Consider the following 56,362-nt stretch of genomic DNA (forward strand, 5'->3'; position numbering starts at 1 on the left):
AAGGATCCCCCGCTTTCTTCCGTAGATCGTATGCGGTATTAATCCGGCTTTCGCCGGGCTATCCCCCACTACAGGACACGTTCCGATGTATTACTCACCCGTTCGCCACTCGCCACCAGGGTTGCCCCCGTGCTGCCGTTCGACTTGCATGTGTAAGGCATGCCGCCAGCGTTCAATCTGAGCCAGGATCAAACTCTTCAGTTCAATGCCTGTTACTGTTTTCTATTCTTGCGAATAGGTCGCTCACTCAACGTACTGACAAGTTCCTCCCATCTTCCCTTTTACAGAAAGACGCTCAAAACCTACCTTAATACTAGTGTGAGACTTGATACTTTCGCTTCACGGCAACATCTCCCGAGTTACCCCGGAAAACACCACCACGCTTAAAGCAAAGCACCAAGCGCCCACACTTATCGGCTGTTAGTTTTTAAAGAACATTCGCTACCCACCGCACGATCCCTACCCTCAGAACCCTGCCGCTTTCGCGTCGCTGCATCTGCAGCACAGAAACGAGATTATGTCGTGCGCTTCGCTTTTCGTCAACAGGTTTTTTACCGCTTCGTGACAAACATCATCTCGACCACCTGGACTTTCCAATTCCGTCGAAGCACCGCCCTGCTTGGCTCTCCGGCTACCGAAATTGAACAGCTAACGCCCTTACTTCCCGCTTCTCTTCGCCTCATCCAGAAGCGAAGAGGCCGAATTCTAGTGCCCCCTCAGACGTTGCGCAAGGGGTTTGTGAAAAGAATATGAACGGCACGCGAAGACCGCGCGTTTCGGGGAAATACGACGAAAACCCGGGACCAGCCAGCTTCGTGCTCGCTCCATCAAGAAGACTTCCCGATAGGGCTTTTTAGGTCGGACCCGGGACCAATCCTCTATCACTCACATCCCGAGCGTTAAACCAAGCGAGTCCAAACTACCAAACGCCCAAACACGGTCGCGATTTACTCGATCTCCAGCCGTACTGTTTCGGAAATTTGCTTCGCGCCGCTATTTCACAAACTCGCCCACTTTCGGACCAGCGTCGGGCCTGAAGCAAATGGCGACGCAACGGTGCCGGCCAACAGCAACACTCATAGCCCACTCAGCGCCATGCGATTGACGCCAGCCGAAAACAAAAAACCCCGCAGACCGTTACCGGGCGCGGGGTTTAATACATCTGCGTACTTCATGAAAAGCTAAACTGGTGCCGGCTGCAGGACTCGAACCCGCCACCTTCTGATTACAAATCAACTGCTCTACCTGATGAGCTAAGCCGGCGAAGTCAGCGATTTTACTTCATTTGACGACCTTGAGGTGGCCTCGACCCGATGATTTAGATCCATCGTCGTCAGGAGGCGACTCATCGTCATCTCTTGTATCTCGCGCGGATGCCATCGTCTCACGGCGCTCGATCCGCTCAGCCCCACTTTCTTCAGGACCCAGCTCCGACGAACGCGGCCCACTGCCCTCACCCGATACGTCTGGCGCCGCGCCGATCGCAGCGGGATCGACGGGAAAAGCCATCCCCTGGCCATTCTCTCGTGCATAGATAGCCAGCACGTTCGTGACCTGCACCTCGATCTTGTGCGACTTGCCAGAAAAGCGCGCACTGAACTCGATCCACTCATTGCCCATCTGCAACTGGCTCGTAGCCTCGAAGCTGATGTTCAGCACGATCTCATCATTGCGCACGAACTGGCGCGGCACGCGTGTGCCGTTGTCGACCCGCACCGCGATATGCGGCGTAAAGCCGTTATCCGTGCACCACTCGTAGAGCGCGCGCAGTAGATAAGGCTTGGTGGATATTTCTTGCATCGACTTGCCCTCGATCGATGGGAGCGCAGCCGGTCGAGCCGGCCCGCCCGCCAATCGAAAATATTAGCGACGCATCACCTTTTCCGAAGGCGTCAGCGCTTCGATGTAGGCCGGACGGCTGAAAATCCGCTCGGCATACTTCATCAACGGCGCAGCGTTCTTCGACAGCTCGATGCCATAGTGATCCAGGCGCCACAACAGCGGCGCGATGGCGACGTCGAGCATGGAAAACTCTTCGCCGAGCATGTACTTGTTCTTCAGGAAGATGGGGGCGAGTTGCGTCAGGCGATCACGGATGGCGTTGCGCGCCTTCTCGTGATTCTTCTCTGCAGCCTTACCTTTCTCGTTTTCCAGCGTACCAACGTGCACGAACAGCTCTTTCTCGAAATTCAGCAGGAACAGGCGGGCACGCGCGCGCTGGACGGGATCGGCGGGCATCAGTTGCGGATGCGGGAAACGCTCGTCGATGTATTCGTTGATGATGTTCGATTCGTACAGGATCAGGTCGCGTTCGACCAAAATGGGAACCTGGCCGTACGGATTCATCACCGCTATATCTTCCGGCTTGTTGAACAGGTCAACGTCTCGGATTTCGAAGTCCATGCCCTTTTCGAACAACACCAGCCGGCAGCGCTGGGAGAACGGGCAGGTAGTGCCGGAGTACAAAACCATCATGATTAAAAGTCCCTTCAGAAAAACATAAGGGCCAGCGTGCGAAAAGCGCCTTCTAGGAGGCGCTTCGTCCACGCTGACCCACACCGATCGCGGCGTGTTATTTAATTTGCTTCCAGTATGCCGCGTTGAGGCGCCACGCCAGAAAGCTCAAAACTCCCAAGAACATCAGGACCCAGACGCCCAGTTGCTTTCGCTCCTGCTGGGCCGGTTCCGCCATCCACGAAAGGTACGAAACCAGATCGGCCATAGCCGAATCATAATCTACTGGCGACATCGTCCCCGGAGTCACTTGGGTATAACCCGCGAAATGTTTGACCTTTTCGCCGGTTTTTTCGTCGACTTCGGTATCGAATTTCGCGGTCCGGACACCCTGCAACTCCCACAGCACATGCGGCATGGCGACGTTTTCATACACGAGATTGTTCCAGCCGGTCGGCCGGGTATCGTCGCGATAAAAACTGCGCAAGTACGTGTAGATCCAGTCCTTGCCGCGCGCCCTCGCCTCCACCGACAAATCCGGCGGCGACGCCCCGAACCACGTTTTTGCGTCGTCGGGGCGCATGGCGATGGTCATCGTATTGCCGACCTTGTCGGTCGTGAACAGCAAGTTCGCCTCGATCTCCTTCGGATCGATGCCGATGTCCGTCAGCCGGTTGTAACGCATCAAATTCGCGCTGTGGCAGTTCAGGCAATAGTTTACAAACAATTTTGCGCCATGTTGAAGCGAAGCAAAATTTTCGGAGCTATCGGGTGCGGCGTCCAGCGGCACTTCCTGCGCGTGGGCCGGCGTCAAGCCGAACGACAGCAGCGCCGCGCCAATCACCGCTAAGGTAGAAAACCATTTTTTCATCGTCTTGTCTCCTTGGGGCGCGGGGGTCAATGCGGCTTGTACCGCACGCGGTCAGGCGGCTGCTTGAAGCGGCCGCGCGTCGTCCAGAAAGGCATGCCGAGGAAAAACGCGAAATAAATCAACGCACAGATCTGCGCGATCAGCGTGCTGGCCGGCGACGGCGGTTTCGTGCCGAGATAGCCGAGTACCAGAAACGCGAACACGAAGACGCCATAGAACACCTTGTGGAACAGCGGCCGGTAGCGGATGGATTTGACGGGACTTCGATCCAGCCAAGGCAAGAAGAACAGCGACACCACGGCCGTTCCCATTACCACCACACCCCAGAACTTCGATTCGGTGAACGCCATGAACACCACCATCAGCAACGCCAGCACCGGCAAACCGAACCGCCATTTGCCACGCGCTCGCAGCAGCGCCAGCACGCCCAGCAACGCCACCACGATCATCAGCACGATCTTGAACGGGTCAGTGGTCGCGCGCAGCATCGCGTAGAAGGCGGTGAAATACCACACGGGCGCGATCTCGTTCGGCGTCTGCAGCGAGTTCGCCGGCACGAAATTATTGGCTTCAAGGAAATAGCCACCCATTTCCGGCGCGAAGAAAATGATCGCGGCGAAGATGAACAGGAACACGCACACGCCCATGAAGTCGTGGACGGAGTAGTACGGATGGAACGGGATGCCGTCGAGAGGAATGCCCTTTTCGTCCTTCTTCGCCTTGATCTCGATGCCGTCCGGGTTGTTCGATCCCACTTCGTGCAACGCCACCAGGTGGGCGACCACCAGACCGATCAGCACGAGCGGAATGGCGACCACATGGAAAGCGAAAAAGCGGTTGAGCGTGACGTCCGACACCACGTAATCGCCGCGAATCCAAAGCGACAGATCCGGGCCGATGAACGGAATGGCCGAGAACAAGTTCACGATCACCTGCGCACCCCAGAACGACATCTGGCCCCACGGCAGAAGGTAACCAAAGAAGGCTTCGGCCATCAGGCACAGGAAAATCGCGCAGCCGAAGATCCACACGAGTTCGCGCGGCTTGCGATACGAGCCGTACAACAACCCGCGAAACATGTGCAGATACACGACGACGAAGAACATCGACGCGCCCGTGGAGTGCATGTAGCGGATCAGCCAGCCCCACGGCACTTCCCGCATGATGTATTCGACCGATGCGAACGCAAGCGTCGCATCGGGCTTGTAGTTCATCGTCAGGAAGATACCGGTGACGATCTGGTTCACCAGCACCAGCAGCGCCAGTGAGCCGAAGATGTACCAGAAGTTGAAATTCTTCGGTGCGTAGTACTCGGAAACGTGCGCTTTCCAGGTCGATGTCAGCGGAAAACGCCGGTCGATCCAGCCCAGAAAGCCCGTTGTTTCCACTTCCTTGTCGGTAGCCGCCATTACGCCTCTCCCTTTTCGTCCTTGCCAATCACGAGTGACGTCGCCGAAGTGAACATATAGGGCGGGATGTCCAGGTTGTCCGGTGCGGGCTTGTTCTTGAAGACACGGCCGGACAAGTCATAGGTCGACCCGTGGCACGGGCAGAGAAAACCGCCGGGCCAGTCGTCAGGGAGATTGGGCTGGGCGCCTTCCTGGAAGCGCGGCGTAGGGGTGCAGCCGAGGTGTGTGCAGACGGCCACCGCAACCAGCAGGTTCTTATGATCCGCGCGCGAACGATATTCGTTGTTGCAGTATGCCGGCAGCGGCATGCTGAATACTTTCTTCGAGTCTGGATCGGCGAGCTCGGGGACAGCCTTCTTCACGTCGGCGAGCATTTCGTCGGTACGATTCAAAATCCAGACCGGCTTACCGCGCCAGGCAACCGTCATCAGGTCGCCAGCCTTGAGACCTGATATATCGACTTCGACCGGCGCGCCCGCTGCCTTGGCTTTTTCCGACGGCGCAAACGACCCGACGAACGGGACGCAAGCCGCTACGCCACCGATTCCGCCCAATACGGTCGTCGTGATCAGCCAGGTTCGGCGGCTGCCGTCGACGCGTTGATCTTCGTTGTCTCGCATCACACGCCCCACTTCTGAGTTGGATTTATACCGTCAGTTCGTTCTACCGACGCTAGTGTGCGCGAATGGAGTCGTCATTTACAAGAGTTGAATAGCAAAAAACGCTCGAAGTCCTTCATTCTTAAGGGTTTCCCCGCACTTATCCTGACTATCGAATGAAGGGGTCATTTAACCCATTCGATTATTTATTGCACCGCAAGATAATCACACCGGATTATCGATATCGATAAAGACATGTTCGATATCGAAATGCTCTGCCACATGGGCACCGAGCGCCTGGACACCGTACCGTTCAGTGGCATGATGCCCTGCCGCAACGTAGGCCACGCCGCTCTCCGCTGCAATGTGCATGGTCTGCTCGGAGACTTCGCCGCTTATGTAGACATCGGCGCCGGCGGCGATGGCTTGATCGAAGAAACCTTGCGCGCCGCCGGTGCACCAGGCCACGCGGCGCAGTTCCCAATCCGGATTGCCAAACACGAGCGGTTTGCGCCCGACTTCGTTCTCGACTGTCGCGGTGAAATGCTCAAGCGACAACGGCACCGGCAAGGAGGCAATCCAGCCGAGATCCTGGTCGCCGAAACGGTTGTCAGCGATCAATCCAAGGCGCGCACCGAGCTGGGCGTTGTTGCCGAACTCGGGGTGTGAATCGAGCGGCAAGTGGTACGCGAACAGGTTGATGTCATGGTCCAGCAGCGTCTTCAGCCGCCGGTATTTGCGGCCCGTCACCTGCGGCGCTTCGTTCTTCCAGAAGTAGCCGTGATGCACGAGTACGGCGTCAGCACCCCACTCGATGGCCGCGTCCAGGAATGCCTGCGATGCCGTTACACCGGTCGCCAGCTTGCCTACGCGACCCGAGCCTTCAACCTGCAGACCATTCGGGCAATAGTCCTTGAAGCGCCCGATTTCAAGCAGATTGTTCAGATACAATTCTAGTTCGATCCGATCCATGAATTCCTCTATTCCATCAAATGCTTAGACGCTTCTGGCTGTTTTTTGCCCAAGCGGTGACCGTGCTTTTGGCGCTGATGTTCATCGTCGCGACCTTGAAACCGCAGTGGCTTCAACGCCAGGGAACGTTCGGCAAGCAACTCGCCGAACCGATCGTCGCGTTGCAGGAAGTTGCGCCGAGCATCGGTTCCCGGCCCGCCCAGTCGTCCTATGCGGATGGCGCGCAGAAAGCGATGCCCGCCGTCGTCAACGTGTTTTCGAGCAAAGACGGCACATTACCGCCCGATCCGCGCGCGAAAGACCCGTTGTTCCGCTATTTCTTCGGCGACAAGAACAAGCGTAAGGGCGACGAAACGCCGGCGTCGAATCTCGGCTCAGGCGTGATTGTCAGCTCCGAAGGCTACATTCTAACGAACCAACATGTCGTCGATGGGGCTGATCAGATCGAAGTTGCTCTGGCTGATGGACGGACATCGTCAGCCAAAGTGATCGGCGTGGATCCGGAAACCGATCTCGCCGTGCTGAAGATCAACATGACGAACCTCCCCACTATCACGCTCGGCCGCATGGATCAGACACGCGTGGGCGACGTGGTGCTGGCGATCGGCAATCCGTTCGGCGTCGGGCAGACGGTGACCATGGGGATTGTCAGCGCGCTCGGACGCAATCACCTCGGCATCAATACCTTCGAGAATTTTATCCAGACCGACGCGGCCATCAACCCGGGTAATTCGGGCGGTGCGCTGGTAGACGTGAACGGTAATCTGCTCGGCATCAATACCGCAATCTATTCGCGCAGCGGCGGCTCGCTCGGGATCGGCTTTGCGATTCCCGTATCCACCGCGCGCAGCGTGCTGGAAAGCATTATCACCACGGGCACGGTGACTCGCGGCTGGATTGGCGTGGAACCGCAGGACGTCACGCCTGAGATCGCGGAATCGTTCGGGCTCGAGCAAAAGTCCGGCGCGATCGTCGCGGGCGTATTGCAGGGCGGACCGGCCGACAAGGCCGGCATCAAGCCCGGCGACATCCTGATCAGCATCAACGACGACACCATCACCGACACAACACGCCTGCTCAATGTTGTCGCGCAGATCAAGCCGGGGACGTCGGTAAAGGTGCATCTGATACGCAAGAGCCACGAATTGGACTTGAGCGTGGTGATCGGCAAACGGCCGATGCAGCCCAAGCAACCCCAGCCGCCTGACGATGACAACGGCGGTGGGGATCAAAACGACGAGTGAGAGGTGATGGCGTTGTTGTCGGTTCGCTGATCTTCGACTCCGTTCGATGCGGGCAAAGCAAAGGGGCCGTTCCAAACCACGTTTGGAACGGCCCCTTTGCTTTTTTCAACCGCCATCAGACAGCTGAAACCCTTACTCCTCGTCCCGCCTTGCATCCTCTGCGGCGTCCGCTTCCTGTTCCTTGATCTTGTCCTTGCCGACGATCAGCCGCGCCGCAATGATGCCGACTTCGTAGAGAATGATCAGCGGTACGGCCAGGATCAGTTGCGAGAACACGTCCGGCGGCGTCACCACGGCGGAAATCACGAACGCGCCCACAATCACATACGGCCGGATCTGCCGCAACTTCTTGATCGTCACGAACCCCATCCGCGCCAGGATTACCACGATGATCGGCACCTCGAAGGTCACGCCGAACGCGAGGAACATGGTGAGGACGAAGCTCAGGTAATTATCAATATCCGTCGTCATTTGCGCGCCGAGCGGCGCGTTGTAATGCGCCATCACGCGGAAAATGGTGGGGAATACGACGAAGTACGCGAACGCCATGCCGCTCAGGAACAGGAAGTAGCTGCTCCCGACCAGCGGCACCACCAGCTTCTTTTCATGCTGATAAAGCCCCGGCGCGATAAACGCCCAGATCTGATACAGCACAATGGGCAGCGCTATAACAAGCGCGACCATCATGGTCACCTTCATTGGCACGAAGAACGAACCAGTGACGTCGGTGACAATCATCTTGCCGTCCTTCGGCAAGTTCTGCATCAGCGGACGCGCGAGCAGGCGGAAGATGTCCGGTGCCCAATAAACCAGCCCGATGAACACGACAATGACTGAAGCGCCTGCGCGGATGATTCGGTCACGCAGTTCGACCAGGTGCGAGATAAACGTCTCTTCGACGGGCTCGTCTTTAATCTGTTGCGGGTCGCTCACGCCGGCCCTCTGCTGGGATTCATCGATGGAAGGGAAGTTGGTGTTCGCGCAATGAAAGCGGCGCAAACATCAGAAAAACCGCGTGGGACGACGCAGCGTCTCAGGAGTATGCCGCGCCACGCGCGCCGCGCCTGATTGAACGCGCGTCCGGCGCAACGTGGTGCGCTTGTACCAGTTGGGAATGGCGGCCTGCTTGACGCGCCAGTTCTTGCGTTTCGCCGGCGCAGCGTTACTGCTGCTGAACGTGTTGTTCGGGCTTGAGCGCCAGGTGTCGTCGGAAACGTGAGTCAGATTCGGGTCGCCGCCGCCCGCCACGCTGTCCGACACGGACGTACCCTGGTTCCAGGCGTCGTTGAGTTCGTTTTCGTGCTGGCGAAGATTGTCGTGAATCTTGTTCTCGACATTCGATGCCGCCGTTTCGAATTCGGTCCGCATCTTCTTCAACTCATCGAGCTCCATCTCGCGCGAGACTTCAGCCTTGACGTCGTTGATATACCGCTGCGCGCGGCCGAACAGCGCCCCCGCAGTTCGTGCCACGCCGGGCAAGCGTTCCGGCCCGAGCACTACCAGCGCGACGACGCCGATCAGCGCCATTTTGGTCAGACCAAGGTCGAGCATGGAATCAAAGATCCTGAGGGTGGCGAGTGGAGGTGGCCGGTGCCGGGCTTACCGTGCTTAAGCAATTCAATCAGCTTGATTAGCGGTAGTCGCTCGAACGGGTCTTGTCCTTCGCTTCCACGTCGACCGTACCGTTGCGCGGCAATTCGCGCTGCTCGGCCGGCGTCGTTTCGCCTTCCTTCATGCCTTCCTTGAAGCCCTTTACCGCGCCACCCAGATCACCGCCGATGTTGCGCAGTTTCTTCGTGCCGAAAACCAATGCCACGATCAGCAAAACGATCAACCAATGCCAAATGCTCAACGAACCCATGACTGAAAACTCTCCTTGGCTTCGCCGCGCATGTCGCTCGCGACGAAGAATGTGGACCTTGCGGCCCGAGTCGGAGCATCGACGCCCCGATGATTAAACCAATATCTTGCGCGCCCAATATTGCGACGAAAAGACGCTTTCGTTTTCATTACATCTTAGTCACGCGATCAGCCGTATCCGTTAAACGATCCTTCAGCCCATCCGGCGCCACGGGCGTTCCCCGGCAAGGATATGGGCGTGAATGTGATACACCTCTTGACCGCCGCCCGGACCGGTATTGATGACCGTCCGGAAACCAGTCTCGCCGCCGGTGTACGCCACGCCTAGTTCGCCCGCAAGCCGTGCCGTCAGGCTCAGCATTCTACCAAGCAGCGGCGCATCGGCTTCGGTGCAGCTCGACAGCGTCTCAATATGTTTACGCGGGATCACCAGCACATGGACGGGCGCGGCCGGGTTTATGTCGTGAAAAGCAACAAATTCATCGTCCTCATGGACTTTCTTGCTTGGAATTTCTCCTGCAGCGATCTTACAGAAAATGCAGTTCTCTTGGCTCATGTGTGTCGCGGGGTATCCCGATATGAATGCATGTTGAAAATCAGGCGTTCGGTCTCAAACCCAGGCACCCGGTTGCAATGGCTTGTTCTCGTACAAAAACAGCCATCCCTTTATAACGCGATAAAGCGTCCAGATGCCGACCACGAACAAAATGGGGAACCCGATAAACACCCAGATCAACGCCACGCCGATCACATGACCGAGCAACGCCCACCAGAAGGTGCGGATCTGCCATCGGAAATGCGCTTCGTAGGGCGTTCCGGCAACGTCATCGCGTTTCAGGTAGTTGATGATGACCGCGATCAACACAGTCAGTCCGCCGGTGAGCCAGTACGCGGCGTAAAGCGCGTACAGCACGTGGGTCAGCGTGCGCAAGCTTCGCAGGCGCTCGGATTCGGGCGAGTTTTGATAAACAGGCGGCGGATAAGGCTCGTACGACTGATTCATTTCATCCTCCTCGGCGACCGGTCGAACGTGATCCAACCGTGCAGCTTAGCCGCCGTTTTCGTTCTGCTCGCGATCGCGGGATTTGCGTAACGCCTTTTCTTCGATCCCCGACATCCCTTCCCGTCGTTCCAGCTCGGCAATCACGTCTGCCGGACCGAGGTCGAAATGGGACAGCATCACGAGACAATGGAACCACAAGTCGGCTACTTCACCGACAAGCGCCTTGGGTGCGCCGCCGTGTCGCGTGTCCTTGGCGGCCAGCACGACTTCGGTAGCTTCCTCGCCGATCTTCTTGAGAACGGCGTCGTCACCTTTATGAAAGAGTCGGGAAACGTAGGATTGTTCCGGATCCCCTCCCTTGCGGCTGTCGATAATCGCCGCGAGGCGCAGCAACGTGTCTTGCGTGGAAAGCGTGGTTTGAGTCATTACTTATAGATATGTTCGGGGTCCATCAAGACCGGGTCGACCGCGACCCAGTCGCCCGTTTCCACCGATCCTTCGAATTTCTGGAAAAAGCACGAATGGCGGCCGGTGTGGCACGCGATGCCCGATACCTGCTCCACTTTGAGCAATACCACGTCTTCGTCGCAATCGAGCCGGACTTCGTGCACGTGTTGAACGTGTCCCGATTCCTCGCCCTTGAACCACAGGCGCTGGCGCGAACGCGAGTAATACACCGCGCGCTTCAATTCGATGGTTTTCGCCAATGCTTCGCGGTTCATCCACGCGAACATCAGCACGTCGCCTGTTGTGGATTCCTGCGCGATCACCGGCACAAGGCCGTTCGCGTCCCACTTGACCTTCTCGAGCCAGTCCACTTGTTCAGTCTGTGCAGTCACCGCTTAAATCCTCACCGAGATGCCCTGATCGGCCATGAAGCGTTTTGCCTCGCCGACCGTGTGTTCGCCATAGTGGAAAATGCTGGCGGCCAGCACCGCATCGGCGTGACCTTCGGTGATGCCGTCGGCAAGATGCGCGAGTGAGCCCACGCCGCCCGATGCAATGACCGGAATGGAAATGGCGTCGGACACCGCGCGCGTCAGCGCAAGATCGAAGCCGCTTTTCGTGCCGTCACGATCCATGCTGGTCAACAGGATTTCGCCCGCGCCAAATTCCGCCATCTTGCGCGCCCACTCGATCACGTCGAGTCCGGTGTTCTTGCGGCCGCCATGCGTGAATACTTCCCAGCGCGGGGTTTCGCCCGCGGCGCTGACGCGCTTCGCGTCGATGGCCACCACGATGCACTGCGAGCCATGTTTATCTGACGCATCGCGCACGAGTTGCGGATTCGCCACCGCAGATGAATTCATGCTGATCTTGTCGGCGCCCGCGTTCAGCAACCGGCGCACGTCTTCGACCGCGCGCACGCCGCCGCCCACCGTCAACGGGATAAAGACCTGCGAAGCCACCTGTTCGATAATCGGCAGGATCAGGTCACGCTGGTCGGAGGTGGCGGTGATATCAAGGAACGTGAGTTCGTCGGCGCCCTGGTCGTCGTATCGGCGAGCAATTTCGACGGGATCGCCCGCGTCGCGCAATTCGAGGAAATTGACGCCCTTGACCACGCGGCCAGCGGTGACGTCGAGACACGGGATGATGCGTTTAGCGAGAGCCATGTTGTTGCGAATGCCGTTGCGCTGCGAGTGAGTGCTTAGGATAAGCGAGGCGGTTTAATCAAAATTGACCGTCGCGGAAAGAAGCAAAACGGATCGCCGCCCCGCCTGAACGAACTTGCGGGGCGGCCTCGATCAGGCTGAGCAGAAAGCCGTCCAGAAGCACATAAGGCGCTTAAATCACGCGTGCTGAAAAGGTCGCCGCGTCGCGTCAGGTAACCGACGACTGCGCGGCGCCCTCGCAACATGCGGCTACTCAGGCGTCGTCGGCTTCGCGCAGCTTGTCGGCGCGCGCTTGCGCAGCGGCGAAATCCAGATCGCCCGAATAAATCGCGCGCCCGCAAATCACGCCGGAAATGCCTTCGTCTTCTACTTCGCACAGGGAGTCAATGTCGCCCAGATTCGACAATCCGCCGCTCGCGATCACCGGAATCTTGACGGCTTGCGCGAGGCGCACAGTGGCTTCGATGTTGATGCCCTGCAACATGCCGTCGCGGCCGATATCCGTATAGATGATCGCCTCGCAGCCGTAATCTTCGAACTTGCGGCCAAGATCAATGACTTCGTGCCCCGTCAGCTTGCTCCAGCCGTCAGTGGCGACCTTGCCGTCTTTCGCATCCAGCCCGACGATGATATGCCCTGCAAACGCAGTACACGCATCCTGCAGGAAGCCCGGATTTTTCACCGCCGCCGTGCCGATGATCACGTACTCCAGACCGTCGTCGAGATAGCGTTCGATGGTGTTCAGGTCGCGAATCCCGCCGCCGAGCTGCACCGGGATATCGTTACCGACTTCCTTGATGATCGCGCGAATGGCTTCTTCGTTTTTCGGCTTGCCGGCAAATGCGCCGTTGAGGTCGACGAGATGAAGCCGCCGTGCGCCCCGATCGACCCATAGCCGGGCCATTGCCGCCGGATCTTCGGAAAAAATGGTCGCCTGGTCCATATCGCCTTGTTTGAGGCGTACGCACTGACCGTCTTTTAGATCGATGGCCGGAATGAGCAACATAGAAATAGCGTTATCGGATGAGGGTTGATCGAACGGTTGCAAACTTGGGCACAGCGCCCGCTTTTGCCTACCGTCTCGCTAGTGTAGTACAAGTGATGCAAGGCTCGCGGCTGCAAACGGCATAAGCCAAAACGTCAAACCACCGCTAAAACGGCACCAAAAACGTGAACTTCACGGTTTCCAGTGTACGAAGTTTCGATACAGCCGCAAGCCCGCGTCCGCGCTCTTCTCGGGGTGAAACTGGGTCGCGAACAGATTGTCCCGGGCGATGGCCGAAGTAAACGGCGCGCCATACAGAGTTTCGCCGGACGTATGCGCCGGATTGTCCGGAACGCCGTAATAACTGTGCACAAAATAGAAAAACGATTCGTCGGGCACGCCGTCCCACAGCGCGTGCCGCTGCGTCTGACGTACGCGGTTCCAGCCCATCTGCGGGACCTTGAAACGCGAGCCGTCATCTTGCAGTTGGCCTTCCAGATCGAAGCGCACGACCTTGCCGGGTATCAGGCCAAGGCCATTCGTACCCTTCGCGTCACCTTCCTGGCTCCAGTCGAACAGCATCTGCTCACCGACACACACGCCCAGCATAGGTTTGTCGCGAGCGGCTTCCATGACAGCCTCCTGCAAGCCCGACGCGCCAAGATGCGCCATGCAGTCGCGCATGGCGCCCTGTCCCGGCAGCACGACGCGCTCGGCTGCGCGGATTGCCTCGGGCTGCTCGACGATCGCCACGTCCGCTTCCGGCGCGGCCTTGCGCAGCGCCTGATACACGGAGCGCAGGTTGCCCATGCCGTAATCCACGATTGCTATCGAAGTTTTCATCGAAGTATTCAATTCAGCACGTTCCAGAACGCTATTTCAAGGAGGGCAGCAACGCCTTCAATCCATTGACGATAAATTCCACCGCCAGCGCCGACAGCATCAAGCCCATCAGCCGCGTACCAATGTTAATGCCAGTACGTCCGACCCAGCGCGCGATGGGTTCGGCGAGCATCAACGCGCCGAAACACAGCCCCGCCAGGACCCCGCCGATCACAACCAGCCCGAGACGGTCATACCAGTGCGCCACACTTGCAGAATAGACGATCACCGTGCTGATGGAGCCCGGTCCCGTCAGCAGCGGAATGGCGAGCGGCACGACCGCAATGCTGTTCTTCATCTCCGCTTCGTGGCGCTCTTCCGGCGTGGAGCGCGTGTTGCCGACCTGCGCGTTCAGCATGTTGATCGCCATCAACAACATGATGATGCCGCCGCCCACTTCAAGAGAGCCGACAGAAATCCCGAAGAACGCGATGATCTGCTGCCCGAGCAGCGCCGTCACGGCAATCACGCAGAAGACCGAAATGGACGCGATCCGGATCGTGCCGGCCTTTTCCGAGCTCGACATATCGGTCGTCAAGCTCAGGAAAAACGGGATCGCGCCGACCGGATTGATCAGCGCGAGCAACGAAATAAACGATTTGAGTAGATTCATCGCAGGCCGGCATGGCTCGTATCGACGCGGACGGCCCGGACGCGCTCAGTCACGCTTGAGAACACGCCCTGCGTTTGCCGATTTTCCGCGTTATTTAGGAGGCGCTTAAAGGCTGCCCTTGGTCGATGGAATCTGCCCTGCCGCGCGCTCGTCCAGCTCAACAGCCATGCGCAACGCGCGGCCGAATGCCTTGAAGACGGTTTCCACCTGATGATGCGCATTGATGCCGCGCAAATTGTCGATGTGCAGCGTCACGCCCGCGTGATTCACGAAACCGCGGAAGAATTCGATGGTGAGATCGACGTCGAACGTGCCAATACGTGCACGCGTGAACGGGACGTGGAACTCCAGCCCCGGCCGGCCCGAAAAATCGATCACCACGCGCGACAACGCTTCGTCGAGCGGCACGTAGGAATGGCCGTACCGGCGAATGCCCTTGCGCTCGCCGATCGCCTTTGCCACCGCCTGACCCAGCGTGATACCCGTGTCTTCCACCGTATGGTGGTCATCGATATGAAGGTCGCCATGCGCTTCGACTTCAAGGTCGAAAAGGCCGTGACGCGCGATCTGGTCGAGCATGTGGTCGAGAAACGGCACACCGGTGGCGAGCTTTTGCTTGCCGGTGCCGTCCAGGTCGAGCTTCACACGGATCTGCGTTTCGCTGGTGTTGCGAACGACTTCCGCAATGCGCATGGTGTTTCCTTTGAGACTTTTAAGAGATTTCAGTGCAGCGCGAGTTTCAGAGCGGCGATCATTTGCGCATTCTCTTCTGCCGATCCGACCGTCAAACGCACGCAATTCGCCAATAACGGATGCATTTTACTCACGTTTTTGATTAAAACCCGCGATGTCAGCAGGGTTTCGAAGACGGCGGCGGCATCGGGAACACGAACGAGCAGGAAGTTGCCGGCACTCGGGAAAACCGTCGCGCCGGGCAGCGCCTTGATTGCGTCTTCCAGACGCGTGCGCTCGGCACGGAGTTCGGCGGCCTGGGCATCGAGCACGTCGAGGTGATCGAGCATGAAATCCGCGGCCACCTGCGTCAGCACATTGACGTTGTACGGCGGGCGCACTTTATCGAATTCCGTGGTCCATGACGCCTTGCCCGCCAGATAACCCAGGCGAATACCCGCCAGACCGAGCTTCGACATCGTCCGCATCACGACTACGTTGTCGAAATCAGCGGCGCGCGACAGCCAGCTTTGCTGGGCAAACGGTTGATACGCTTCATCGATCACAACCAGGCTGTTCGATGCCGCCGCGATCACGCATTCAATGTCCGCGTCATCGTAAAGCGTGCCGGTCGGATTGTTCGGATACGCGAGATACACCAGCGCCGGATTGTGTGTTTCGATCGCGGCGATCAGCGCATCGACATCGAGCGTGAAATCCGCGTTCAACGGCACGCCGATAAACTCGAGCCCCGCGAACTGCGCTGACATTGCGTACATCACGAAGCCGGGAACCGGCGCAACGACGGCGGCGCCGGGTTTCGCGCACGCCATCGACATCATGCTGATCAATTCATCCGAGCCGTTGCCGAGCAGCAATTCGCACGCGGCGGGCACCTGCATGACGCGTTTGATCTTCTCGATTAACGCGGTCGGACGGGGTTCCGGGTATCGGTTCAATGCGACGGCCGCCAGCCGCTCGCCTAATTCAGCAGCCAGCTTCTCCGGCAACCGATAAGGATTTTCCATCGCGTCGAGCTTCACGAGGCCGGTTGAGTTCGGCACGGGATAACACGTCATTGCAAGGACGTCGGGGCGGAGGATGTCTTGTGGTCTTGTCATGGTATTGCCGGACGCCAAGCGCCGGACGTTGGGCGGCTCTAAGGCCGCCTCGGTGTTTAACTCGGATAGCGTCTTTTACTTTGTTACTGCGACGTATTTTTCATCCGATATTCAGCGCTGCGCGCATGCGCCTGCAGACCTTCGCCATACGCCAGCTCGGCTGCAATCTCGCCGAGCGTCTGCGCGCCCTCCGCGCTGACTTCGATCACGCTCGAGCGCTTGATGAAGTCGTACACCCCCAGCGGCGATGAAAACCGCGCGGTACGCGAGGTCGGCAGCACGTGATTCGGACCCGCGCAGTAATCGCCAAGGCTTTCGCTCGTGTAGCGGCCAAGGAAAATAGCGCCCGCGTGACGGATCTGCGCCGCCCAATGATGCGGATCGAGCGCGGAAATTTCGAGGTGTTCCGGCGCGATGTCATTGGCGATCGCGCAGGCTTCGTTCATATCCGCGACCTTGATCAGCGCACCGCGGTCTTCGAGCGAGCGCTGGATCACATCGCGACGGGGCAACGTGGGCAGCAATTCGTTGATCGCGTCTTCTACGCGCTGGATAAACGCCGCATCCGGGCACAGCAAGATGGATTGCGCGAGTTCGTCGTGCTCGGCTTGCGAGAACAGGTCCATCGCAACCCAGCGCGGGTCCGTGGTCGCGTCGCAAATAATCAGTATCTCAGACGGTCCCGCGATCATGTCGATACCGACCGTGCCGAACACGCGCCGTTTCGCCGATGCCACGTAGGCGTTGCCCGGGCCGCAGATTTTATCGACGGCAGGAATGGTTTGCGTGCCGTAAGCCAGCGCGCCGATCGCCTGCGCGCCGCCGATGGTGAACACGCGATCCACGCCGCCCAGCAAAGCCGCCGCGAGCACCAGCGGATTTTTCACGCCGTCTGGCGTGGGCACGACCATCACGATTTCCTTCACGCCGGCCACGCGTGCGGGAATCGCATTCATCAGCACTGACGACGGATACGCCGCCTTGCCGCCCGGCACGTAGATACCGGCGCGATCCAGGGGCGTGACCTTCTGACCGAGCACCGTGCCGTCAGCTTCTGTGTACTGCCAGCTATGGCTGCCGCACTCGATCCGCTGTTTCTCGTGATAACCGCGCACGCGCGCCGCCGCCGCTTCCAGCGCGGCGCGACGTTTTGGTACGAGTCCTTCGAGCGCAGCTTCCAATTCGGCCTGCGGCAATTCCAGCGACGCAACGCTCTGGGCATTCAGGCGGTCGAACTTGTTCGTGTAGTCCAGGACGGCGTCGTCGCCGCGCTTTTTGACATCGGCGAGAATCTGCGCGACCGAGCGCTCGATGGCTTCGTCCTCGCTCGCCTCGAACGCGAGCACCGCGTGCAGCGCCGTGTGAAAACCGTTGGCGCTGGAATCGAGTTTGCGAATCTTGATAGACATGCTGGTATCCGTTTGTTTGCCCTGGCTTGCGTCGCGTTTTTACGCGCCAACCGACGCGCGTTCGAACGCATCGAGATACGGCTTCAACGCGGCGCGCTTCAACTTCAGCGCGGCCTGATTGACAACCAGACGCGACGATATTTCCATGATTTCTTCAACTTCGACCAAATCGTTCGCACGCAATGTATTACCTGAACTGACCAGGTCGACAATGGCGTCGGCCAGACCGACCAGCGGCGCCAGTTCCATCGAACCGTACAGCTTGATCAGATCAACGTGAACGCCCTTCGCCGCAAAATGCTCACGTGCCACTTCAACATATTTTGTCGCGACGCGCAGGCGTGCGCCCTGACGCACGGCGGTTTCGTAGTCAAAGCCGTTTTTCACCGCCACCGACATCCGGCAGCGCGCAATGTTCAGGTCGATCGGTTGATACAAACCGCCGCCGCCATGCTCGATCAGCACGTCCTTGCCCGCCACGCCGAAGTCGGCTGCGCCGTATTCGACGTAGGTCGGGACATCGGTTGCGCGCACGATGATCACGCGCAGATTCGGGTTCGTGGTCGGCAAAATCAGCTTGCGCGATGTTTCGGGATCTTCCGTCACTTCCACCCCGGCTGCGGCGAGCAGCGGCAGGGTTTCGTCGAAGATGCGTCCCTTCGACAACGCCAGCGTCAACATCGCGCTCGCCGGCACCGAACTCAACGACTGGGAAGTTTGCAGCGAACTCATTGCTCGCCTCCGCTTCCCTTGATGCGCCGCACGTTCGCGCCAACTGCCGTCAGCTTGCTTTCCATACGGTCGTAGCCGCGATCAAGGTGATAAATACGATCGATCAGCGTTTCACCTTCCGCGCACATGGCCGCGATCACCAGACTCGCCGATGCCCGCAAATCGGTCGCCATCACCTTCGCGCCCGACAGTTTCTGCACGCCGGCGACCAGCGCCGTATTACCGTCGACAGTAATACTTGCGCCCAACCGGTTCAATTCCTGCACGTGCATGAAGCGGTTTTCGAAGATGGTTTCCACCGCTTGCGACGTGCCGGTCGCGAGCGTGTTGAGCGCCATGAACTGAGCCTGCATGTCGGTGGGGAACGCCGGATATTCCGATGTACGGAAGCTGACCGCCGTCGGACGTTGGTTCATCCGTACGCGAAGCCAGTTCTCGCCCTCTTCAATAGATACACCCGCTTCGTGCAGCTTTTCAATCACGGCTTCGAGCAACGAAGGATTCACGTTACGCAACGTCACGTCGCCGCCGGTAGCCGCAACCGCACACAGGAACGTGCCCGCTTCAATGCGATCCGGCACCACGGAATGACGCGCGCCGTGCAATGTGTCGACGCCCTGGATCACCAGCCGGTCCGACCCGATCCCATCGATCTTCGCGCCCATCGCGACGAGCAGATTCGCGAGATCGCTGACTTCCGGCTCGCGCGCCGCGTTCTCGATGACCGTTTCGCCTTCCGCCAGCACCGCCGCCATCAGCAGGTTTTCCGTGCCGGTGACGGTGATCATGTCAGTGACGATGCGCGCGCCCTTCAGCCGCTTCGCTCGCGCTTCAATGAAACCATGCTCGATCGTGATCTCGGCGCCCATCGCCTGCAGGCCCTTGATGTGCTGGTCGACGGGACGCGCGCCGATCGCGCAGCCGCCCGGCAACGACACCTTGGCTTCGCCGAAACGCGCGAGCAGCGGTCCGAGCACGAGAATCGACGCGCGCATGGTCTTGACCATTTCATACGGCGCGACGAGGTTGTCGAGCTTTGATGCGTTCAGCCAGACCTTCCCGTCCGCCGATTCCGAACGCAAGCCCATCTGGTTGAGCAATTTGAGCATCGTGCGCACGTCTTGCAGGTTGGGCACGTTTTCCAGATGCACGTCGTCAGCCGTGAGCAGACTGGCGCAAAGAATGGGCAGCGCCGCGTTCTTCGCACCCGATACGACGATTTCGCCCGAGAGCTTCGCGCCCCCGACAATCACGAGTTTGTCCATGCTTGGCGTTCCTTCTACGGAGCTTCCTGCTGCGGCGCCGTTATCGGCGCTGCGGTTGTCTTGAGTGAATCGCACTAAATTCCAGCCAGTCGGTTACGGGTGATGCTTTGACATTAAATGTGAAGAACGCTTAGACGGGTTTCCACTCGGCCGGTGTCAGCGTTTTCATGCTCAGCGCGTGAATTTCCGCGCGCATGCGGTCGCCGAGCGCCGCGTAGACGAGTTGATGGCGAGCGATAGGCCGCTTGCCTTCGAATGCGTCGCTCACGATGGTCGCGAAGAAATGCTGGCCGTCGCCTTCTACTTCGACATGCTGGCAAGCAAGGCCGCCAGCAATGTATTCCTTCACTTGTTCCGGAGTCGGCAACATGGAAGTCTCCTGAAAATTAAGCGAACTGATTAGTGACGCAGTTTGTAACCGCTTGCCAGCAAGCGCACCGCGATTCCTGCCATCACGATGAAAAATCCGCCGACAATGCCAAGGCTCGCGAGCGGATTGACGTCCGACATGCCGAAGAAGCCGTATCGGAAGCCGTCGATCATGTAGAAAAACGGATTCAGCCGCGACACTTCGCGCCAGACTGGCGGCAGCGTATGCGTGGAGTAAAACACGCCCGACAGGAAAGTCAGCGGCATGATCAAAAAGTTTTGGAATGCCGCGAGCTGGTCGAATTTATCGGCCCAGACGCCTGCGATCAATCCGAGGGTTCCTAGAATTGCAGAACCGAGGATCGCGAAGCCGAGAATGTAGAACGGCGCGGCGAAACTCATGGGAATGAACCACACCGTGACAATAAACACACCAAAACCGACCGCAATCCCGCGCACGACGGACGCGAGCACATACGCAAAATACATTTCCCAGTGCGACAGCGGCGGCAGCAGCACGAACACGAGGTTGCCCGTGATCTTCGACTGGATCAGCGACGACGAACTGTTCGCGAACGCGTTCTGCAACACGCTCATCATCACGAGACCTGGCACGAGGAAGCTTGTGTAGGCCACGCCCGGATAAACCTCGACGTGATTCGTGAGCGCGTGCCCAAAGATCATCAGGTACAAAAGCGCGGTGATAACCGGTGCGAGCACCGTTTGAAACCCAACTTTGTAGAAACGCAGGAGTTCTTTGTAGAACAGGGTACGAAAGCCGCTCATGAAAGGCCCTCGATGACTTCCGGCTCGTTCATCACCTGCACGAACACATCCTCCAGATCGGCTTTGCGCACATCGATTTCATCGAACGTGCAGCCCGCGGCGCGGCATTTCGCCAGGATCGGCTCGACTTCGTCATAGCTTGCCAGCCGCAACAAATGATTTGTCCCGGAGGTTGCACGCGGATCGACTTCCAGCGAGCGCAACTCGGCGGGCAATACGCCCTGCGAGAAACGCAACGAAAGCTGCATTCCCGCGAAGCGCTGCAACAGCGTGCTGGTTCGCTCAAGCGCGACGACTTCACCCCGGCGCAGCATGGCAAGCCGGTCGCACAACGCCTCGGCCTCTTCAAGATAGTGCGTGGTCAGCACGATAGTGTGGCCTTCGCGATTCAACCGGGAGATGAACTTCCAGAGCGTCTGGCGCAATTCGACATCGACGCCCGCGGTTGGCTCGTCGAGCACGATCACCGGCGGCTTGTGGACCAGCGCCTGGGCTACCAGCACACGTCGCTTCATGCCGCCGGAGAGCGCGCGCGTGTTGACGTCGGCTTTCTCGGTGAGATCGAGATTGGCCATGATTTCATCGATCCAGTCGTCGTTCTTGCGCAGGCCGAAATAGCCCGACTGGATACGCAGTGACTCGCGGACGGTGAAAAACGGATCGAAGACGAGCTCCTGCGGCACCACGCCCAGCGAGCGGCGCGCCTGGCGGAAGTCGGTGACCACGTCGTGGCCGAGCACGGAGATGGCTCCGCTATCGGCACGAGCGAGACCCGCGAGGATGCTGATGAGGGTCGTTTTACCGGCGCCGTTGGGGCCGAGCAGGCCGAAAAACTCGCCTTCTTCTACGACGAGGTTCACGCCTTTGAGCGCTTGCAGCTCTTTGTAGCGCTTTTTGACGTTGCGTATTTCTATGGCTGACATGACAGTGCGCGCGCCGGCGGGGGCTGCGCCTCGATGTGTGCGGATCGGAACCGGAACCGGCCTTTACAAAACTGAAAGGCGGATAGCAGGCCGAAAAAACGGTTGATTATAGGCCAAACGCGGCAGAGGTTAGCCGCTAGCAAGTCCAGAACAACCCTGCAAGCCCTGCAAGGCGCGTTCGATCGATGTCGAAACGCGCCCGTGATTCAGCGGGACAGGATCAATGTCGGAAGGTGAGGAGCGTATCTACGCCATAGGCTTGCGCGAGACTGGCAAGCCCGGAGGGAAGGTTGACAACTGTGAGCGCCGCGCCGCGAGCCGCTGCCGCGCGTTGCCACGCGAGCAGCACGGCGAGCGCCGACGAATCGAATTGCTTGAGCGACGCGCAATCCACTTCGGTCGCGCCCGCGGCGATCCGCGACAAACCCGCGTCAAGCGCGCTTCTTGCGCTCTCGTGCGTGAGCGTCGCGGCGGTTTCGAAGCGACTCACGATGCCTTGCCGCTCGCCAGTTGCTGGTTACGCTGCGTGAGGAACTGCACGAGCCCGTCCACGCCGTGTTGCTGGATCTGTTCGTTGAACTGCTGCTGGTAAGCCTGGATCAGCCACGCGCCCAGCACGTTGATGTCATAGACCTTCCAGCCCTGCGGCGTCTTGTACAGACGGTAGTCGAGCTCGATCGGCGAACCGTTGTTCAGCACCACCGAGCGCACCACCACATCTGTATCGCTAGGATCTGCGCGGAAAGGCTTGTACTGGACCTGTTGATCGCGAACCTGTGCCAGCGCTCCCGAATACGTGCGGATCAGCAGCATCTTGAATTGCTCGACGATGTCTTTCTGCTGTTGCGGCGTAGCCGTGTTCCAGTTGCGCCCCATGACGAGACGCGTGGTACGCGTGAAGTCCGTGTACGGCAGGATCTTTTCGTTCACCAGTTGCGTGATGCGCGTGATGTTGCCCGACTGGATCTGCTTGTCAGCCTTGATCTGATCAAGCACTTGCGACGTGACCGTCTTGACGAGCCCGTCAGGAGTGGACATGTCGCCAGCCTGCGCGAACGCACCGCTACAAAACGCCATCAGCACGGCAAACAGGGGAAATAGAAATAGTTTTTTCATTACGGACTCTGCAAAAAAAAGTGGCCTGAGTTTGAGCGTGGTGGTCAGCATGAGTTCATCTTCCACGCCCATTCAGCCATCGAAATGCTTTCGTTATATTACCGGGCCGTCATCTTGCGCGCCTTAACTCGCCTTAACTCGCCTTAGCTCACCTTAGCGCAACTTGAACGACGGGAATGACGGGAACGACGGAATCCGCGGGGGCACCATTTGGTCCGGCCGCACTGAAGTCGCGCCGGGCTCGCTCGCGGCAGCCGCATCGGAGGCCGCCACCGATCCCGACGCCGGCGCCACCACAGCCGGCACCGCTGGTGTTGCTGAAGCAGGCGCCGCGCCTGCTGCCGCGCCGCTGTCTACATCCTCGTACTTCGGCAGAGCTTCGTTGCTGTCGCTCGCGCTGTTGTCGCCGCCGATAAGATACTGGCGCCGCTGCAGATACGCGTTACGCACGAACGAATACTTGTCGAGCGCGGCACCCGACAGCACATCGCCTGCACCCAGCAGGTTGGCCCGCGTGTTGACCAGTTGCACGCCAAACAGCGTGGTGCGGAACCAGGCCGGATCCACGTAGCTCGTCACGCTGCCGAAATAATCGACAACCGTACCCGCCGTATCACGCACCGTGCTGGGTCCCAGCAACGGCAGCACGACATAGGGACCCGCCGGCACGCCGTAATGGCCAAGCGTCAAGCCGAAGTCCTGGGTGTGCTTCGGCAGTCCGGCAACACTTGCCACGTCGAACAAGCCCGCCACGCCGAAGATCGAGTTCATCACCACGCGCATGATGTCCGACACGCCGTCTGCAATCTTCAACTGCACCAGATTGTTCGCAGCCGTATAAATATCTCCGATATTTCCGAAGAAGTTCGTGACGCTGTCGCGCACCGGCTGCGGCGTAACGTACACGTAGCCCTTCGCAATCGGCTTGAGCGCGACTTCATCGATCTTGTCGTTGATCGTGAACATCGTCCGGTTGTAACTCTCGAACGGATCGCCCTTGGTCGGCGTGGTGACGGTTGCACACCCGGCAAGCACCGCCACCGCGACCATCACAGCCGCGCTACTTACGCGCATTGCCTGCATTTCTTTTTCTCCTTATTGATGCTGACCCGAAGGCCCGCCCGTACCGCGAGATCGCTCAACCTTCGACTGCCTGGAATCTGGAATCACCCGGCCCGGCTCACTGAGCAGCCGCGCTCGCGCCCATCGCACTCGCGGCGCCCGGGAATGCAGGCGCGGCAGACGTTGCGGCAGGTGCGGCCGGCGTTGCCGGGCTCTTTGATGCGCCAGAATCCGCCGCCTTGTTGTACAAGAATTGCCCGATCAGATTCTCAAGAACAACCGCCGATTGCGTCATCGAAATGGTGTCACCCGCCTTGAGCATCTGATCGTCGCCACCCGGCTCCAGGCCAATGTATTGCTCGCCGAGCAAGCCCGACGTCAGGATCTTCGCCGACGAATCCTTCGGAAACTGATATTGCTTGTCGAGATTGATGGTGACCAACGCCTGATACGTGTTCTGGTCAAAACCGATCGAATCCACGCGGCCCACCGTCACGCCCGCGCTCTTCACCGGCGCGCGCGGCTTCAGTCCGCCGATATTGTCGAATTTCAGCTTGACCGCGTAGGTCGGCTGAAACGACAGCGAGCTCATGTTGCCCGCCTTCAACGCGAGGAATAACAGCGCTACGAAGCCCAGCACCACGAAGAGGCCGACCCAAAAGTCGAGAGCAGCAGTCTTTTTCATCGTCTTCCCAAAGAATCTTGTCGCAGTTTTTTGTGTGAAGGACTGTGCCCTTCACAACGTCCACGAACCGGTGAACCGAATCGCGACACAGAAGCGTCGCGGTCCCGCCCGGAGTAGTCAGTTGAACATCAGCGCGGTCAGCAGGAAATCCAGCCCGAGCACGGCCAGCGAGCCGTACACCACCGTTTTCGTGGTCGCGCGCGAAACGCCTTCCGGCGTCGGCTGGGCTTCATAACCCTGGAACAACGCGATGAACGTGACAGCAAAGCCGAACACCAGGCTCTTGATCACGCCGTTGCCTACGTCGCTCCATACGTCGATACCGCCTTGCATCTGGGACCAGAACGCGCCCGAATCCACGCCGATCATCAGCACGCCGACCACATAGCCGCCGAAAATGCCGACCGCGCTGAAAATGGCGGCGAGAACCGGCATGGCGATAATCCCCGCCCAGAAGCGCGGCGCGACCACCACCTTGAGCGGATCGACGGCCATCATTTCCATGGCGGTGAGCTGCTCGCCGGCTTTCATCAGCCCGATCTCAGCCGTCAGCGACGTCCCCGCGCGGCCAGCGAACAGCAACGCGGTCACCACCGGCCCGAGTTCGCGCACCAGCGACAGCGCAACCAGGAGGCCGAGCGCTTGCTCTGAGCCGTATCGGTTAAGGGTGAGATAACCCTGCAAACCGAGCACAAAACCCACGAACAAGCCCGACACAGCGATGATCAACAGCGAATAATTACCGACAAACAGGATCTGTTTCGTGACAAGGCGCGGCCGGCGCATTAATGGAAAGAATTCGACGACCAGGCGCAGGAACATGCGCGTCGCATAACCAATCGTGCCGAAACTGCCGAGCACCGACCGTCCGATGGCGCTGATCATGCCTTTGCTCCGAGTCCAAAGTCCGCCGCCAGCGGCGACGTGCTTGGATAGTGAAATTTGAACGGTCCGTCCGGCGTCCCGTCGATAAACTGCCGTACCGACGGGTCCTGGGACGCCCGCAACTGTGCCGGCGTGCCTTCAGCCAGAACGCCGCCGTTCGCGATGAAATACACGTAATCGGCAATGGCGAACGATTCCGGCACGTCGTGCGTCACCAGAATGGACGTGGCGCCCAGCGCGCTGTTCAGCGTTCGGATCAAATTAGCCGTGATGCCAAGTGAAATGGGATCGAGGCCTGCAAACGGCTCGTCGTACATCATCAGTTCGGGGTCCAGCGCGATGGCGCGGGCAAGCGCCACGCGGCGAGCCATGCCACCCGATATCTCCGACGGCGCCAGATCGCGCGCACCACGCAAGCCGACCGCGTTGAGCTTCATGAGCACGAGGTCACGCAGGAGTTCTTCGGGGAGATCGGTGTGTTCCCGCAGCGGGAACGCGACGTTATCGAATACGGATTGGTCGGTGAACAGCGCGCCGAACTGGAACAGCATGCCCATCTTGCGGCGAAGCTCGTAAAGGCCGTCGCGGGTCTGGGTGCCGACGTCCTTGCCGCCGAACAACACCTGGCCGCGTCTAGCCTTCACCAATCCGCCGATCAAGCGCAGCACGGTCGTCTTGCCACAGCCGGAACCGCCCATGACAGCCACGACCTGACCGCGCTTGAAGCGCATGTTCAGGTTCGATAATACGAGCCGGTCGCCGTAGCCGAAATCGACGTCGCGAAGCTCTAGCAAGGTCTCGGGAGAAGCTGACACGAAGGCTGACAATCCTTTTACGCAAGAGGCCGAATTATAGGGCCTCTACGCAACAGGTGTCGTCGCGGCCCCTTTCGGCTGGTTTAACGGCTGAATTTTTTTCCGAATCCGGGGCATTATCGCCCGAATTCGTGTTGCAGCGCAGAAATGGCCCCGGCCAGATCCGGCGCCTCTGTAACAGCCCGCACGACTGCCGCGCTTCCCACACCGGTTGAGAGAACCTGCCGCAAAACAGCACCGTTCACCCCGCCTATTGCAACGAGCGGGACGATGCCGTCGAGCAAACGCACATACCGTGCCAAACGCGACAAACCTTGTGGCGCCGTTGGCATGACTTTCGTCGTGGTCGGGAACACCGCGCCGAGCGCGAGGTAGCTCGGCTTGAAATGCAGCGCCTTCAGCATCTCATAGTAGCCATGCGTCGACAGGCCCAGGCGCAAGCCCGCTTCGGCGATCGCGTTCAGGTCGGCAGTCTCCACGTCCTCCTGGCCGAGATGTACGCCGTATGCGCCAGCCTTGATGGCTTCCTGCCAATGATCGTTGATAAAAAGCTGCGCCTCATGCTTCTTGCCCGCGGCCACCGACCGTTCGATTTCCTGCTTTAGATCGCCGGAATCGGTGGTCTTGCGGCGTAATTGCGCCGTTTGGACGCCATGATCGAGAACCTGTTCGACCCATACCGCGCTCGGCAGAACGGGATATAGGCCCAGCCTGTCCGGGCAATGGGGAAAAGGCTTCGAAGGTGCCGCCGGCAAATTTGCGACCTTCGGGAACGTTAAAAAATCGACGGGCCACGCGTCGAGCTCGTCCAGATTGGCCGGGCGCCAGGCGAGCGCCAGCACGAGCGCGTCGTGCGGCTCGAAACCGCAATCGAGGAACGCGGCCAGCGCGGCCGGCCAATCATCCGACCATTTTCCTTCGAGCGCGTACTCGACGTTGTCCAGATGCAGCGCTGCCCGTCCTGTTTCTACCTCCAGCCGCCCGACTCCCTCGGGTAGCGGCTCAACGCCTGAGCCTACGATCAAATCGCCTGAGCGCGGATGATCCGGCGCGCTCAGGCAAATGCGCCACGACTTCGATGCTGCCGGCCACTCGCCCAGCCGCCGCCGGATTCGCTCGGCGGCTTCCAGCAGTTCATCAGCGGGGGGCCAAAATACTTCCTTATCCAGCAACACCATACTCATGCAGCACTCCCGTCTTGATGCCAGAACGGCATGCCGACCACCGGCGTGCTCGCTTGTGCGCTATCGCGCTCGGCCATTGGCCCGGCGAGATAGGCCATCCGCCCCGCTTCGACGCCCAGCGCAAACGCGCGCGCCATCTGCGGCGGAAACGTCGCTTGTGAGACGGCCGTGTTCAGCAACACGCCGTCGAAACCCCACTCCATCACCTGGCACGCATGCGAGGGCACGCCAAGACCCGCATCGACAATAAGCGGCACGTCCGGCAGCCGCTCGCGCAGCGTGCGCAATCCGTAGGGATTGGTCACACCTTTCCCCGTACCGATAGGCGCGCCCCACGGCATCAGCGCCTCGCAGCCGACATCGAGCAGACGGCGGCCAATTACCAGATCCTCCGTGCAATACGGCAGCACCTTGAAACCTTCGCGGATCAGCTTTTCCGCAGCTTCCACGAGACCGATCGGATCAGGTTGCAGCGTGTAGTCGTCGCCGATCAGTTCGAGCTTCAGCCACAGGGTATCGAAGAGTTCGCGGGCCATGCGTGCCGTGGTCAGTACTTCGTCCACGGTCTGGCAGCCGGCCGTGTTGGGCAGCAACGCGACGCCGTGACGCTTGAGGACATCGAAGAAACCGGCTTCGCCCGTGTTCGACTGCCGCCGCAACGCAACAGTGACCATGCCGGGACGGGCGGCATCGATGGAATCCGACAGCGACTGCAGCGACGGATAGCGCGATGTCCCCAGCAGCACCCGGCTCGGGAACGACGTGCCGTAGAGCGTGAGGGTATCGGCTGTGGTGATGGTGGAAGTCATGATTCGATTCCTTGTAGTCCAGTCAGGTTCACTCAGCCGCCGGCGACCGGCGAGACGATGTCGAGTTTGTCGCCGGCGGCGAGCGCCTTCGATGCGTGTTCGCCACGCGCGACGAATTGCCCGTTCAGCGCCACGGCGAACGGCGGTGTTGCGCCGAAGGCCGCGAGGGCGTCGGTGACGGTCGCCGTGTCGGGCATGGAGAAAGGCTGCTGATTGATGTGAATGTTCATGATGAAAGTCAAAGCACGGGCGCCGCATGTTCGCAGCGCAGCAAGGCAGACCAGCGGGCTCGCCCGCGCCAGTCGTCAAAGGAATCCGGGTCGGTGATCGCGCCGCCGAGCAGCGCTTCGGCAAGCGCACGGGCGGAGTCGGCGACTTCGGGCGCGATCATATAACCGTGTCGATACAGCCCGTTTACCCGCAAGGTTCGTGCGCCGTCCCAGACAATCGCCGGACGATGATCGGGCAAGGTCGGCCGGCATTGCGAATTGAGTTCGAGAATGCGCGCCTCGCCGAACCCCGGATGCACTGCGAACGCCGCGCTCAGGAGTTCGAGCGCCGAGCGCACGCTCATCGGCGACATGTCTTCGCCTTCCACTTCGGTCGCGCCAATCACGTAAAGGTCGTCCTGTTTCGGCGCGATATAGAGCGGATAGCGCGGATGCAGCAAGCGTACCGGCCGCATCAGGCCGATACCCGGAGCATGCACACGCGCGACTTCGCCGCGAATGCCCCTTAGCGCAGGCCATGCTGGTTTACCGCCGAGCCCCCGGCAATCGATCACGAAATGCGCGTCGGGCGGGGTATCTATTGTCGTATTCCAGTGAAGATCGACGTTACGCTCGGCCAGCCCTGCGCCCAGCGCGTTCAGCACTTGCCGGTTGTCGAGCTGGCCTTCGTTAGGCAGCAGCCAGCCTTGCGGAAAACGCGTGCCGAGCGACGGTTCCGCCGCCGCGACTTGCGCGCCGGAGAGCTTGACGAAGCCGTTCTGGAACAGCGCGGAAGGTGCATTCGCGCGCAAACGGCGCTCGAACAGCGGCGCTTCAGCGCGGTCGCCGGCATGCCAGACGACCAGCGTGCCATTGCGCTGGAAAAACACCGGTTCCGGCATATCGGCGATAAAACCCGGCCAGCGCTCAAGCGATGCCGCACCGAGTTCAGTGATCAGCAGTTCAGCGCTGGCGGCCTCGGCTAGCGGTGCGAGCATTGCCGCCGCGACCCATGCGGCCGATTGCGTGCCGGCGGCGTCGCCCCGGTCGTACAGCGCCACACGGTGCCCTGCGCGCGCCAATAGCCAGGCGACTAGCCGCCCGCACAGGCCGCCGCCGACAACGGCAAAGTCGTCTCGCCCAGATGCACGGGAATGAGTGGAGTGCATAGCGGAATGGGAATGCACGACGGTGTTCACGATGACGATGCCTCCTCAGCAGACGCTGCAGAACGCACGGAGCACACAGCACGGAAATCGAGATCGGGAGGAATGCCCGTTTCGAACCCTGGTTGCACGCGCGGCGCACAAAACATTTTTCAGGGACGAAACCACGGCGAGAAAGCGGCCAGGGAGCGCCTTGCCTGCGGCTCCTGTGCCAGCCAATGCTGGAAGAAACTGGAAACGCTGCGGTTTCCGGAAACTTCCCTCGCCGGTATTACCCGGATCGGGTGCAAAGGGACTCTCTCAGCCTCGCCGCGCGTTTCCCCGTTCTTTCAAGGAGGCAGACGCGTGCCGAAGCACCCCTGTTTCGTCGTCGATCATTAAAACATAAAAGCGAAACGACCCGCAAACCGGGAAAAGCCGGGGGCCCGGCGCTGACAAAACCGGACAACCTTCCCTTTCGTTCGCGGTGCGCGCACTCTGGCACAATGCCGCGAACGAAAGGTTCGTCTGCGGCACACGCGTTCGGCAAGCGCCCCGCTGCTGCATTGCACCGGTCGCCCAGTCGGGCGAGGATTAAGGAACAATTAAGTCACGCCCGAAACAATGCTCCGGCGCGCGCCGTCTTTAATGGCCTCTTACGATCATTGAGACGGAGCAGGACCATCCGCATCGATACCGCCAAGTCACAACCTGCCGCAGAGCCGGCACGTCTTCAGGAAGCTCATGACCACCACACCTCCCGGCAACACAGAACAAAACGCCGACAAAGTGTCGGCGTGGAGTCTTATCAAGCCCTACTGGGTATCGGAAGAACGCGGCATTGCATGGCTTTTGCTGATCGCGATCATCGCGATCAACATGACGGTCGTGTACATCAACGTCCGCCTGAACACATGGAGCGCGGACTTCTACAACACGCTGCAGGCCAAGCGGGTCGCCGAATTTCCACGCTTGCTGATGATCTTCGCAGTCCTCGCGTTCGCGTACATCCTGCTCGCCGTGTATGGCCGATACCTGCGCCAGATGCTCGGGTTCCGGTGGCGCCAATGGCTCACGCATCGATACCTTGAGCAATGGCTCGGCGACAAAGCCTTCTACCGTATAGAACGCGATCGCCTCGCCGATAACCCCGACCAGCGGATCAGCGACGACCTGCAGTCTTTCGCCACGACCACGCTGTCGTTGTCGCTGGACTTGTTGTCCACGCTCGTCACGCTCGTGACCTTCATCACGATCCTGTGGACGCTGGCGGGCGCGCTGAGCTTCTCGTTGTTCGGCACGCCACTCACCATTCCAGGCTACATGGTCTGGGCGGCCGCGCTGTACGCGGTGCTCGGCTCGCTCCTGATTCAGCGTTTCGGCCACCCGCTGGTATCGATCAATTATCAGGCGCAGAAAGTGGAAGCCAACTTCCGTTTCGGCCTGATCCGCATTCGTGAGAATGCCGAGCAAATCGCGTTTTATGACGGCATCGCGACGGAAAACACCAACGCCCGGGGCATCTTCGAAACGATCCGCCAGAACTACTGGCAGATCATGAAGTACACGAGGCGGATGACCTTCGTGCTGTCCTTCTACGGCCAGATCGCGATTATTTTCCCGATCATGGTCGCGGCTCCCCGCTACTTCGCTGGCGCATTCACGTTCGGCGTGCTGATGCAGATCAGTTCGGCATTCGGCACGGTCAGCGATTCGTTCTCCTGGTTCATCAATAGTTATTCGACCTTGGTCGAATGGCGCGCCACCGTGAACCGGTTGCGCGAATTCAAGCGTGTGATGCGCTCCACGCACATCAAGGAAGCCATCTCTCCGGCGACCGTGCACGGCGGCATCAACCTGCATTACACGGACACGAAGGCGCTGACCACGACCGGGCTGAAGCTTGCGTTGCCGAACGGCACGCCGCTCGCGAATGTCTCGGATGTGGTGGTGAAGCCGGGCTCTCGCTGGCTGGTGCAAGGTCCATCCGGTTCGGGGAAAAGTACGTTGATGCGCGCACTGGCTGGCCTGTGGCCGTTCGGTGACGGCACGATCGACGCCCCGGTCGACGCCAAGCTGATGTTCATTCCGCAGCAGAGCTATTTGCCGATCGGCACGTTGAAGGCGGCGCTGAGTTATCCGTCGACGGGGGAAGTCTTCTCCGATGAAGCCTGCCGCGAAGCCTTGCGCGCCTGCAACCTGAACGCGTATGGCACGCGTCTGGAGGAGTCGGGACATTGGGCGAAGATGATGTCGCCGGGTGAGCAGCAGCGGCTGGCAGCGGCCCGTGTGTTGCTGCAAAAGCCCGACTTCATGTTCCTCGATGAAGCCACCAGTGCGCTCGATGCCGAGAACGAGATGCTGATCTATACGGCGATCATCGACGCGTTGCCGAACGCTGCAATCGTCAGCGTCGCGCATCGCGAGTCGGTGTCGGGCTTCCATGAGAACCGGATCGAGATCGAGCGCGCGGGGGCTGAAAGCCTGGTGGTTTGAGATGGTTTGAGGTCGGAGCGCTTGTCCGATGCCCGTTGACCACGGGCATCAACGCCCGGTGAATTCCCACATGCAGGTTCTTTTTGACCTGCTTTTCCCGTTGAACGACGCACCGTAGAATGTTCTTGGCGCCTGCTCGGGCAGGCTTTGAACGGGAGACGGGATGCGTGCGTTCGAGTGGTTCACCGAGTTGACGACGCGCGAGCGCCGCACGCTTTACGCAGGTTTCGGCGGTTACGCCGTCGATGCCTTCGACTTCATGATCTACTCGTTCCTCATTCCCACGCTGATTGCCACGTGGGGCATGACGAAGAGCGAAGCCGGAATGATCGCGACGAGCTCGCTGATTTCATCGGCTATCGGCGGCTGGCTCGCCGGCATTCTCTCCGACCGATATGGCCGCGTCCGCGTTTTGCAGTGGACGATCGGCACGTTCGCGTTCTTCACGTTTCTTTCCGGCTTCACGCATTCGTTCGGGCAGTTGCTGGCCACGCGAACGCTGCAAGGCGTGGGCTTTGGCGGTGAATGGTCCGTGGTCACGGTGATGATGGCCGAGACCATTCGTTCGCCGCAGCATCGGGCGAAGGCTGTGGGGACCGTGCAGAGCAGTTGGTCATTCGGCTGGGGCGCTGCGGCGATCCTTTACTGGGCGTTCTTCGCGTTGTTGCCCGAAGATACCGCGTGGCGCGCGTGCTTCTGGATCGGTATCTTGCCGGCGCTTTGGATCCTCTACATTCGCCGCAACGTCAGCGACCCGGACATCTATCTCGCCACACGACGTGCGCGTGATGCCGGCACTGAAACGTCCAAGTTCTCCGATATCTTCAAAGGCTCGCACCTCAAGACAACGATATTAGGCAGCGCGCTGTGCACCGGCATGCTCGGCGGTTATTACGCCATTACCACGTGGCTGCCGACCTATCTGAAGACCGAGCGCCATTTGTCCGTGTTCAACACGAGCGGTTATCTCGTGGTGTTGATCGTCGGCTCGTTTCTGGGCTACGTGTTCGGGGCCATTCTCTGCGACAAGATCGGGCGGCGCGCATCGTTCGTCCTGTTTGCTATCGGCTCGTTTCTGCTCGGGATGATCTACACGATGATCCCCATCACCGACCACACCATGCTGCTGCTCGGCTTTCCACTCGGCATTGTCGTACAGGGTATTTTTGCGGGTGTTGGCGCGTATTTATCGGAGCTGTATCCGAATGCGATCCGCGGCTCGGGGCAGGGGTTTTGCTACAACCTTGGACGCGGGCTCGGCTCGTTCTTTCCAATTCTTGTCGGCGTGCTTTCGCAGGGAATGTCGCTTGTCAAAGCGATAGGTATGGTAGCGGGGACGGGGTATTTGCTGGTGATCATCGCAGCGTTGCTGCTGCCGGAAACGCGGGGCAAAGTGTTGGATGCTGTGACCGGGTAACTTTCTTGAGGATGAAAGCCAGGCCGTTTTAACTTTTACTAAAACGGCCTGCTCATGTGCCACGCACCGCCCTTCGACAAGCGATCTCCTGGCGCAGTCAAATCACTCCACTTCCCAAATCTCACGTCCGTTCAACGCTTGGACCGGGCGTTGGTTGCCGTGATAGAACCGCTGCATGGCATCGAGTTGCTGCTGGGTCATGCTCACCCGCTCCTTGAACTCGATCCACGTCACGCCCTCCGAGCAAGGCGGCGTAGTCAGTGAACCGCTGTACGTGTAGTAGCTCGTGTGTTTGGGCAGCAGGTCGATCGGATTGACCATGACCGCGCTCACCTTGAACTCAGCCCCTTTCTCGCTGGGGATGCGGTCCAACATCGCGTGAATGACGGGGTTGGGTTGATCGCCGAGCTGGAATTGAACAGCCAGCACGAGGAGCTTGCCGTCTTCGGAGCGGTGCACGAGATGTGCGTCCATCACGCTGTCCTTGCCGGCGAAACGTTCTTCACCCGGCGAATGGAAGTGGAACTGGACGAGTTGATAAGCTTGATTGCCGAGGGTGATGCTGTCCGTACCGGGCGTCGCGTTGAATTGAACAGCGTGCCCCGTGTTGATGATATCGATGGGGAGCGGCTGGTAGTTGACCTTGAGACGGGGCATATCGGTGGGCGCTTTCTTTGCCTTCTCGATGTCGATCGGTGACTCAGCACGTCCGCTTTCGCACGCGTGGAAGGCTTCGGTCATGGCGCCCCAATGAGCTGGACCATGGTCGCCGTCGTAGGTCCAGCCATGGTCGGCGGTTCCAGCCGATGCGGTGAGTGTAAAGAAGGCCGCTAACAAGAACGCGCTGACGGACAATCGTTTGATCTTGTTCATTCCATGCCCCTGAAAATTATGAGGGCATGAGCATGCTCTGATGTGCATTGCAGCGGTATCAGATAAGTCGTAATAGTGCGGGATGGAAAGGGAAACAGTGCGGTGAGGAAACACTTGCGGTCGTGAATAAACGTGGCTCGCTAATTCATCGGCCGCATGGGTATGCGCGCTCTACTGTTGGAATTCAAGACATTTGGCAAAGGGCGATGATCGATGATCGCGTCCCTCGTTTGACAACCTGAACTATTGAGTTAAAAACGGCGTAAGACCTTGCTCACGCCGCTCCCTGTAATCGCGCTCACGTTGTTCGCCGCGCAGCGAACCTCGCGGCGCAGGTCCAGTTACGGGTAAGCACGCCAATGCGCAGGCGTGGCTCTATCCTGCAAGTGCCGCTCCCTTGCCACATGCACCGCGTAACCCTTAGTAACCGCCCAATCTGCGGCTTCCTTTTGCGTGCTCACATTCCTGACTTCCTTATGATCAACGATGACGACGTGATGAGTCGTCGCGGTGCCCTTCTCGCTTGACAATGGCCGATGTTCAACATACGCGTTGGTTTTGCTCATGTGATCTCCTGGTTATGAGTAAACGATTACTGCCAGACACATGTGCAGCTGTTTCGCAAAGCTTCAAGCTATAAACCAGAGGAATTCTAAATTTTTGACATTTTATTACGCATTACAAAATATTTTGAGATTAAATGCGTGTTGTTCTCGTGCGCGACTAGCCTTTTCACATGGCATTCACAGCGCTGAATAGAGAAAAATTATCGCTATATTGGCGCTGAGGAATGCTGATAGTCACATTGGTTTGCGTGAAGTTGGGTCACTTTTTCTCACGCCAATTTTTTCGGCACGTAAGCCGGTTGTACGTTGAAAATCACTCACCGCTTGTGCTTATTCATCGCAACGTTCCACGCAATAAAAAGCCGGGCGCAATTCAACATCGCGCCCGGCTTTTTAACGAACATTTCGCGAGAAAAATCTTACCTCGGCAATTCGCTAGACCCCATCAAAAACGCATCCACCGACCGCGCGCACTGCCGTCCTTCGCGGATCGCCCACACAACCAGCGACTGCCCGCGACGCATATCGCCGGCGGTGAATACCTTCGGCACGGAAGTAAAGTAAGCCTTTTCCCCTTCGGTGGAAGCCTTCACATTGCCACGCGCGTCTTTATCGACACCAAAGGCCTCGAGCACCGGCGACGTGGGCTGCGTAAAGCCCATTGCGAGCAGCACCAGATCGGCTTTCATTTCGAACTCCGATCCCGCCACTTCCTGCATCTTCCCGTCCTTCCATTCCACGCGCACCGCGATCAGCTTTTCAACCTTGCCATTCTTGCCTTCGAAGCGCTTGGTCGCCACCGACCAATCGCGCTCGCAGCCTTCCTCATGCGACGACGACGTACGCAACTTGATCGGCCAGTACGGCCACACCAGCGGCTTGTTCTCCGTCTCGGGCGGCTGCGACAGCAACTCGAACTGCGTCACGCTTTTAGCGCCATGCCGATTCGATGTCCCGACACAATCCGAACCCGTATCGCCGCCACCTATCACCACAACGTGCTTGCCCTTGGCAATCAACTGGTCGACGACCGTGTCGCCGGCATTGACCCTGTTCTGCAGCGGCAGGAATTCCATTGCGTAATGGATGCCCTGCATCTCACGTCCAGGCACCGGCAGATCACGCGGCGTTTCCGAGCCGCCAGCAATGACAACGGCGTCGAATTGTTCACGCAACTCATCGGGCGAAATGGTTTCACGCGATGAATTCGCGATATGCCCCGGCAGCGGATCCTTACCGATAAACACGTTGGTCCGGAACGCGACGCCTTCGGCTTCCATCTGCCGCATGCGGCGATCGATCAGCCACTTTTCGAGCTTGAAATCGGGGATGCCATACCGCAGCAATCCGCCAATCCGATCGTTCTTCTCGAACACCGTCACGTCGTGTCCTGCACGCGCCAGTTGCTGCGCAGCCGCCAATCCAGCGGGACCCGATCCGACCACCGCAACCTTCTTGCCGGTCTTGTGCTTCGACGGCAACGGGGCAACCCAGCCTTCGGCCCAGGCTTTATCGATGATCGCGTGTTCGATCGACTTGATGCCGACCGGATCGTCGTTGATACCGAGCGTGCAAGCCGTCTCGCACGGCGCCGGACATATGCGCCCGGTGAACTCCGGGAAGTTGTTCGTGGAATGCAGCACGTCAATGGCCGTCTTCCAGTTTTGCTGGAACACCAGGTCGTTGAAGTCTGGAATGATGTTGTTCACCGGACAGCCGTTGTTGCAGAACGGAATGCCGCAATCCATGCAACGCGCGCCCTGGACCTTCGCGTTCTCGTCCGACAGCGCGTGAACGAATTCCTTGTAATGCTTGACGCGAGCGAGCGGCGCTTCGTACGTCTCATGCTGGCGCTCGAACTCGAGAAAACCGGTTGCCTTGCCCATGTGGTTCTCTTTCTCTGTATTGGGGGTTAATCCACCCTTCGACGCTCAACGCCGAAGGGCCGTACTAGTCGTTAGATCTCAGCAGAATCAGCGGAAAACTCAGGCCGCGATCGCATCCTTCGCTTTCTTCGCACCCATCTCGCCAAGCGCACGCTTGTATTCCGTCGGGAATACCTTCACGAATTGACGACGCGACGCATCCCAGTTCTCGAGCAGCGCTTTCGCACGCGTTGAACCGGTGGACTGGAAGTGCTGCTCGATCAGGTCCTTGAGCAACGCTTCGTCGGTCTTGCCGGTGTGCCACAAAGCCCGGTCGACCGTGCGTTCCTGTTCTGCCTGCTGCAGCACCGGATCGAGCGCGACCATCGCCTTGTTGCACTTGCCGCCGAAGGTACCGTCTGCATCGAAGACAAACGCCACGCCGCCTGACATGCCCGCCGCAAAGTTGCGCCCGGTTTCACCGAGCACGACCACCGTGCCGCCGGTCATGTATTCGCAACCGTGATCGCCGGTGCCTTCCACGACCGCTGTAGCGCCCGAGTTACGCACGGCGAAACGCTCGCCCGCGACGCCGCGGAAATACGCATCGCCTTCAATCGCGCCGTACAACACCGTGTTGCCGCAGATGATGTTTTCTTCCGACTTGCCGCGGAAGTCGTTAGTCGGGCGAATGATGATGCGCCCGCCCGACAGCCCCTTGCCGACGTAGTCGTTGCCGTCGCCGACGAGATCCAGCGTGATGCCCTTCGCCAGGAACGCGCCGAAACTCTGGCCCGCCGTGCCCTTCAACTGGATATGGATCGAGTCGTCGGGCAGGCCGTCGTGGCCGTACTTCCGTGCAATCAAACCGGACAACATCGCGCCGACCGTGCGGTTCACGTTGCGCACCGGCTGGATGAACGAGACGTGCTCGCCCTTCTCGATAGCCGCCTTCGACTTCTCGATCAGCACATGATCCAGCGCCTTCTCAAGCGCATGATCCTGCGTCTCGACGTGCTTCGTCGCAATGCTGCCGTCGTTCGGCACTTGATAGAACACCTTCGAGAAGTCCAGACCCTTCGCCTTCCAATGCTCGACGCCCTTCTTTGTATCGAGCAATTCGGCGTGACCGATCAGATCGTCGAACTTGCGGATGCCCAGTTGCGCCATGATTTCGCGCACTTCTTCAGCGATAAAGAAGAAGAAGTTGACCACATGCTCCGGCTGTCCCGTGAACTTGGCGCGCAGCACCGGATCTTGCGTCGCAACGCCGACCGGGCACGTGTTCAGGTGACACTTGCGCATCATGATGCAACCCTGCACGACGAGCGGCGCGGTCGCGAAACCAAATTCATCGGCGCCGAGCAGCGCACCGATCACCACGTCGCGGCCCGTCTTCATCTGGCCGTCGGCCTGCACGCGGATACGGCCGCGCAGACGGTTCAACACCAGCGTTTGCTGCGTTTCGGCCAGACCCAGTTCCCATGGCGTGCCCGCATGCTTGAGCGACGACAGCGGCGAAGCGCCCGTGCCGCCATCATGGCCCGCGATCACGACGTGATCGGCCTTCGCCTTGGCAACGCCGGCAGCAACCGTCCCCACACCCACTTCCGACACCAGCTTCACCGAGACGCTCGACGACGAGTTCACGTTCTTCAGATCGTGAATAAGCTGCGCCAGGTCTTCGATCGAATAGATGTCATGGTGCGGCGGCGGCGAGATAAGGCCAACACCCGGCACTGAATACCGCAGCTTGCCGATGTATTCGCTGACCTTGTGACCCGGCAGTTGTCCGCCTTCGCCCGGCTTCGCGCCCTGCGCCATCTTGATCTGGATCTGGTCAGCCGACGACAAATACTCCGCCGTCACACCAAAGCGTCCGGATGCCACCTGCTTGATCTTCGAGCGCAGCGAATCGCCGTCTTTCAACGGGATATCGGTGACGACTTCGTCGCCGATTACCGAGCGCATCGTGTCGCCGTTCTTGATCGGAATGCCGCGCAGTTCGTTGCGATACCGGTTTGCGTCTTCACCGCCTTCACCCGTGTTCGACTTCCCGCCGATCCGGTTCATGGCGACAGCCAACGTTGCGTGCGCTTCGGTGCTGATCGAACCCAACGACATTGCGCCGGTCGCGAAACGCTTGACGATTTCCTTCGCCGGTTCCACTTCGTCCAAAGGAATCGCCTTCGCCGGATCGACCTTGAACTCGAACAAACCACGGAACGTCATGTGACGCTTGGTCTGGTCGTTGATCAGGTGGGCGTATTCCTTGTACGTCTGGTATGAGTTGCTGCGCGTGGAATGCTGCAGCTTGGCGATAGCGTCAGGCGTCCACATGTGCTCTTCACCACGCACGCGATACGCGTATTCACCGCCCGCATCGAGCATGGTCGCGAGCACGGGGTTCTCGCCAAACGCCTCACGATGCAGGCGAATCGCTTCCTCGGCCACTTCGAAAATGCCGATGCCGCCGACCTTCGATGCCGTGCCCGTGAAGTATTTCCCCACGAGTTCACTGGAGAGCCCGACCGCTTCGAAAATCTGCGCGCCGGTGTACGACATGTACGTGGAAATGCCCATCTTCGACATGACCTTGTACAAGCCCTTGCCCACGGCCTTCGTGTAGTTGTAGATGGCTTTATCGGCGGAGAGATCGCCCTTCAGGCCTTCTGCCATTTGCGCGAGCGTTTCCAGCGCGAGGTACGGATGCACCGCTTCCGCGCCATAGGCCGCAAGCAACGCGAAGTGATGCGTCTCGCGCGCCGAGCCCGTTTCCACGACCAGACCCGTGCTCGTGCGCAGACCGTGCTGCACGAGATGCGTATGGATAGCGGAGGTCGCGAGCAGCGCCGGAATAGCCAGGTTGTCGCGATCCATCTTGCGATCGGAGACGATCAGCATGTTGTAGCCGGACTTGACCGCGTCCACCGCTTCCGCGCACAGCGAAGCGAGGCGCGCTTCCACGCCTTCGTTACCCCACACCACCGGATAGCAGATGCTCAGTTCGTACGAGCTGAACTTGCCGCCGGTGTATTTATCGATGGCGCGAATCTTCGCGATGTCCCTGAAGTCGAGCACGGGCTGCGAGACTTCGAGACGCATCGTCGGATTGATGTTGGTCGTGTCGAGCAGGTTCGGCTTCGGGCCGACGAACGACACCAGCGACATCACCATGTTCTCGCGGATCGGATCGATCGGCGGGTTCGTGACCTGCGCGAAGAGCTGCTTGAAGTAGTGATACAGCGTCTTGTTCTTGTTCGACATCACCGCGAGCGGCGAGTCATTCCCCATTGAACCAACGGCTTCTTCGCCCAGCTGCGCCATCGGCGCCATCAGGAACTTGACGTCTTCCTGCGTGTAGCCGAACGCCTGCTGACGATCCAGCAATGCAGCCGCTTCACGGCGCTGCGTATCGACCTCTTCCGCCTTCGGCTCGATTTCGTCGAGCTTGATGCGCACGGCGTCGATCCAGCTCTTGTACGGCTTGCCGTTCGCGAGGTTGTCCTTGAGTTCCTTGTCGTCGATGATCCGGCCTTGCTCCATGTCGATCAGGAACATCTTGCCCGGCTGCAGACGCCACTTCTTCACGATCTTCGATTCCGGCACCGGCAACACGCCAGACTCCGATGCGAGGATCACGAGGTCGTCGTCAGTGATGACGTAGCGCGCCGGACGCAGGCCGTTACGGTCGAGCGTCGCGCCAATCTGGCGGCCGTCCGTGAACGCGATCGCGGCGGGGCCGTCCCACGGCTCCATCATGGCAGCGTGATATTCGTAAAACGCGCGGCGATTGTCGTCCATCAACGTGTGCTGTTCCCAGGCTTCGGGAATCATCATCATCATCGCGTGGACGAGCGGATAACCCGCCATGACCAGGAGTTCAAGGCAGTTATCGAACGATGCCGTGTCCGACTGGCCCGGATAGATCAGGGGCCAGAGCTTTGGCAGGTCGTCGCCCAGCACGTAGCTGGCAATCGCACCGGTACGCGCGTTCAGCCAGTTGACGTTGCCCTTCACGGTGTTGATTTCACCGTTGTGCGCAATCATCCGGTACGGGTGCGCGAGTTCCCACGCGGGGAACGTGTTGGTGGAGAAGCGCTGGTGAACGAGCGCGAGCGCGGAGACGGTGCGTTCGTCCTGCAGGTCGCGGTAATACACGCCAACCTGACCGGCCAGCAGCAGGCCCTTGTAGACGACGGTACGCGCCGACATCGACGGCACGAAGTATTCCTTGCCGTGCTTGAGTTTAAGCGCCTGAATCCGATGGCTGGCCGTCTTGCGGATCACGTACAGCTTCCGCTCGAGCGCGTCGGTCACAACAATGTCTTTGCCCCGGCCAATGAAGATCTGCCGGATCAACGGCTCGCTGGCCTTAACGGTCGGAGAAATGGGCATGGTGGCGTCGACGGGCACATCGCGCCAGCCGAGCACGACCTGGCCTTCGGCTTTCACCGTGCGTTCCAGTTCCTGCTCGCACGCGAGACGCGACGCGTGTTCCTTCGGCAAGAAGATCATGCCGACGCCGTACTCGCCTTCCGGCGGCAGCGTCACGCCCTGCTTCGCCATCTCCTCACGATAAAACCCGTCGGGGATCTGGATCAGGATGCCCGCGCCGTCGCCCATCAGCTTGTCAGCGCCGACGGCGCCGCGATGGTCGAGGTTTTCGAGGATCTTCAGACCCTGCTGGATGATTTCGTGGCGCTTCTTGCCCTTGATGTGCGCGACAAAACCAACGCCACAGGAGTCGTGTTCGTTCTCGGGGTCATACATGCCCTGCGCGGCGGGAGCGGAACCGAGAGTCGGCGGCAGTTGATCGTTCATGGGTCACCGTGTTCTGTGGGGGGCCGCGGGCGGCCGTTGAACATGTTTTTGCGTTGCTAATGTGTGCTTTGGTCGCGCCTCCGGCAGGCCAAGACCCTGAACCTGGGCGAAAACGCGAAGCGATGATCGCGAGCCGGTCGTGCAAAACAGACGCGATGCGTCCTGGACTGCCGGAAAACGAAATATACGCGATGAATCAAAATGTTGGCAACCAAAACGCGTTGATCTGACACCTATTATCGAGTTGGTGCACGTTTGCCCCATTTAATTAGATCCACATCAAATTTCGAAAAAAATAAACGGCATGCCGATTTTTGTCGTCATGCCGTTCAGTCATTCTTCAGTTCCGGCGATAAAACTCCGTTAACGGGTCTGAGGAGTCTCGCGAATCTTGCGTGGACGGCCGCGAGGCAACGGCGACACGCGCCGGTTGGCGGCGCGCCCTGCCCACTCCCTGTAGGACTCGCTGCCCAGCACCCAGCCCTTGAGCGTCGCCTGAAGCAGCCGGTTGGCTTCGCGTTCGTCGAGCGGCTGCTCGCACAGCTCTGTATAGGCGCGCTGGCGTTCGAACGGTGTATTGCCGAGCTTCCAGTAGAGCGGGTGATCGGTTATGAGGCTGTCGAGTGTCAAGCCGATGTGATGGCGGTAGCTGGACCATTTGTAGTCTTGCGGGAGGGCCGCGAGGTCGGCATGCACAGGCGCCATCTCGACGACCCGGCTCGCGAGCAGGAAGTAGGTTTCACCTTCGATCACCGTTGCCCGGTAGCGGCCTTCCCACAAGGTGCCGCGGCGGGCATAACGGCGGTTGAAATGCGCGACATAGCGCCGGCCGACCGCCTGCATGGCTTTCGGGAGGCTCGCTTCGTCGCGCGGTGTGACGAGCAGATGCACCGCGCCGGGCATCAGCGCGTAAGCGTGGATGGCGAGATGGTGGTCGCGGGAGGCCGTGCGCAGGCATTCGATGAAAAGCTCGTAGTCCGGAGCTTCGACGAAAGCGGGCTGCTGATCGAGACCGCGCAGGATGACGTGCTGCGGTTGTTCGGGAACGTAGAGTCGTGCTAGCCGTGCCATGCTGGATTTTCCGTTGGTCGAGCGTTGGTCGGGTTCGGGTATTCCGGCGGTCCGTCAAAGCCATATTCTGGGCCACCTTGAAATTTTTCGTTCAAGTCCTGCGGGGACGCGTCAAGCCGCGCAGCAACCCATGCTCCAGCCGGGAAAATCAGGAGTCCGGCGTCGCGCTAACCCAATTGGAGCCAGCATTCTTCTTAGGGAAAACGCTCTGAGGTGAAGCATGGTTTGTTTCAAATGTTCTGTTCATAATTAGCGTGCTTTTTCGGAGGAGCACTCAATGAAAATAAAACGGGTTGTTACGGGGGTCGCTGCATTCGCGTGCGTGTCTGGCGCGGCACATGCACAGTCGGCGAACACTTTCTACGTCACTACAGGCTGGTTCCATTTCGCTCCTATCTCCAGTAGCGGCCCGCTCAAGGAAACGAGCGTAGGTGGATCGCCAGTCGGCATTGAAGTACCCAACACCGGCGCGAGCCTCTCCAGCGGCGACACCGCCGGCTTCACCGCGGGCTACTTTGTCACCGACCATATTGCTGGCGAATTTGTTCTCGGCATTCCGCCCACGTTCGACTTGAAAGGCGAAAAGTCGTATTCGCAATATGGCACGCTCGGATCGGCCAAGCAGTGGAGCCCGACGCTGTTGCTGAAGTACTACTTCATGCAACCACAGTCGAAGATTCGCCCTTACGTGGGTATTGGCGTGACACGCGTGTGGTTCACCGACGCAAAGATCACGAATACCGCTTTCGAAGCCAACGTACTGCATGGTCCGACCGATGTATCGACGGATAGTTCGTGGGCCCCCGTGTTTAATGCAGGCCTTACATACGCGTTCAACGACCACTGGTTCGCCGGTTTCTCCATTTCCTTCGTGCCCCTCCATGCCACGGCCAAGCTCACGACCCAGGCGCAGACGCCGGTCGGCCAGCTCACCGTGAACTCAGAAGCAAAACTGAAGCTGAACCCGATCGTGACGTACCTGAACGTCGGATATCGGTTCTAAATACTGTTTGAAACACGGTTTAAACGCCTGCACTCGCCCTTTTTTTCACGCTGTTCCGTCAAAGCAAACCAAGAACAAACGCCGTTGCGAGTATTCCTCGCAACGGCGTTTGTCTTTCAGCGCTTGTAAATATGACTCGCAGCGTGCGGTTTTCCGAACGCATCCGGGCAGTTTCTACTTTTACCGATTTTCTGCTTTTCGCCAGATGCCTTGCGTGGCAAGGCTCGAACGTGCAATGTTGAACGCGGCGGGGCAATCGGCATCCAACTTGCTCACCTTCTGTTTTTCCGCACTTTCGCGGCCCATCCACGATTCATCCATCGACGGAGCGATCCTATGAACGCATTCCCAAATACGCGAGATGCCCTCGGAGATTCATGGAACTCCACCAGTCGCCGTGCACGCCGCATTTCGCGTCATAGCCGCGACGCGGCGCAGGACATTGGCGGCGAATTGCGCACGCTTATTTCGGAAATTGAAGAAACACTGTCAGAAGGGACGTCAGCCGACGTCGCCGCGCTGCGCGCTCAATTGAGCAAGAGCGTGGATTCGGCACGCGAGCGTTTGAATAATACGCAAGACGCGGTGCGCGCTCGTGCGAATGCGGCCCTGGCCGATGCGGACACCTATATTCACGACAAACCGTGGCAAACCATTGCCCTGGTGGGCGGCCTGGCGCTGGTAGCAGGCGTGTTGCTGGCCCGCGCCCGATAAGTCTTTTGCTTGTATCGATGAAAAACGCGCGCCGGAATCGCTTCCGGCGCGCGGTTTCACGTGTTTGCGTATTTCAGCTCAATCCAGAAAATCAGCGCCGATTACGTCGATCCGGTCCGTGCAGATCGCGTCCACGCCCCATTTCGCGAGCTGGCGCGCCCGTTCGGGGTCGTTGACGGTGTAAGCCAGTATCCGCAAGCCGGAAACCTTGATCTCCGCAACCAGACGCTCGTCCAGCGTCTTGTGATCAGCATGCAGTGACACGCACGCCAACGCCGCGGTTTGGGCGCGCCAGTCGCCGGGAATGGCTTGGTAGAGCAAACCGCGCGGCAGATCGGGCGCAGCGCCGGCAGCGGCCTCAAGCGCAGCGTACGAAAACGACGACAGCAGCGGCGCCGTTTCTGCTCCTGACCACAGCCGCGCGGCTTCCTGCGCCACTAAAACGCCCGTCTCCACGTCGCGCCCTTCGCACGGCTTGATTTCGATATTCGCCGCCAATCCGTGCGAAAAACACCGTTGCGCGACCTGGACGAGCGTTGGCATGCGTGCGCCGGCGAAACTCGGATCGAACCAGCTTCCGGCATCGAGTTGTTCAAGTTCTTCGTAGCGAAGATTTTTCGCCGCACCGCGCCCGTTCGACGTGCGGTCGACGAGGTCGTCGTGTAGCAAAAACACAACGTTATCCGCCGATAATTTCGCATCGAATTCGATCATTTTCAGACCGAGGCGCGCACCGGTGTCAATACCGTCGAGCGTGTTTTCCGGCGCGACTTTCCCGCCGCCGCGATGCGCGACGATGCGCGGATAAGGCCAGATTTTCATGTTCTTGTACCCTCTCGTTCCCTTTAATTAACGCGTAAGCCCGTTGCCGGATCGAAAATGTGAAGACGGTGAGCCGGCAGCGCCACTTCCAGCGCCTCGCCGCGCGCCGGACGATGTTCATGCGGCAAACGCACCGCGACGTCGTGTTTGCCCCAGCGGCCATGCGCGAGGTTATCGGCGCCGAGGAGTTCACAGGAATCCACAGTCAGCGAGACATGTGCGCTCTGCTGCTCCGGCAACATGTGTTCCGGCCGAATGCCTAATACCCACTCACGGCCCTTCAAATCCTGTTGCAGCGACTGCATGCCCGCGAGCGGCAGGCGTGGCCCATTACCCGCGACATCGAAGCCAGACCCGTCGTCCGACACACGGCCTTCCAGCAGATTCATCGCCGGTGAGCCGATAAAGCTTGCCACGAACACCGTCGCCGGCCGCTCGTAGACTTCGGTCGGCGGCCCGATCTGCTCGGCCCGGCCGCGATTCATCACGATCACGCGCTGCGCGAGCGTCATTGCCTCGATCTGGTCGTGGGTGACGTACAGGCTAGTGGTCGCAAGACGTGCGTGCAGCCGCTGGATCTCCAGCCGCATTTGCACGCGCAACTTGGCGTCGAGGTTGGACAGCGGTTCGTCAAACAGGAACACGGCCGGTTCGCGCACGATCGCGCGGCCCATTGCCACACGTTGCCGCTGGCCGCCGGACAACTCGCGCGGCTTGCGCGCGAGCAACGGTTCGAGTTCCAGGATCTTCGCGGCATTCTGCACGCGCCGGTCGATTTCAGACTTGCTGACACCGCCGATCTTCAGCGCGTACGCCATGTTCTGCGCGACGCTCATGTGCGGATACAGCGCGTAGTTCTGGAACACCATCGCGATGTCCCGGTCCTTCGGCTCCAGCTTATTCACCACTTTCTCGCCGATGGAAATCGTCCCTTCGGACACGCTTTCCAGCCCCGCGACCATCCGCAGCAAGGTCGATTTCCCGCAGCCGGACGGCCCGACCATCACGACGAATTCGCCGTCCGTCACTTCCACATCAATGCCGTGCAGGACAAACTGCTTGCCGTCGTAGGTTTTTTTGACGCCTTGAAGGCTCAGTGCAGCCATCGACCCGCCTTCATTTAAGGGCGCCCGCGACCGTCGCGAAGTGCGCGACCGCGATGCCCGGTTCATAGAATTTATGCAGCAACTCGCGCCACGTCTGGTAGTCGGCAGAGCCGCGGAAACCTTCCTGATGCGCCGCGACCGTTTCCCAGCGCACGAGCAGCACGTAATGCGAACCGTTGTTCGCGTCAGCGCCACGCACCAGTTCGTGCGAGAGATAGCCCGGTTGCGCCGAGATGATTTTTTCGGCTTTAGCGAACGCCGCTTCGAACGCGGCCTCTTCGCCCGCCTTCACCGGCAATTGAGCAACTTCAAGGATCATTGAATGAGCCTCCGTTATTTTTCGGAATCGACGAGACCACGTACGAACCAGCGTTGCATCGTCAGCACAACCGCAAGCGGCGGCAACATCGCCAGAAGCGTTGCAGTCATGACCAGATGCCATTCGGTGGCTGTATCGCCGGTTGCGATCATGCTCTTGATGCCGACCACCGCGGTTTGCAGCGACTGGTCACTGGTGATCAGGATCGGCCACAAATACTGGTTCCAGCCATAGATGAACGTGATCACGAACAGTGCGGCAATGTTCGTCTTCGACAGCGGCAGCACCACGTCCCAGAGGAACCGCAATGCCCCGGCGCCGTCGATGCGCGCCGCCTCCATCAACTCGTCGGGCAGCGTCATGAAGAACTGCCGGAACAGGAACGTCGCCGTCGCCGATGCAATCAGCGGCAATGTCAGGCCGGCGTACGTGTTGCTGAGGTGCATCGACGAAACGACCTGGACCGTCGGGAAAATCCGCACTTCCACCGGCAGCATCAGCGTGATGAAGATTAGCCAGAAGGCCAGGTTTTTAAACGGAAAGCGGAAGAACACAATGGCGTAGGCCGACAACATGGAGATAGCGATCTTGCCGATCGAAATCACGAGCGCCATGACCAGGCTGTTCAGCAGCATGTGGCCGAACGGCGCCGCCGCGTTGCCGCTGCCGTGCGTCCAGATAGTCACTACGTTCTCGAACAAGTGCGTGCTCGGAACCAGCGAAAGCGGCACGCTGAATACTTCCGCTTCGCTCATGGTGGCGGCGCAAAAAGCGATGTACACGGGAAACACGACCAGCACCACGCCCACGATCAGCACCGCGTGGCAAAACAGGTCAAAACCGCGACGGTTCTCGATCATGAGTACTGCACCCGACGTTCAATAAAGCGGAATTGCACGACAGTCAGCGCCACCACGATCACCATCAGCACAACCGACTGCGCGCCGGAACTGCCGATATCGAGACCTTGGAAACCTTCGGCGAAAATCTTGTAGATCAAGGTTTTTGTGGACTGCGCGGGGCCGCCGCCGGTGGCTGCATCGATCACGGGGAAGGTATCGAAGAAGGCGTAGACCACATTCACGGTCAGCAGGAAAAAGCTGGTTGGCGAGAGCAACGGCAGCGCGATTCCGAAAAAGCGCCGCACGGGCCCGGCGCCGTCAATGGCCGCCGCCTCGATCAACGAACGCGGGATAGCCTGCAGCCCGGCGTAGAAGAACAGGAAGTTATAGCTGACCTGCTTCCACACTGACGCCAGCACGACCAGGAACATGGCCTGGGAACCGTTGAGCGCGTGGTTCCAGACAATGCCGTATTTCGCAAGCGCGTAGGTCACCAAACCAATGCTTGGATTGAACAGGAACGACCACAGCACGGCGGCAATAGCCGGTGCAACCGCGTACGGCCAGATCAACAGCGTCTGATACAGCTTCCTGCCCCTTGTCACCCGATCAGCGCACGCGGCCAGCAGCAGCGAGATCGCGAGACCCGACACGGTGACAAGCGTGCAGAAGATGATGGTCGTGTTGAATGACGCGAGGTAAAGCGGATCGGTGAAGATCTGCTTGAAATTCGCCAGTCCGACAAACTCGCTCGATGTACCGAACGCGTCCTGGGTCTGCGTGGCCTGCCACAGCGCCTCGCCGGCCGGCCACAGAAAAAAGAGCGCGGTGATGGCGAGTTGCGGCGCGACCAGCAGATAAGGCAGCAGGCTCGTATTGAACCGCGATCGTTTTTCCATGGCGAGTTTAGTTTCCAGCCTTTTCGAAGCGGCGCAGCAGGTCGTCGCCGCGCGATGCCGCCGAATCAAGCGCATCCTTCGGCGTTTTCTTCTGTGCCCAGACCTGCTCGAGTTCTTCGTCGACGATCGTGCGGATCTGCGGCATGTTGCCCAGACGCAAGCCCTTCGTGAACGGCAGGGGCGGCTTGTTCAACATCTGTTTGATCGCGGTATCGGCGCCGGGATTCTTGTCGTAGAAACCCTGCTTTTGCGTCAGTTCGTAAGCGGCGGTCGTGACCGGCAGATAACCCGTGTCCTGATGCCATTTGGCTGCGACTGCCGGCGAGCTCAGGTACGCCAGGAACTTGGCGACCCCCTTGTACGTGGCCGGATCCTTCCCGGCCAGAACCCAAAGACTCGCGCCGCCGATAATCGCGTTCTGCGGTGCGCCCTTCACGCTCTGGTCGTACGGCATCATGCCCGTGCCGAAATTGAACTTCGCGTATTTCTTGATGTTGGCAAGCGACCCCGACGAGTTGGTCACGATGCCGCAATCGCCGCTATAGAACTTCGATACCGCTTCGTCCTTGCGGCCCACATACGTGAACGTGCCGTCCTTCGCCATGTTTTGCAGGCGCTGGATGTGCGCGATCTGCAGTGGCTTGTTGAATTCGAGCACGGCGTTGGTGCCGTCAAAACCATTATTCTCCGAGGCGAACGGCAGGCCGTGCCATGCGCTGTAGTTCTCCAACTGAATCCAGCTCTGCCAGCCCGACGAATAACCGCACATGCCTGCTGCCTTCAGCTTTTTCGCATCGGCTTCGAGTTCGTCCCAGGTTTTCGGCGGCTGGGTCGGATCGATACCGGCCTTCTTGAACGCGTCCTTGTTGTAATAGAGGACAGGTGTAGAGCTGTTGAACGGCATCGAGATCAGCTGGCCAGTCTTCGAGTCACTGTAGTAACTCGCAATCGTTGGAACGAATGCCTTGACGTCGAGCGGAACGCCGGCTTGTTTGAATACGTCAGAAACGGGAATGACCGCCTTCTTGGCCTGAATCATCGTGGCTGTGCCGACTTCATACACTTGCAGGATCGCCGGCGCGTTGCCGCTGCGATACGCCGCAATACCCGCAGCCAGCGTCTGGTCGTAGCTGCCCTTGAAGACCGGCACGATCTTGTAGTCGCTTTGCGACGCGTTGAAGTCGTTTGCAATGTCATTCACGCGCTCACCGAGCGCGGATTCCATCGCGTGCCAGAACTGGATTTCAGTGGCGGCCTGCGCCTGACTGGCGCCAAAGGCGAATACAGCGGCAATGGAAAAGGCGCTGACCAACAACTTGCGACTACTCATGAGTAACCTCTCCTTGAACCCCGGTGGAGTTTTTTTGATTCGGACAAACGCGGAACGCGTCTGGAACGCGGCATTCTAGTTGTCGTCTATGACGAATAGACGTCCATATTCTTTTAATGCATAACGATCAGTCATGCCTGCGATGTAATGCGCGATCAGGCGTGCCTGCGTGCTGCCGGAAGCGTTCTCGCTGCCGCGGGGGTCGTTGGCGAACTCTTCCGCGATCGGTCCACGTGCCTGATAGGCCGGCGGCAGCAGGCGCGGGTCGTCGTTGAATGCCTTGAACAGCCCGCTCACCACGCGCGCCGCTTTGTTAGCCATCCGCATGACCTGGTAATGGCGATACAGGTTCTTGTAAAGAAACCGCTTGAGTTCGGTAGCCTGGGCGGCAACTGTCTCGCTGTGCGTGACCAGCGCCGGAGCGTCGCGCACGTCATCGACCGATTGCGGATTCAACCGCGCCAGGTTCTCGCTCGTCGACTCGATCAGATCCACGATCAACGTATTGATGATCCGGCGGATGGTCTCGTGAATCAGCCTTCGCCCTTCAATTTTCGGATACTCGCCGCGCGCCGCTTCGTAGTGCGTATGCCACAACGCGACATCGGCCAGTTGATCGAGCGTGATCAGGCCGGAGCGCAGCCCATCGTCGACGTCGTGATTGTTGTAGGCGATTTCGTCGGCAACATTTGCGATCTGGGCTTCTATCGACGGCTGCTTGCGATTCAGAAAACGTTCGCCCAATGCGCCGAGCTTCAGCGCGTTTTCATGCGAGCAGTGTTTAAGAATGCCTTCGCGGGTTTCGAAGCAAAGATTAAGGCCGTCGAACGCGCCGTAGTGTTCTTCCAGTTCATCAACCACCACAAGGCTCTGCAGGTTGTGCTCGAAGCCGCCGTGATCGCGCATGCATTCGTTCAGCGCATCCTGTCCGGCATGGCCGAACGGCGTATGGCCGAGATCGTGCGCCAGCGAAATTGCTTCGACCAGGTCTTCGTTCACGCGCAGGTTACGCGCCACGGAACGGGCGATCTGCGCGACTTCCAGGCTGTGCGTCAGGCGCGTGCGAAAGAGGTCGCCCTCGTGATTGACGAAAACCTGCGTCTTGTATTCAAGGCGGCGGAACGCCGTGGAGTGAACAATACGATCGCGGTCGCGCTGGAACTCGGTGCGCGCAGCGGGCGGTTTTTCTTCGAAGCTGCGGCCACGCGACTCGGCCGAATGCGCGGCATACGGCGCGAGATGGGCCTCAAGCGCGAACGACGTCGGCGTGATGCTGGAAAACTGGAATGTCTTGTCGCTCACCGGCTGCTCCGAATCATCGTTGCTTTGTTGTTTTTACTTCGTTTTTTGCTTGGCCCTGGCTTGGTCGTTTTCTCCGCGGCAACGGCTTTGCCCAGATGCGGCGCCAAAGAGAGTCGGCGCGATGTCCCAATCTTTCATCTATCGCGGCTTGGCGGTAATTCCCCAATCACCGTCCTCGTCTTCATCATGACGCCCGCACCTGAAAAAGCATCAACCAAGCCGGCGTGACTGGTTTCAAATCTGGAACGCCCTGCGGTTTACCTGTTGCCGTTAGCCAACGTGTTCTTTGCCGCCGTGACCACTACCGCTGCCGTTGTTAAGCACGCGTCACAGGGGGCAGCGCATTGGTGAACCCGGACGTCTCGCGACGGAGCTTCGTCAGAACAACCCACTGCTGCTGAACGCAGCCGCTCAGTCGCTCAGACGCTGGCCGCGAGCGTTGCGCGCACTGCCTCGTCCGGGGCACCCGTGATCTTTGTATTACCGAAACGCTCCAGCAGGATGAATTTGATCTCACCTGCCTCGGCTTTCTTGTCGACCTTCATCAAGTCGATATACCGATCCGCGCCAAGCGCTGGTGCCTTGACCGGCAGCTTCGCCGCGGCGATCAGCCGCGTGAGGCGCTCACGTGACGTTTCATCGAGCCGGCCGAGCCGCACGGACAGATCCGCCGCCATCACCATGCCGCAACCGACTGCCTCTCCATGCAGCCATTCTCCGTAACCAAGGCCGGCTTCAATTGCATGACCGAACGTGTGGCCGAAATTGAGAATGGCGCGCAAGCCGCCTTCGCGTTCATCGGCAGCGACGACCGAAGCCTTCACCTCGCACGAGCGCTTTACCGCATGCGTAAGCGCGGTGGGATCGCAATCGTTCAAAGCCGGGATGTTCGCCTCGATCCAGTCGAAGAATTCGCTGTCGGCAATGGCGCCCGTCTTGATCACTTCCGCGATACCCGCGGCCAGCTCGCGCGGCGGCAGTGTCTGCAGCGCCCCTATGTCAGCGATGACCGCTTGCGGCTGATAAAACGCGCCGATCATGTTCTTGCCGAGCGGATGATTGATGCCCGTCTTCCCGCCCACCGACGAATCGACCTGCGCGAGCAGCGTGGTCGGCACCTGGATAAAGGGCACGCCGCGCATGTAACTGGCGGCGGCAAAACCCGTCATGTCGCCGATCACCCCGCCGCCCAGCGCAATCAGCGTGGTCTTGCGGTCGGCGCGCTCGGTCAGCAGCGCGCTGAAAATCTGGTTGAGCGTCTCGAGATTCTTGTGCGCCTCGCCGTCGGGCAGAACGATGGTCGTGACTTTCTTGCCGAGCGGCGCGAGGGCAGCGCGGAGCGCATCGCCGTAGAGCGGATCGACGGTCGTGTTGGTGACAATGGCGATCGAAGAGCCCGCAATATGCGGCGCGTACAGCTCGGTCCGGCCAATCAGCCCGGCGCCAATATGGATGGGGTAGGCGCGATCGCCCAGTTCGACGTTGACGGTAATCATGGCGGACATTATGACGTAGCCGGCTTGGCGATGCCGGCCATCTCCAGTTGCATCAACACCATGTTGACGAGGTTATTCACGGTCGGCCGGCCGGTTTCCACGATGAAGTGCGCGCACTCCTGATACAGGGGATCGCGCGTCTTGTAGAGCGCTTCCAGCTTGCCGCGCGGGTCGTCGGTCTGCAGCAGCGGCCGGTTTTTATCGCGCCGCGTGCGCTGCCACAATTCGTGCGGCGTGGCGCGCAGATAGATCACGAGCCCGCGACTCTTCAGGTGGTCGCGATTCTCCGGCCGGAGAATCGCGCCGCCGCCGGTTGCCAGCACGATATTCTCGCGCCGCGACAAGTCGTCGATCACATCCGCTTCGCGCTGCCGGAAGCCTTCCTCGCCTTCGACCTCCCAGATTACCGGGATGCGCGCACCCGTACGCATCTCGATTTCGTGGTCGGAATCGATGAAAGAACGTTGTAACCGGCGCGCGACCGCCCGCCCCACGGTGGTCTTCCCAGCCCCCATGAGTCCGACAAAAAATACGTTCGCGTTCGCTTGCCCGGCTTCCAACTCGCTTCCTTATGCATTGATTCCGGTCCCGATTCTGGTCCCGTTCGTGCGGGAGCTTAAGGGCAAAAGGGCCGCTTTGTCGAGTCGGAAAGGCTTGCCGGCGGCCCTCAAAGACGCGCCGGAACGATATGCGGGGTAATGAAAATGACCAGTTCGCTGCGTGAATTGCGGCGCGCGGTATGACGAAAAAGCCAGCCCAATACCGGGATTTTACCGAGCAGCGGGACCCTCGTGACATCTTCGCGCTCGTCGGTGGAATATATCCCGCCGATTGCCACCGTGCCGCCGTCCTCCACCTCCACGCGTGTCTGGACGTGCTTGGTGTTGATCGCCGGGCCGGCTGCGGTCTGCTCGCCGACGCTGTCCTTCGATACGTCGAGATCAAGGATGACGTGGCCATGCGGCGTAATTTGGGGTTCGACCTCCAGTTTCAGCGCGGCCCGGCGAAACTGGACGCCCGACACGCCATTGCCAACTTTCGCCTGATACGGCAATTCTGTGCCCTGCTCGACTAACGCCTTCACGCGATCCGCTGTGATTACGCGGGGACTCGACACAATCTCGCCGTGACCTTCGTTCTCAAGCGCACTCAGCTCGACATTCAGCAATCGCGTAGCCTGCGCGGCGAATAGCGTCAGGCCGGCGGTCGCGGCGTCGAACCCGCCAATCGGCCGCGCCGATAAATCAAACACTGCACCGTCCGCGCCCGCCACAAGGCCCCGGGCGCTGCCGTCACCGGTGGGCGTCATCGACAGTTTCACACCCAGATTGCGCGAAAACCCGGTGTCGCCTTCCACGATGCGCGCCTCGATCATCACCTGCGGCGTCGGCTGGTCGATCCGCGCGATCAGCTCGGCGATCTGCGTGACACGGGCATCGAGGTCAGTGACGAACAGCAGGTTGGTGCGAGCGTCGGCCATGACCGAACCGCGCTTCGATAACACCCGCTGGCTGCCCGAACCCGTCAGGAGCTTGCGAACGTCGTCGGCGCGCGGATAGCGCAGAACGAACGTGCGGCTGGCGAGCGGTTCGAGATCGGCTTCACGGGCATGCGCTTCGTAGCGAAGGCGCTCGCGCGCTGCCAGTTCACTAAGCGGCGCGACCCAGATGACTTCGCCGTGGCGTTCCATCGCCAGGCCGTGGACGTCGAGCAGCGTGTCGAACGCGCGCCGCCACGGCACGTCCACGAGATTCAGCGAAACCAGCCCGCGGATCTTCTCGCTCGCGACAATGTTGACGCCTGAAAATTTGGCGAAGGTTTGCAGCACGGCGCTCAAGTCGGCATTTTTCAGGTTCAGCGAGATCGGCTTGCCATCGTCGAGCGACGTGACGGCGGGGTCCGCCGGACCGCGGCTCATACGCTCGATAGGCGGCAATGGGGTCGGCGGGCCTTCTAGCACAGGCGCGGCATCAGGTGTGGCCGCCGGAGGTGACGTAGCGGACGTAGCGGACGTAGCGGACATTGTGGCCGGCGTTGCGGCGGGTGTCAGCCAGGCTGTGTCGTCATCGGGCGCTTGCGCAACGACGGCGGCAGGAACTTCAACCGCGAACTGGTCCGTGGGCAGCGTCTCGGGAAACGGCTGGGGCAGGGGCGGCAAAGGGGGAATTTCAGCGTGAGCCGTGAGCGCCACCAGTAGCGACCCGGTCGCCATACCACGCGCGCAAATCCGCCACAGCAACGAGGACGAGCCGACGACCGACGCGCCACAAGCACCTTGAAGCATCGCGTTTACCGAACGGTTTAACAACCGCAAAAACCTCAGCGTCTTCATGGCTGATCATCCACGAAGCCAATCGTTCGCACGACCCCGTCAGGACGACTGAGCTCGATCGAACGCGAACGGACATTGCCAAGCCGCTCGTCGCCAATCATCTGGCCCGGCAGAAATCCATCGACTCCCGCAGCAGTCGCAACCAATGCCATTCCACGACGCCGAGCACGCAAAGTGCCGACAAGAAGCATCGCCCCTCCATCGCCCACGCTTGCGCCGTTCTTCACACCAAACGGATCGATAGCAAACGCATCCCGGCGCGACGGCTCCGGCCGTGTGATCGCCGGGAGGTCTTCGAATACTCTGAGCGTAGCTTCCAGGGAAAGCGCATTCGCCACCCGCTTCATTTGCACGTCTGCCGGAACGACGAGTCTCGGCAGCCCTTCCAGTGCGTCGAGAAACCGCCGGATCTCGCCGAACGAACCTTCGGCGCGAAATTTCAGCGGCCGCTCGATCTCGATCCCTTCGCCCTTCTGCGCCGACGGTTCGATCATGCCGATCCGCAAGCCGCTCTGAGCGGCCAGCGCAGTCAACTCATGCAGCGCATCGGCAACTGTCCAACGGACGAGCGGCGCACCATTGCCTAAACGAGCGCGCATTCCGGGCAACTGCGCAGTCATTGCTCGTGCCCGATCCAGGCGTTGCTGCGCATCGTGCGACGCCGCACGGCTTGCCTGCGTGCCGCTGAGATCCGAGGACCGCCACAACGACACGCCGGCAGCAAATACCAGCACTGCGATCACGACGCCCGTGAACGCGATCCGATGACCGCTCCAGGCATCCAGAGGCTGCAGCAATTGAAACCCGCGGGAGGATTTAGCGAGGCGGTTCATCGCGTGCTCCGGCTGGCGGCTTTCGGCTTCGACGACGCCTCTCGTATAGCGGCCTTCAGCAGCTTTGGCGTTGCCTCCCCGCCGGCGCTCTGCGTCCAACGCACGACCGCGATGAAATCGTAAGGGCCCGTCTTGCCCTGCGAATTGACCGCACCGGGTTGCACGGCTGCAACTGCAACTGCTGGAGGCCGCACGGCAACAACCCGCCGGCGCATTTCCACGATCTCAACGGCCCGTACGCCCGTCACTTTTTCGAGCGCTTTCAGCCACGCGGCGGCCGTGTGTGAATCCGGCGCGCTGGCGGCAAGCTCTACCTCGCTCACTCGCTGCGTCACCCGCTGCAAGCCGATATTCCCCTGCGATGTCCCCCGCGCGAGCGCGTCGAGCAAGCCGAGGAACCGGGCGCGCGGCTCAGCTAGTGGCGCGGCGGCGCTTTGTGCCCTTCGCTCCAGCACTTGGCGCTCGACCAGCCGCGCATGCTCCGCGATCGGTGCGCTCAGTTGCCGCAGCGCCACGTCGAACGAGTCTCGCTTCTCTTCTATATGCACCCTCTCCAA

General features: G+C 59.8%; 57 protein-coding genes, 1 tRNA gene, 1 rRNA gene and 1 riboswitch (1 of these 60 cut by a window edge). Of the genes, 5 read left to right on the forward strand and 54 right to left on the reverse strand.

Annotated elements, in window-relative coordinates:
• The 8 genes from BSU04_RS42040 to BSU04_RS42075 form a co-directional block, all read right to left on the reverse strand.
• Nucleotides 1-204: ribosomal RNA gene (locus BSU04_RS42040) — 16S ribosomal RNA — on the reverse strand; the annotation flags it as partial.
• A 983-nt stretch (nt 205-1,187) separates the two neighbouring features.
• Nucleotides 1,188-1,263, reverse strand: a tRNA-Thr gene (locus BSU04_RS42045).
• Between the two features lie 18 nt (nt 1,264-1,281).
• Complete coding sequence (locus tag BSU04_RS42050) at nt 1,282-1,800, reverse strand: ClpXP protease specificity-enhancing factor (RefSeq protein ID WP_089166098.1); 519 nt, start codon at nt 1,798-1,800, stop codon at nt 1,282-1,284.
• A 63-nt stretch (nt 1,801-1,863) separates the two neighbouring features.
• Nucleotides 1,864-2,475: a glutathione S-transferase N-terminal domain-containing protein gene (locus BSU04_RS42055; RefSeq protein ID WP_031362199.1), complete on the reverse strand. Its 612-nt coding sequence runs from the start codon at nt 2,473-2,475 to the stop codon at nt 1,864-1,866.
• A 97-nt stretch (nt 2,476-2,572) separates the two neighbouring features.
• Nucleotides 2,573-3,325, reverse strand: coding sequence for a cytochrome c1 (locus tag BSU04_RS42060; protein WP_089166099.1), 753 nt, complete (start codon nt 3,323-3,325; stop codon nt 2,573-2,575).
• 26 nt (nt 3,326-3,351) lie between these two features.
• Complete coding sequence (locus tag BSU04_RS42065) at nt 3,352-4,734, reverse strand: cytochrome b (protein ID WP_089166100.1); 1,383 nt, start codon at nt 4,732-4,734, stop codon at nt 3,352-3,354.
• Nucleotides 4,734-5,354 carry a ubiquinol-cytochrome c reductase iron-sulfur subunit gene (gene petA / locus BSU04_RS42070; protein WP_089166147.1) on the reverse strand — a complete coding sequence of 207 codons (621 nt, stop codon included), beginning with the start codon at nt 5,352-5,354 and terminating at the stop codon, nt 4,734-4,736. The genes BSU04_RS42065 and petA overlap by 1 nt, the downstream gene beginning before the upstream one ends.
• A 204-nt stretch (nt 5,355-5,558) precedes the next feature.
• A complete protein-coding gene (locus tag BSU04_RS42075) occupies nt 5,559-6,305 on the reverse strand; it encodes a Nif3-like dinuclear metal center hexameric protein (protein WP_089166101.1) in 747 nt (248 codons plus the stop codon).
• A gap of 20 nt (nt 6,306-6,325) precedes the next feature.
• On the opposite strand from BSU04_RS42075, the gene BSU04_RS42080 reads away from it, so the two are divergent.
• Nucleotides 6,326-7,549, forward strand: coding sequence for a Do family serine endopeptidase (locus tag BSU04_RS42080; protein ID WP_089166102.1), 1,224 nt, complete (start codon nt 6,326-6,328; stop codon nt 7,547-7,549).
• A 132-nt stretch (nt 7,550-7,681) separates the two neighbouring features.
• Here BSU04_RS42080 and tatC read toward each other — a convergent pair whose 3' ends face one another.
• From tatC to BSU04_RS42225, 29 genes are all read right to left on the reverse strand, one after another.
• Nucleotides 7,682-8,482: a twin-arginine translocase subunit TatC gene (gene tatC / locus BSU04_RS42085; RefSeq protein WP_089166148.1), complete on the reverse strand. Its 801-nt coding sequence runs from the start codon at nt 8,480-8,482 to the stop codon at nt 7,682-7,684.
• 69 nt (nt 8,483-8,551) lie between these two features.
• Entirely contained in the window at nt 8,552-9,100 is a 549-nt protein-coding gene (gene tatB, locus BSU04_RS42090; RefSeq protein WP_089166103.1) for a Sec-independent protein translocase protein TatB, read from the reverse strand.
• A gap of 79 nt (nt 9,101-9,179) precedes the next feature.
• Nucleotides 9,180-9,410 (reverse strand): Sec-independent protein translocase subunit TatA, encoded by a 231-nt coding sequence (gene tatA, locus BSU04_RS42095; RefSeq protein WP_089166104.1) that lies wholly within the window; start codon nt 9,408-9,410, stop codon nt 9,180-9,182.
• A 192-nt stretch (nt 9,411-9,602) separates the two neighbouring features.
• Entirely contained in the window at nt 9,603-9,965 is a 363-nt protein-coding gene (locus BSU04_RS42100; RefSeq protein WP_089166105.1) for a histidine triad nucleotide-binding protein, read from the reverse strand.
• Nucleotides 9,966-10,019: 54 nt separating this feature from the next.
• Nucleotides 10,020-10,412, reverse strand: coding sequence for a DUF4870 family protein (locus BSU04_RS42105; RefSeq protein WP_089166106.1), 393 nt, complete (start codon nt 10,410-10,412; stop codon nt 10,020-10,022).
• A gap of 45 nt (nt 10,413-10,457) precedes the next feature.
• Nucleotides 10,458-10,838: a phosphoribosyl-ATP diphosphatase gene (locus BSU04_RS42110; protein WP_089166107.1), complete on the reverse strand. Its 381-nt coding sequence runs from the start codon at nt 10,836-10,838 to the stop codon at nt 10,458-10,460.
• Nucleotides 10,838-11,251: a phosphoribosyl-AMP cyclohydrolase gene (gene hisI / locus BSU04_RS42115; RefSeq protein ID WP_089166108.1), complete on the reverse strand. Its 414-nt coding sequence runs from the start codon at nt 11,249-11,251 to the stop codon at nt 10,838-10,840. The genes BSU04_RS42110 and hisI overlap by 1 nt, the downstream gene beginning before the upstream one ends.
• A gap of 3 nt (nt 11,252-11,254) precedes the next feature.
• Nucleotides 11,255-12,028 (reverse strand): imidazole glycerol phosphate synthase subunit HisF, encoded by a 774-nt coding sequence (gene hisF / locus BSU04_RS42120; RefSeq protein WP_031362185.1) that lies wholly within the window; start codon nt 12,026-12,028, stop codon nt 11,255-11,257.
• 253 nt (nt 12,029-12,281) lie between these two features.
• Nucleotides 12,282-13,034: a 1-(5-phosphoribosyl)-5-[(5-phosphoribosylamino)methylideneamino]imidazole-4-carboxamide isomerase gene (gene hisA, locus BSU04_RS42125; protein WP_089166109.1), complete on the reverse strand. Its 753-nt coding sequence runs from the start codon at nt 13,032-13,034 to the stop codon at nt 12,282-12,284.
• Between the two features lie 171 nt (nt 13,035-13,205).
• Nucleotides 13,206-13,856: an imidazole glycerol phosphate synthase subunit HisH gene (gene hisH, locus BSU04_RS42130; protein ID WP_089166110.1), complete on the reverse strand. Its 651-nt coding sequence runs from the start codon at nt 13,854-13,856 to the stop codon at nt 13,206-13,208.
• Nucleotides 13,857-13,887: 31 nt separating this feature from the next.
• Nucleotides 13,888-14,508 (reverse strand): MarC family protein, encoded by a 621-nt coding sequence (locus BSU04_RS42135; protein WP_089166111.1) that lies wholly within the window; start codon nt 14,506-14,508, stop codon nt 13,888-13,890.
• Nucleotides 14,509-14,613: 105 nt separating this feature from the next.
• A complete protein-coding gene (hisB, locus tag BSU04_RS42140; protein ID WP_089166112.1) occupies nt 14,614-15,201 on the reverse strand; it encodes an imidazoleglycerol-phosphate dehydratase HisB in 588 nt (195 codons plus the stop codon).
• Nucleotides 15,202-15,230: 29 nt separating this feature from the next.
• Entirely contained in the window at nt 15,231-16,301 is a 1,071-nt protein-coding gene (hisC, locus tag BSU04_RS42145; RefSeq protein WP_089166113.1) for a histidinol-phosphate transaminase, read from the reverse strand.
• An 83-nt stretch (nt 16,302-16,384) separates the two neighbouring features.
• On the reverse strand, nt 16,385-17,710 hold the full coding sequence (hisD, locus tag BSU04_RS42150; protein ID WP_089166114.1) for a histidinol dehydrogenase: 1,326 nt from the start codon (nt 17,708-17,710) through the stop codon (nt 16,385-16,387).
• A gap of 39 nt (nt 17,711-17,749) precedes the next feature.
• A complete protein-coding gene (gene hisG / locus BSU04_RS42155) occupies nt 17,750-18,442 on the reverse strand; it encodes an ATP phosphoribosyltransferase (RefSeq protein ID WP_089166115.1) in 693 nt (230 codons plus the stop codon).
• On the reverse strand, nt 18,439-19,707 hold the full coding sequence (gene murA, locus BSU04_RS42160; RefSeq protein WP_089166116.1) for a UDP-N-acetylglucosamine 1-carboxyvinyltransferase: 1,269 nt from the start codon (nt 19,705-19,707) through the stop codon (nt 18,439-18,441). Before murA ends, hisG begins: the two co-directional genes overlap by 4 nt.
• 130 nt (nt 19,708-19,837) lie before the next feature.
• Nucleotides 19,838-20,077, reverse strand: coding sequence for a BolA family protein (locus BSU04_RS42165; protein ID WP_031362176.1), 240 nt, complete (start codon nt 20,075-20,077; stop codon nt 19,838-19,840).
• A 29-nt stretch (nt 20,078-20,106) separates the two neighbouring features.
• On the reverse strand, nt 20,107-20,862 hold the full coding sequence (locus BSU04_RS42170; protein ID WP_089166117.1) for an ABC transporter permease: 756 nt from the start codon (nt 20,860-20,862) through the stop codon (nt 20,107-20,109).
• Nucleotides 20,859-21,785, reverse strand: a complete 927-nt coding sequence (locus tag BSU04_RS42175; RefSeq protein WP_089166118.1) for an ABC transporter ATP-binding protein — start codon at nt 21,783-21,785, stop codon at nt 20,859-20,861. Before BSU04_RS42175 ends, BSU04_RS42170 begins: the two co-directional genes overlap by 4 nt.
• Nucleotides 21,786-22,005: 220 nt before the next feature.
• Nucleotides 22,006-22,275: an STAS domain-containing protein gene (locus BSU04_RS42180; protein ID WP_031362173.1), complete on the reverse strand. Its 270-nt coding sequence runs from the start codon at nt 22,273-22,275 to the stop codon at nt 22,006-22,008.
• The gene (locus tag BSU04_RS42185; protein ID WP_089166149.1) at nt 22,272-22,901 is read right to left on the reverse strand and encodes an MlaC/ttg2D family ABC transporter substrate-binding protein; all 630 of its coding nucleotides are present in this window, start codon (nt 22,899-22,901) and stop codon (nt 22,272-22,274) included. Before BSU04_RS42185 ends, BSU04_RS42180 begins: the two co-directional genes overlap by 4 nt.
• 153 nt (nt 22,902-23,054) lie before the next feature.
• Nucleotides 23,055-23,984: an MlaA family lipoprotein gene (locus BSU04_RS42190; protein ID WP_089166119.1), complete on the reverse strand. Its 930-nt coding sequence runs from the start codon at nt 23,982-23,984 to the stop codon at nt 23,055-23,057.
• 97 nt (nt 23,985-24,081) lie between these two features.
• Entirely contained in the window at nt 24,082-24,648 is a 567-nt protein-coding gene (mlaD, locus tag BSU04_RS42195) for an outer membrane lipid asymmetry maintenance protein MlaD (protein ID WP_089166120.1), read from the reverse strand.
• 117 nt (nt 24,649-24,765) lie between these two features.
• Nucleotides 24,766-25,533 carry a lipid asymmetry maintenance ABC transporter permease subunit MlaE gene (mlaE, locus tag BSU04_RS42200; RefSeq protein ID WP_089166121.1) on the reverse strand — a complete coding sequence of 256 codons (768 nt, stop codon included), beginning with the start codon at nt 25,531-25,533 and terminating at the stop codon, nt 24,766-24,768.
• Entirely contained in the window at nt 25,530-26,348 is an 819-nt protein-coding gene (locus tag BSU04_RS42205) for an ABC transporter ATP-binding protein (RefSeq protein ID WP_089166122.1), read from the reverse strand. The genes mlaE and BSU04_RS42205 overlap by 4 nt, the downstream gene beginning before the upstream one ends.
• A gap of 116 nt (nt 26,349-26,464) precedes the next feature.
• On the reverse strand, nt 26,465-27,526 hold the full coding sequence (gene thiE, locus BSU04_RS42210; RefSeq protein ID WP_089166123.1) for a thiamine phosphate synthase: 1,062 nt from the start codon (nt 27,524-27,526) through the stop codon (nt 26,465-26,467).
• 2 nt (nt 27,527-27,528) lie between these two features.
• Nucleotides 27,529-28,341, reverse strand: coding sequence for a thiazole synthase (locus tag BSU04_RS42215; RefSeq protein ID WP_089166124.1), 813 nt, complete (start codon nt 28,339-28,341; stop codon nt 27,529-27,531).
• A 32-nt stretch (nt 28,342-28,373) separates the two neighbouring features.
• Nucleotides 28,374-28,571 carry a sulfur carrier protein ThiS gene (gene thiS, locus BSU04_RS42220; RefSeq protein WP_089166125.1) on the reverse strand — a complete coding sequence of 66 codons (198 nt, stop codon included), beginning with the start codon at nt 28,569-28,571 and terminating at the stop codon, nt 28,374-28,376.
• Nucleotides 28,572-28,579: 8 nt separating this feature from the next.
• Nucleotides 28,580-29,719, reverse strand: a complete 1,140-nt coding sequence (locus BSU04_RS42225; protein WP_089166150.1) for an FAD-dependent oxidoreductase — start codon at nt 29,717-29,719, stop codon at nt 28,580-28,582.
• 237 nt (nt 29,720-29,956) lie between these two features.
• A riboswitch (TPP riboswitch) is annotated at nt 29,957-30,087 on the reverse strand.
• Between the two features lie 352 nt (nt 30,088-30,439).
• Between BSU04_RS42225 and BSU04_RS42230 the strand changes: the two genes are divergently transcribed.
• Together BSU04_RS42230 and BSU04_RS42235 are read left to right on the forward strand one after the other, a co-directional pair.
• Entirely contained in the window at nt 30,440-32,191 is a 1,752-nt protein-coding gene (locus BSU04_RS42230; protein WP_089166126.1) for an ABC transporter ATP-binding protein/permease, read from the forward strand.
• Between the two features lie 163 nt (nt 32,192-32,354).
• A complete protein-coding gene (locus tag BSU04_RS42235) occupies nt 32,355-33,608 on the forward strand; it encodes an MFS transporter (protein ID WP_089166127.1) in 1,254 nt (417 codons plus the stop codon).
• Between the two features lie 102 nt (nt 33,609-33,710).
• Here BSU04_RS42235 and BSU04_RS42240 read toward each other — a convergent pair whose 3' ends face one another.
• The 5 genes from BSU04_RS42240 to BSU04_RS42260 all read right to left on the reverse strand — a co-directional run bounded on the left by BSU04_RS42240 (nt 33,711) and on the right by BSU04_RS42260 (nt 42,807).
• The gene (locus tag BSU04_RS42240) at nt 33,711-34,481 is read right to left on the reverse strand and encodes a carbonic anhydrase (RefSeq protein ID WP_179258622.1); all 771 of its coding nucleotides are present in this window, start codon (nt 34,479-34,481) and stop codon (nt 33,711-33,713) included.
• Nucleotides 34,482-34,822: 341 nt separating this feature from the next.
• Entirely contained in the window at nt 34,823-35,047 is a 225-nt protein-coding gene (locus BSU04_RS42245; protein ID WP_179258623.1) for a hypothetical protein, read from the reverse strand.
• 419 nt (nt 35,048-35,466) lie between these two features.
• Nucleotides 35,467-36,933 (reverse strand): glutamate synthase subunit beta, encoded by a 1,467-nt coding sequence (locus BSU04_RS42250; RefSeq protein ID WP_089166129.1) that lies wholly within the window; start codon nt 36,931-36,933, stop codon nt 35,467-35,469.
• A 99-nt stretch (nt 36,934-37,032) separates the two neighbouring features.
• On the reverse strand, nt 37,033-41,736 hold the full coding sequence (locus tag BSU04_RS42255; RefSeq protein WP_089166130.1) for a glutamate synthase-related protein: 4,704 nt from the start codon (nt 41,734-41,736) through the stop codon (nt 37,033-37,035).
• Between the two features lie 363 nt (nt 41,737-42,099).
• Entirely contained in the window at nt 42,100-42,807 is a 708-nt protein-coding gene (locus BSU04_RS42260) for a transposase (protein WP_089166131.1), read from the reverse strand.
• 277 nt (nt 42,808-43,084) lie between these two features.
• Between BSU04_RS42260 and BSU04_RS42265 the strand changes: the two genes are divergently transcribed.
• Nucleotides 43,085-43,810 carry an OmpW/AlkL family protein gene (locus BSU04_RS42265; RefSeq protein WP_089166132.1) on the forward strand — a complete coding sequence of 242 codons (726 nt, stop codon included), beginning with the start codon at nt 43,085-43,087 and terminating at the stop codon, nt 43,808-43,810.
• A gap of 336 nt (nt 43,811-44,146) precedes the next feature.
• Complete coding sequence (locus tag BSU04_RS42270; RefSeq protein ID WP_089166133.1) at nt 44,147-44,524, forward strand: DUF883 family protein; 378 nt, start codon at nt 44,147-44,149, stop codon at nt 44,522-44,524.
• A gap of 78 nt (nt 44,525-44,602) precedes the next feature.
• Here the strand turns inward: BSU04_RS42270 and ugpQ are convergent, their stop codons facing one another.
• From ugpQ to BSU04_RS42330, 12 genes are all read right to left on the reverse strand, one after another.
• The gene (ugpQ, locus tag BSU04_RS42275) at nt 44,603-45,346 is read right to left on the reverse strand and encodes a glycerophosphodiester phosphodiesterase (RefSeq protein WP_089166134.1); all 744 of its coding nucleotides are present in this window, start codon (nt 45,344-45,346) and stop codon (nt 44,603-44,605) included.
• Between the two features lie 23 nt (nt 45,347-45,369).
• Nucleotides 45,370-46,452 (reverse strand): sn-glycerol-3-phosphate import ATP-binding protein UgpC, encoded by a 1,083-nt coding sequence (locus BSU04_RS42280; protein WP_089166135.1) that lies wholly within the window; start codon nt 46,450-46,452, stop codon nt 45,370-45,372.
• A 10-nt stretch (nt 46,453-46,462) separates the two neighbouring features.
• Nucleotides 46,463-46,771 (reverse strand): antibiotic biosynthesis monooxygenase family protein, encoded by a 309-nt coding sequence (locus BSU04_RS42285; RefSeq protein WP_089166136.1) that lies wholly within the window; start codon nt 46,769-46,771, stop codon nt 46,463-46,465.
• Nucleotides 46,772-46,785: 14 nt separating this feature from the next.
• Nucleotides 46,786-47,631, reverse strand: coding sequence for a sn-glycerol-3-phosphate ABC transporter permease UgpE (gene ugpE, locus BSU04_RS42290; RefSeq protein WP_089166137.1), 846 nt, complete (start codon nt 47,629-47,631; stop codon nt 46,786-46,788).
• Nucleotides 47,628-48,512 carry a sn-glycerol-3-phosphate ABC transporter permease UgpA gene (gene ugpA / locus BSU04_RS42295; RefSeq protein WP_089166138.1) on the reverse strand — a complete coding sequence of 295 codons (885 nt, stop codon included), beginning with the start codon at nt 48,510-48,512 and terminating at the stop codon, nt 47,628-47,630. Before ugpA ends, ugpE begins: the two co-directional genes overlap by 4 nt.
• Before the next feature lie 7 nt (nt 48,513-48,519).
• Entirely contained in the window at nt 48,520-49,842 is a 1,323-nt protein-coding gene (ugpB, locus tag BSU04_RS42300) for a sn-glycerol-3-phosphate ABC transporter substrate-binding protein UgpB (RefSeq protein ID WP_089166139.1), read from the reverse strand.
• A 75-nt stretch (nt 49,843-49,917) separates the two neighbouring features.
• Entirely contained in the window at nt 49,918-51,144 is a 1,227-nt protein-coding gene (locus BSU04_RS42305; protein ID WP_089166140.1) for a deoxyguanosinetriphosphate triphosphohydrolase, read from the reverse strand.
• Between the two features lie 419 nt (nt 51,145-51,563).
• Nucleotides 51,564-52,640 (reverse strand): 3-dehydroquinate synthase, encoded by a 1,077-nt coding sequence (gene aroB, locus BSU04_RS42310; RefSeq protein WP_089166152.1) that lies wholly within the window; start codon nt 52,638-52,640, stop codon nt 51,564-51,566.
• Nucleotides 52,641-52,648: 8 nt separating this feature from the next.
• Nucleotides 52,649-53,155 (reverse strand): shikimate kinase, encoded by a 507-nt coding sequence (locus BSU04_RS42315; RefSeq protein WP_373452925.1) that lies wholly within the window; start codon nt 53,153-53,155, stop codon nt 52,649-52,651.
• A gap of 152 nt (nt 53,156-53,307) precedes the next feature.
• Nucleotides 53,308-54,924 (reverse strand): type IV pilus secretin PilQ, encoded by a 1,617-nt coding sequence (locus tag BSU04_RS42320; protein WP_089166153.1) that lies wholly within the window; start codon nt 54,922-54,924, stop codon nt 53,308-53,310.
• 44 nt (nt 54,925-54,968) lie between these two features.
• Entirely contained in the window at nt 54,969-55,805 is an 837-nt protein-coding gene (pilO, locus tag BSU04_RS42325; protein ID WP_089166142.1) for a type 4a pilus biogenesis protein PilO, read from the reverse strand.
• Nucleotides 55,802-56,362: the 3' portion of a hypothetical protein gene (locus BSU04_RS42330; protein ID WP_089166143.1), read on the reverse strand. 147 nt of this gene lie beyond the right edge of the window; only the last 561 of its 708 coding nucleotides appear in the window; its start codon lies beyond the right edge, outside the window; its stop codon occupies nt 55,802-55,804. Before BSU04_RS42330 ends, pilO begins: the two co-directional genes overlap by 4 nt.

Origin of the sequence: Caballeronia sordidicola (assembly GCF_002220365.1) — a bacterium.
In the GTDB taxonomy this organism is placed as follows: Bacteria; Pseudomonadota; Gammaproteobacteria; order Burkholderiales; family Burkholderiaceae; genus Caballeronia; species Caballeronia sordidicola_C.

Excerpts from the sequence above, each read along its gene's own strand:
- BSU04_RS42050 (WP_089166098.1), bottom strand. The coding sequence starts at position 1,800 with ATGCAAGAAATATCCACCAAGCCTTATCTACTGCGCGCGCTCTACGAG.
- BSU04_RS42055 (WP_031362199.1), bottom strand. The coding sequence starts at position 2,475 with ATGATGGTTTTGTACTCCGGCACTACCTGCCCGTTCTCCCAGCGCTGC.
- BSU04_RS42060 (WP_089166099.1), bottom strand. The coding sequence starts at position 3,325 with ATGAAAAAATGGTTTTCTACCTTAGCGGTGATTGGCGCGGCGCTGCTG.
- BSU04_RS42065 (WP_089166100.1), bottom strand. The coding sequence starts at position 4,734 with ATGGCGGCTACCGACAAGGAAGTGGAAACAACGGGCTTTCTGGGCTGG.
- petA (WP_089166147.1), bottom strand. The coding sequence starts at position 5,354 with ATGCGAGACAACGAAGATCAACGCGTCGACGGCAGCCGCCGAACCTGG.
- BSU04_RS42075 (WP_089166101.1), bottom strand. The coding sequence starts at position 6,305 with ATGGATCGGATCGAACTAGAATTGTATCTGAACAATCTGCTTGAAATC.
- BSU04_RS42080 (WP_089166102.1), top strand. The coding sequence starts at position 6,326 with ATGCTTAGACGCTTCTGGCTGTTTTTTGCCCAAGCGGTGACCGTGCTT.
- tatB (WP_089166103.1), bottom strand. The coding sequence starts at position 9,100 with ATGCTCGACCTTGGTCTGACCAAAATGGCGCTGATCGGCGTCGTCGCG.
- tatA (WP_089166104.1), bottom strand. The coding sequence starts at position 9,410 with ATGGGTTCGTTGAGCATTTGGCATTGGTTGATCGTTTTGCTGATCGTG.
- BSU04_RS42100 (WP_089166105.1), bottom strand. The coding sequence starts at position 9,965 with ATGAGCCAAGAGAACTGCATTTTCTGTAAGATCGCTGCAGGAGAAATT.
- BSU04_RS42105 (WP_089166106.1), bottom strand. The coding sequence starts at position 10,412 with ATGAATCAGTCGTACGAGCCTTATCCGCCGCCTGTTTATCAAAACTCG.
- BSU04_RS42110 (WP_089166107.1), bottom strand. The coding sequence starts at position 10,838 with ATGACTCAAACCACGCTTTCCACGCAAGACACGTTGCTGCGCCTCGCG.
- hisF (WP_031362185.1), bottom strand. The coding sequence starts at position 12,028 with ATGGCTCTCGCTAAACGCATCATCCCGTGTCTCGACGTCACCGCTGGC.
- hisA (WP_089166109.1), bottom strand. The coding sequence starts at position 13,034 with ATGTTGCTCATTCCGGCCATCGATCTAAAAGACGGTCAGTGCGTACGC.
- hisH (WP_089166110.1), bottom strand. The coding sequence starts at position 13,856 with ATGAAAACTTCGATAGCAATCGTGGATTACGGCATGGGCAACCTGCGC.
- BSU04_RS42135 (WP_089166111.1), bottom strand. The coding sequence starts at position 14,508 with ATGAATCTACTCAAATCGTTTATTTCGTTGCTCGCGCTGATCAATCCG.
- hisB (WP_089166112.1), bottom strand. The coding sequence starts at position 15,201 with ATGCGCATTGCGGAAGTCGTTCGCAACACCAGCGAAACGCAGATCCGT.
- hisC (WP_089166113.1), bottom strand. The coding sequence starts at position 16,301 with ATGACAAGACCACAAGACATCCTCCGCCCCGACGTCCTTGCAATGACG.
- hisD (WP_089166114.1), bottom strand. The coding sequence starts at position 17,710 with ATGTCTATCAAGATTCGCAAACTCGATTCCAGCGCCAACGGTTTTCAC.
- hisG (WP_089166115.1), bottom strand. The coding sequence starts at position 18,442 with ATGAGTTCGCTGCAAACTTCCCAGTCGTTGAGTTCGGTGCCGGCGAGC.
- murA (WP_089166116.1), bottom strand. The coding sequence starts at position 19,707 with ATGGACAAACTCGTGATTGTCGGGGGCGCGAAGCTCTCGGGCGAAATC.
- BSU04_RS42165 (WP_031362176.1), bottom strand. The coding sequence starts at position 20,077 with ATGTTGCCGACTCCGGAACAAGTGAAGGAATACATTGCTGGCGGCCTT.
- BSU04_RS42170 (WP_089166117.1), bottom strand. The coding sequence starts at position 20,862 with ATGAGCGGCTTTCGTACCCTGTTCTACAAAGAACTCCTGCGTTTCTAC.
- BSU04_RS42175 (WP_089166118.1), bottom strand. The coding sequence starts at position 21,785 with ATGTCAGCCATAGAAATACGCAACGTCAAAAAGCGCTACAAAGAGCTG.
- BSU04_RS42185 (WP_089166149.1), bottom strand. The coding sequence starts at position 22,901 with ATGAAAAAACTATTTCTATTTCCCCTGTTTGCCGTGCTGATGGCGTTT.
- BSU04_RS42190 (WP_089166119.1), bottom strand. The coding sequence starts at position 23,984 with ATGCAGGCAATGCGCGTAAGTAGCGCGGCTGTGATGGTCGCGGTGGCG.
- mlaD (WP_089166120.1), bottom strand. The coding sequence starts at position 24,648 with ATGAAAAAGACTGCTGCTCTCGACTTTTGGGTCGGCCTCTTCGTGGTG.
- mlaE (WP_089166121.1), bottom strand. The coding sequence starts at position 25,533 with ATGATCAGCGCCATCGGACGGTCGGTGCTCGGCAGTTTCGGCACGATT.
- thiE (WP_089166123.1), bottom strand. The coding sequence starts at position 27,526 with ATGGTGTTGCTGGATAAGGAAGTATTTTGGCCCCCCGCTGATGAACTG.
- BSU04_RS42215 (WP_089166124.1), bottom strand. The coding sequence starts at position 28,341 with ATGACTTCCACCATCACCACAGCCGATACCCTCACGCTCTACGGCACG.
- thiS (WP_089166125.1), bottom strand. The coding sequence starts at position 28,571 with ATGAACATTCACATCAATCAGCAGCCTTTCTCCATGCCCGACACGGCG.
- BSU04_RS42225 (WP_089166150.1), bottom strand. The coding sequence starts at position 29,719 with ATGCACTCCACTCATTCCCGTGCATCTGGGCGAGACGACTTTGCCGTT.
- BSU04_RS42230 (WP_089166126.1), top strand. The coding sequence starts at position 30,440 with ATGACCACCACACCTCCCGGCAACACAGAACAAAACGCCGACAAAGTG.
- BSU04_RS42235 (WP_089166127.1), top strand. The coding sequence starts at position 32,355 with ATGCGTGCGTTCGAGTGGTTCACCGAGTTGACGACGCGCGAGCGCCGC.
- BSU04_RS42240 (WP_179258622.1), bottom strand. The coding sequence starts at position 34,481 with ATGAACAAGATCAAACGATTGTCCGTCAGCGCGTTCTTGTTAGCGGCC.
- BSU04_RS42245 (WP_179258623.1), bottom strand. The coding sequence starts at position 35,047 with ATGAGCAAAACCAACGCGTATGTTGAACATCGGCCATTGTCAAGCGAG.
- BSU04_RS42250 (WP_089166129.1), bottom strand. The coding sequence starts at position 36,933 with ATGGGCAAGGCAACCGGTTTTCTCGAGTTCGAGCGCCAGCATGAGACG.
- BSU04_RS42255 (WP_089166130.1), bottom strand. The coding sequence starts at position 41,736 with ATGAACGATCAACTGCCGCCGACTCTCGGTTCCGCTCCCGCCGCGCAG.
- BSU04_RS42260 (WP_089166131.1), bottom strand. The coding sequence starts at position 42,807 with ATGGCACGGCTAGCACGACTCTACGTTCCCGAACAACCGCAGCACGTC.
- BSU04_RS42265 (WP_089166132.1), top strand. The coding sequence starts at position 43,085 with ATGAAAATAAAACGGGTTGTTACGGGGGTCGCTGCATTCGCGTGCGTG.
- BSU04_RS42270 (WP_089166133.1), top strand. The coding sequence starts at position 44,147 with ATGAACGCATTCCCAAATACGCGAGATGCCCTCGGAGATTCATGGAAC.
- ugpQ (WP_089166134.1), bottom strand. The coding sequence starts at position 45,346 with ATGAAAATCTGGCCTTATCCGCGCATCGTCGCGCATCGCGGCGGCGGG.
- BSU04_RS42280 (WP_089166135.1), bottom strand. The coding sequence starts at position 46,452 with ATGGCTGCACTGAGCCTTCAAGGCGTCAAAAAAACCTACGACGGCAAG.
- BSU04_RS42285 (WP_089166136.1), bottom strand. The coding sequence starts at position 46,771 with ATGATCCTTGAAGTTGCTCAATTGCCGGTGAAGGCGGGCGAAGAGGCC.
- ugpE (WP_089166137.1), bottom strand. The coding sequence starts at position 47,631 with ATGATCGAGAACCGTCGCGGTTTTGACCTGTTTTGCCACGCGGTGCTG.
- ugpA (WP_089166138.1), bottom strand. The coding sequence starts at position 48,512 with ATGGAAAAACGATCGCGGTTCAATACGAGCCTGCTGCCTTATCTGCTG.
- ugpB (WP_089166139.1), bottom strand. The coding sequence starts at position 49,842 with ATGAGTAGTCGCAAGTTGTTGGTCAGCGCCTTTTCCATTGCCGCTGTA.
- aroB (WP_089166152.1), bottom strand. The coding sequence starts at position 52,640 with ATGATTACCGTCAACGTCGAACTGGGCGATCGCGCCTACCCCATCCAT.
- BSU04_RS42315 (WP_373452925.1), bottom strand. The coding sequence starts at position 53,155 with ATGGGGGCTGGGAAGACCACCGTGGGGCGGGCGGTCGCGCGCCGGTTA.
- BSU04_RS42320 (WP_089166153.1), bottom strand. The coding sequence starts at position 54,924 with ATGCTTCAAGGTGCTTGTGGCGCGTCGGTCGTCGGCTCGTCCTCGTTG.
- pilO (WP_089166142.1), bottom strand. The coding sequence starts at position 55,805 with ATGAACCGCCTCGCTAAATCCTCCCGCGGGTTTCAATTGCTGCAGCCT.